The organism is Aliiglaciecola sp. 3_MG-2023, from assembly GCF_030548205.1.
In the GTDB taxonomy this organism is placed as follows: Bacteria; Pseudomonadota; Gammaproteobacteria; order Enterobacterales; family Alteromonadaceae; genus Aliiglaciecola.
In genome coordinates, this window is sequence record NZ_JAUORV010000008.1 from 1 (window position 1) to 57,671 (window position 57,671).

Sequence of the window (57,671 nt, forward strand, 5' to 3'; positions counted from 1 at the left end):
TGTAGGTAGGGGATTTATCCCCTACGTTTTTGTCCTCATGTTTCATGGCCTAAAGACCATGCTACCGATTTTATATCCTGTAGGTAGGGGATTTATCCCCTACGTTTTTGTCCTCATGTTTCATGGCCTAAAGACCATGCTACCGATTTTATATCTTGTAGGTGGGGGATTTATCCCCTACATGTGTCCTTATCATCCATGGCTTAAAGACCATGTTACCGATTTTATATCCTGTAGGTGGGGGATTTATCCCCTACGTGTGTGTCCTTATCATTTATGGCCTAAAGACCATACTATCGATTTTATATCCTGTAGTCGGGGGATTTATCCCCTACGTATGTCCTTATCATCCATGGCCTAAAGACCATGCTACCGATTTTATATCTTGTAGGTGGGGGATTTATCCCCTACGTATGTCCTTATCATCCATGGCCTAAAGACCATGCTACCGATTTTATATCTTGTAGTCGGGAGCTTTAGCCCCGAGAAGGTGCTGTCAGCCCTCAGCCTAAAGACCAAACTAATCGCAAAATACGCGTTGTGACTCTTGCACCAAGAATATCTGGAATCAACAAGCTGCTAACAATAAATTCGCCATAAATGGCTAATTGGTCGAATTTGTTTTTAACTAAATTTCTAATAATAACAATCAGATAAAATTATTCCCCATCGTCATGTTAAATATTTGTTTACAAGCTGAGTCCATTTAACTAACATTTACTTAATCGATTAAGTAAATCGTTTCTAAAAAACTAGAATTAATAGATCTACCAATATATACATCAATAAACTTAACATGAGGCACTCAACATGAGCTTTAACTACAAAAGATCAACACTGTCCCTAGCAGTGCTCTTTGCGATAAATAATACCGCAGTAGCACAACAAAACTCTGAAGACACCGAAGTAAAGCAAGAATTTGAAACTATCGTTGTGACGGCAGTGCCTACTGGCGTCGAGGCTCAGGAGGCTTCAGTATCAGTAAGTACTCTGATCCCAGACGACATTGTTAAGTTGGCACCGCGCTCGACAGCTGAAGTATTTCGAGGGCTGCCAGGTATCCGCGCCGAATCCTCAGGAGGTGGCGGTAATGCAAACATTACTATCCGCGGTATTCCTCTGGCCACAGGGGGCTCGAAATTCATGCAATTACAGGAAGATGGATTACCCGTTCTTGAGTATGGTGATATCAACTTTGGTAATGCCGATAATTTCCTGCGTTATGATTGGTCAGTTGGTTCAATACAGTCGGTACGCGGTGGCTCAGCTTCAACATTTGCAAGTAACTCACCGGGTGGCGTAATCAATATGATCAGCAAAACAGGTGAGTCTGGTGGCGGTGCTATTGGCGCGTCTTTTGGCGTGGATTATGAAGAGTTTCGTTTAGACTTCTCCTACGGTGGCGAAATTAGCGATGATCTGTATTTCCATGTTGGTGGCTTTGCTCGTGGTGGTGAGGGCACCCGTGAAACTGGTTACAATGGTGATCAGGGCGGTCAAGTTAAGTTTAATATTACCAAAGTATTGGATAACGGTCATATCCGTTTTTACTTCAAAAACTTAGATGACAGAGTAACGACTTACTTGCCTGCACCGGTAAAAGTTAACGCTAATGGCGATTATGGGCCGGTTGAGAATTTTGATGCAAGTAGTCAAACTTTGCACTCTGCTTATACAACGAATGTATCTACATTTGATTCGTTTGGAAATCCAGTAAACCGTGATCTTACCGATGGTATAGAGTCTCAGGTAACTTCCTACGGATTTGAAGTTGATTTAGAAGTTGCGCCTGAATTGTTTTTAATCAACCGATTCAGAATGTCAGATGTTTCTGGTAGCTTTATTTCTCCATTTACCGACACTTTCGGTGCATATGGACCGCAATCGGCCAATGATATGGCCTCTGCTATTTGTGATTCGGCTTTAGATGGCGATGGTAATTCATTTAATTGTGCCTCCACGTCAGTAACGCTGGCTAATGGTCCTGGTGCCGGAAACGAATACAATGGATTGGCTTTTCTAAACCTGTTGTTCGATACCTCATTGAACGATTTGGGGAACGTCATAAATGATTTGAATCTGACTAAGCAATTTGATAATGGAGTGTCGGTAACGGCGGGTTATTACTACTCAAAACAAGACATTGCAGCAAGCTGGAATAGTTGGAACACCTTCATCCAAACGGTGGATGGTAGCAATTCTCAATACTTACATATTGAAGATGCCGATGGACAGCCGCTTGTCAATAATGGTCTTTGGGCACCGAGCTTTTTATCCTGGGAATGGGATCTTAATTACACCACAACTGCGCCTTATATCAACATTGGTTTTGAGCTTGGCGATGATTGGTTGTTCGATGTCAGTGCGCGTCGTGATTCAGTTCGAGCAAATGGTGAGTTAATTAACTCATGCTGTGGTGGGAACTCTGATTATGATATTAATGGCGACGGGGTGATTGCAGGAAATAGCGAAGATGCGTCTGCGTCGAATGGTTTTGGCTTTGGTGGGGGGGTAATTAACCTGAACCGTGCTGGAGCTGCCAGTCAAATGGTCAATTATGATGCTAATAATACCTCGTTTTCAGTAGGGGGTTCATACCTTTATAGCGACAACATGACAATGTTTACACGTTACAGTGAAGGCGGCAGAGCGCTTGCTGACCGGTTATTGCAAATTGCAGGAACCTTAAATAGCGATGGTAGTTTAACAAGCACTACATCGGGCTTTGATGAAACTGAACAACTTGAGTTTGGTATTAAGTACGGGACTCGCGATTTCATGCTAAATGGTACTTTCTTTAGTACTGTCACCCAAGATACCCAAGCAGAAGTAACCAGTGGCTTAACGTTTATTCGTGAATATGAAGCTACCGGTATTGAGCTTGAAGGACGCTATAATTTTGGCAATGGTTTTACGATTTCGGGTAATGGTACTTGGACAGACGCAGAAATTAGTAAAGATCAGTTCAATCAAGCTTTAGTAGGCAAAACGCCTCGCCGTCAAGCCGACTTCATCTATACATTAACACCGCAATACGATTCGGAATATTTCTCTGTTGGCGCTACTTTTCAAGGTTCAACTGACTATTTTGTACAAGATTCAAATGAGTTAAAACAGAATGCTTATACCATCGTTAATCTGTTCGCTACTTATTATATTTCTGACGCTTTTTCAGTGTCATTAAACATTAATAACGCGACGGATCAATTCGTAATAACTGAATCTGAAGAAAGTAATGCACAAGTTGGCGATATTATTAGAGCCCGTCCTCTTAATGGTCGCACAAGCTCTATTCAGTTGAAGTATACGTTTAACTAATTGATGAAAACACAGGGGCGCAAGCCCTTGTTGTTTTCCTTGAATACGCAGAGGTGACCATGTCAAATGCTGTTGCATCACAGAAAAACCTATTGTTAATCAGATGGTTGACTTACTTGATGTTTATGATGTTTGCAATGACATCTGACTCGGTAGGAGAAATTATTAAGGAAGTTAAACTAGAGTTTGATGTTTCCAATACCCAAGCGAGTTTATTGCATTCTCTATTTATGGTGGGAATCGCATTTTCAGGCTTGTTTTTAGGATTCCTCGCCGATCGTTTTGGTCGAAAACCAACGCTTATTTTAGGCTTAGCATTATTTGCAGCTTCTTGTTATTTGTTTTTAATTGGCGGAAGTTTCAATTTTATTCTTGGTCTAATTACCCTATCGGGATTAGCGGTGGGGATTTTTAAGACGGCTGCATTAGCGCTAATTGGCGACATTTCCAGCTCGACTAAAGAACATACTGGGACAATGAACGGTGCTGAAGCTTTCTTTGGCGTGGGGGCTATTATTGGACCTCTATTGGTTGCTTATTTACTGCGCAACGGTGTCGATTGGATTTGGCTATATGTTATTGCTGGCGGTTTATGCACTTTATTGATCATAATCGCCTTGCTGGTTAAATACCCTAAAACTGTCCGCCCTGTTAATACTAAACCCAGCAGTCTTGGCAGTAGTTTGAAATTATTAAAGGATCCTTATGCGATGGCTTTTTCAGTTGGAGCCTTTCTTTATGTGGCGGCGGAAAGTGCTATATATGTCTGGATGCCAAGTTATCTAGTTTGTGATGCTGGAAGTGTAAACGATATGTTTTCTTGCTATTCCAGTGATACTAATAAGTTGCTTGCTTTATATGCTGTATCAGTGTTCTTTTCACTTAGAGCTGTCGGTCGCTTCGTCGGTATTTGGATGATGCAACGCTACGAGTGGAGTCGTGTGCTGGTATGGTTTAGTTTCGCTATCCTTCTTTGTTTCATGGGTGGCCTAATCGGTGGTAAAGCTATTGCGGTGTATCTATTTCCACTGTCAGGTATCTTTATGTCAGTGATATATCCGACCTTTAATTCTAAGGGAATCAGTTGTTTCGCAAAGGCATTGCATGGCTCTGTCGCTGGCGTTATTTTATTTTTTACCGCAGCTGGTGCCGCTGCAGGCCCGTTGATTATGGGCATAGTAACTGATGCAAATGGCGGGGATGCAAAATATGGATTTATTGTTGCCACTGTATTTTCGGGATTGCTGTTTTTGGGCTTGCTGTACAACACGATCAAAAAACCTACAGCACAACGCTTGGCAGAGGTTGAGCGTTCAGAATATGAATCAGAACCTATTCCAAATATTGATGAGAATGCATTGCGGCTTGCACCAGAACCTGGATCTAAATAGGAGTTATCTCTGTCAATGCTGCTAGTGCAAGGCAATAGAATCCTTGACGCTATTGCTGTTGTGCAATTCTAGGTTAAAACGATCTAACACTTATAAAAAATATATGGAGTAAATTTATGCTTGCTAAAAATAACGTTCAACTTATTACTTATGTTGATCGTTTCGGGGCCACAACACTTAATGAGTTAGACACCCTTTTAACACAAGATTTGAATGGGATTTTTGGAGGAGTACATTTGCTACCTTTTTATTATCCTATTGACGGCGCAGACGCCGGATTTGATCCCATTGATCACACGATTGTTGATAATCGCCTTGGTCGCTGGGCAGATGTGGCAAAAATGGGTAAAAACCTAGATATAATGGCAGATATGGTTGTCAATCACATGTCTGCAAAGAGTAATGCCTTTAAAGATGTTCTTGAACATGGAAAGGCATCTCAATATTGGCCGTTATTTCTGACTCGTGATTCGGTATTTAATGATAATAATGCGTCTGATATCAGCAAAGTTTTTCGTCCGCGACCGACCGAATGTTTTTCTAATTACACCCTAAAAGATGGCACTAGCGTACCATTTTGGACCACATTTACCGAAAATCAAATCGACATTGATGTAGAGTCGCAACAAGGAAAAGCTTATCTTGATTCAATATTAACTGTATTTGCTGAAAATAATATTAAACTTATTCGTTTAGATGCGGCAGGTTATGCGATTAAAAAAGCTGGAACAAGTTGTTTTATGCTAGAGCAGACTTTTGAGTTTATTCAATCTCTCAGTGAGCGTGCATCTGAATTAGGTTTACAATGTTTAGTGGAAATTCATAGTCATTATCAAACCCAAATAGAAATCGCAAAACGCTGTAACGCTGTGTATGACTTTGCCTTGCCCCCGTTGATTTTGCACACCTTATTTACTCGAGATGTAACTGCGTTAAGCCATTGGCTGGGCATATCGCCGCGCAATTGTTATACGGTGCTAGATACACATGATGGCATAGGGATAATGGATGTCGGTGCTTCAGACGGTAAGCCTGGATTACTAAATAATGATGAGATAGATAGGTTAGTCGAAACTATCCACCAAAACTCCTTGGGGGGATCACGTAAAGCCACAGGTGAAGCAGCAAGCAACGTCGATTTGTATCAAGTAAACTGTACGTTTTATGACGCCCTTGGTCGAGATGATATGGCCTACCTAATCGCGCGGGCAATCCAATTTTTCTGTCCTGGGATCCCTCAGGTCTATTACGCTGGATTTTTAGCCTGTGAAAATGATTTAACTTTGCTGGAAAAAACGAAGGTCGGAAGGGATATAAATCGGCCCTACGTCGGCAAGGATGAATTGAAACGAAGACTAGCAACTCCTGTCGTCCAAGGGTTGACAGAGTTGATTAAACTTAGAAATAAAGATGTGTTTAATGGTGAGTTTAGCTGTGCTACCAATGAAAAACAGCTAATCTTACGTTGGGATAAGCATGCAAATTATGCACAGTTGATAGTTAATTTGGAGAAACTAGACGCTAGCATTGAATTAGTTGAAAACGAGCAACTTCAGATAATCAAATTATCCAGCCTTATTACTTCATTGGAAAATAGCGTATGATGTGCAGTATAAATCGTATATCAATAAAGACATTTTCAGTAAATGAGTGGTAACAAGTTAGCAATAAAAGAGGTTGCACGCCGTCTAGGCGTGTCCACCGCAACGATCTCTTATGCGTTTAATCGTCCCGACCAATTATCAGAGAAAAGACGCAAAGAAATATTAAGTGCATGCGAGAAAATGGGGTATTTTGGTCCGAATAAGGCCGCTCGATCACTCCGCCAAGGCACGTCGAACATTATTGCATTGATACTGCCAGACGAATTAGCATATATGGTGAGTGATCCGGTCGCCAGTGAGTTTATTCAAGGAGTGGCTAAGGCCCTTAAATCGACAGAAAAACATCTCTTATTGTTCTCTGGAAACAACGACAATGTTAACGAAATTATTGACTTTGTTGATGGTTTTATTTGTTATGGTTCGCCAAGAAATCCAGCTTTGCTCGAACAATTACCCAATATTAAGAAAAATATAGTGACTGTCGATTTTGATATTGCAGGTGCGCCTTCCATCAATATCGATAATGAAGAGGCTGCTTATCAATCGGCATGTCTAGCAATTGGTGAACGTAAAGAAATCCCAGCTATTATAGGGTTACGTTTAGTTGCAAGTGATTTAACCTGTACGGTAGAAAATAGGCCATTGATTGGAAGCGGATATTCAATTTCGCACCGACGACTTGACGGATATTTACGTGCATTAGGGCAACGTCAAATTTCTATCGACGAAAGTCACATTTGGCATATTCCTGAAAATATACATAAATACGCAATTAAGGCAGCGAAACAAGCGCTTTCATTAACACCTGTGCCAACCATTGTGTTTTGTATGAGTGATATTATTGCACTGGCAGTAGTGAAAGTCGCGGTTCAAATGGGGATTCGTATTCCTGAAGATCTTCGGGTGGTAGGTTTTGATGGAATTGAACAAGGCCAACAATATCATCCAAAGTTAACCACAGTTCAACAATTCAGTGTTGAAAAAGGTATAAAAGCAGCAGAGCTATTCATAAGCAAAGATAAAAAGAGTCAAGAGTTTGGATTTAAAATTCTGAGTGGCGAAACGGCCCCCATCCAAGATCCAAGTTAATATCCTACGTAAAAACCAATTTTTTCTCGGTTTAAATGACCGAGGATTTATCCTTCACATTTTTGTCCTCATGTTTCATGGCCTAAAGACCATGCTACCGATTTTATATCTTGTAGGTAGGGGATTTATCCCCTACATGTGTCCTTATCATTTATGGCCTAAAGACCATGTTACCGATTTTATATCCTGTAGGTGGGGGATTTATCCCCTACATGTGTCCTTATCATTTATGGCCTAAAGACCATGCTATCGATTTTATTTCCTGTAGGTAGGGGATTTATCCCCTGCGTGTGTGTCCTTATCTTCCATGGCCTAAAGACCATGTTACCGATTTTATATCCTGTAGGTGGGGGATTTATCCCCTAGGTGTGTGTCCTTATCATCCATGGCCTAAAGATCATGCTACAGGGTGGTTTTTATACCAACCTTATACTTTAGGCTAATTTTATTGTTTATTTTTTTATTAAAGATATACTTTTTTAACAGCCTAAAAGGAATGGTTTGTTTTTCAGCGGTAATGTAACTGTATGAAATTAAACAGATATTTATTTTGTTATGTGTGGTTTGCATAACACAAACAAAAGTTTGATGGTTATAATGTTATATGTTAATGTCATTATGTGGTTGGGTCATTATTGAGCATTTTGGCTAAGCTGTGTAATAAGTTAGTGCCTTTTATATGAGGCACACTCTAATTTAATAACGAATTATAATAAAAATATCTGCACCGGGAATCTATTATGAGAATAACGTTTAAAGTTACAGCCCTATCGTTAGCCATTGCATCCGTAATGAGCTCCTCCGTTGTTTCGCAAGTCTATGCACAAGAGCAACAACTTAATGAAGATGAAAGCAGTCTAGAAGTTATCATGGTAACCTCGCGAAAAGCGGTCGAGTCGATTCAAGATGTGCCATTAGCCATTAGCGCATTCAGTGCTGAAGATATTGCTAAAAGAAGTATAGAGGAACTTGAAGACGTCGCTATGTCTACTCCTGGTTTATCTTTTGAAGATTATTCCAATGGAGGTTACGGTACACCGATTATCCGTGGTGCAAGCCAATTTTCTGTTGATCAGTTAGAGCAAAATGTTTCTACCTTTGTAGATGGGGTTTATATTCCAAGAAATTACGCACTAGATTTAGGTGCCATGGACATGGAGCGTATTGAGGTTGTTAAAGGTCCTCAAGGCGCTTTATACGGTGCTAACTCGTTTATGGGGGCTATCAATTATATTACCAGCAAAGCAGATTTAGGTGGGCTGACGGGCGAAGTCGGCTTAGTTATAGGTGATGGCGGCCGTCGTGATATTACCGGTAACATCAGCGTGCCAATTATTGAAGACAAGTTAGCCGTTAAATTTAATTTTACCAACAGTGACTATGATGGTGATTGGACAAACTCTCATCCAGCGGCACAAGCCGGTGTCAGCCCAGGTACTGATGATACCTTGGGTGGTTGGGATAAAAAAACCTACAGTATTTCATTAGTGGCAAAACCCGTCGAAACCATTGATATTGAAATGGCATATCATTCCTTTGACTCTTTCACCGAAGGCAAAGCGCAATCTCGTTTAGAAATTGGTGATTTTAATTGTGGCGGTAGTTTATTTGGTGGGCCTGTTCGTGGATATTGTGGCGAACTGCCTGAAACACCGGTTGAATTTGGTTCTGATACTGAAACGGGTTTCCTTATAGATCCTAGAACCTATGGTTTAGATTCTGAAACTGAAATTTTTAGAGCATCGATTTCAGCCGAATTAACCAATAACTTTAGCGTTTCCTATCAATATGCTAATATTCAAGGTGAAACCATGAGTGCTGGTATCTCTGACAGAACGCCGCTTACCGGTACTGATTTGACACCTTTTGGTATCCCTGCTTTTATGAATGCCTTTACTGTATTACCTGTGGGTAGTTTTGATTATGATTCTCACGAGTTGAGAGCCGAATACACTGCAGATAACGGCGTTTATGCCATGTTTGGTATTTACTCATCTGATGGTGAAGATAAAGATACTGGTCAAAGTGGTTATTTTGCTCCGCTTTACACCGATAATTTAGACCCGATTACTGAAGATTCTTTAGATAGTGCAAGTCGCAATAATAATATTACTATAACTGAGTCTACCTCATTATTTGGACGTGTCGCGGTTCCTTTAATGGATGATAAATTAGTGTTAGCTGTGGAAGGTCGTTATACCGACGAAACCAAAAAGCAAAACATCGATTATATTGATGGTACTTCTGCAGATGACTATGAAGACAGTTATTTCACTCCACGCTTTACCGCAGATTACAGTATTAATAAAAATCAATTAGTTTACTTTTCAGCAGCACAAGGTGTGAAATCTGGTGGCTTAAATCCTGAAATTTCAGGTGGCCTAGAAGATACAGAAAAAGCTTACCAAGCGGATGAAAATACTACTTATGAAATAGGTTCCAAAAACACTATTTTAGATGGTGATCTTCGAATCAATGCTGCACTTTATTATATCGATTGGACTGAATTACAAGTCAGCCAAGCGGCAATTAATGGCGGATTCTTCACTACATCTATTGTGGGTAATTTAGGTTCTGCAACCTCTAAAGGTCTTGAGTTGGACGTAACTTACGCATTAACTGATGCAATTACTGTTAATGCAGGGCTAGCGCTTAATAATGCTAAATACGATGATGGAACTATCTCTCAGCGTTTAGCTAGAGCTGCGATTTGTGATGACATCGTTTGTGCCGCCAATGGCGATGTAAGTGGAAATTCATTGCCTAGAAGTTCTGATACCCAATGGAATATCGGTGCTCAGTATGACGGTGAGTTTAACGACAATTTAGAATATTTTGTACGAGCAGATTTAACCGGTCAATCTGAACAGTATATGGCAGAAGCTAACATTACCACTATTCCTTCTAGAACCTTACTCAACCTGCGTGGTGGTGTAACGGGTGAAAATTGGTCAGCAGAACTGTGGGTTAAAAACGCAACAGATGAAGAGTATGTATCAAACGCATTCTATATTCCAAGTGCGTTCTTTGTTGCTATCGTCCCAACTTGGGGTAATCAACGTCGTATCGGGGTTTCTGCCGAATACCGTTTTTAATTATACCGAGTATGTTAGCGCAAACCGATCCCTGAGGTCGGTTTGCTTTTAACCCTGTAGTCCTTCCGAATATGCTGTGGAGATAAAGGAAGATATGTCTAGACTAATCAAGATAGTCGCGTCTTTGTGTGGCATTATATTATTGGTCGCGTTAGGTTTTTTGGCGATTAATTATACTTACATTAGCCGTTTAAACAGCCTCGAAGGGGTTGACTTTGTTCATGATACACAATGGTATGAACCATTAGTCACAATGCAGCCTGCGAGCAATAAAACTCGTTTGAGTATTTCTGACGAGGCACTTTCACAGCAAGATGAACGCTTCGCTGATGCATTGGGTTATGCCGAGCAAGTTGGAAGCAGTGCATTTTTGGTTTGGCAAAATGGAGAGCTATTGGCACAAAAATATTGGAAAGGTGAAAACGCTGATAGTTATATGCAGACCTTTTCAGTGCAAAAATCCATGGTTGCGCTGCTAATCGGTATCGCAATTGAACGCGGTGAAATCCAATCGGTGAAGGATCCGGTTTCGAAATATATTGGCCAATGGATAGATATGCCATTCGGCGAAATTACCATAGAACACCTATTAACTATGTCATCTGGTTTGTTTTTACCGCCTGTTGATTTAAATAATAGTTTTTCAGCACATAGTACCAAACTCAATTATAGTAATGATATTTCTAAGGTTGCTCGCTCTTTAGAGCAGGTTAAAGCGCCAGGTACTGTGTTTGAATATAATAATTCAAATCCACAGTTACTAGTGGACGTGCTTGAGGCTGCAACAGGTGAAAAGTTTGCTGCTTACATGGAAAAATACCTTTGGTCAAAAGTAGCTGCAAACCCTGGATATGTCTGGTTGGATGACGAGAATGGGACTGCCCATGGTTTTAGTTTCTTAATTGCTAAACCTGAAGATTTGCTGGCCGTTGGTGTCATGCTACTGAATAAGGGTGCGGTAGGTGATGAGCAAGTTGTTTCACAAGCGTGGATTAAACAAACAACTCAACCTTCGTTAAGTAATCCTAATTATGGTTATTTGACATGGCTTGGCAGTCCCTACAAACCTATGCGAACTTATCGTCCTGGCGCTAAATTCGGCGTCATTCATTCAGCTCCTTACTTCGCTGACGATGTCATCTTTTTTGATGGGTTTGGTGGACAGCGCGTCTACATCATTCCATCTAAACAGCTAGTAATTGTCAGAGTGGGGGATGTTCGTTTTGATTTTGACGACGCTGCAATACCTAACGCCGTTATTAACGCTGTTAAGTAAACTTAAATAGCATTGCAAACCGACTGCCCGCAGTGGTTTATGCACAAAATTACTAATATTTAACAGATATAATTTTATATCAGGTTAAATCAACATTTGAACTTAGAATGGCTCAAAACAATATGAATCTAAATACTAATTTTAATAAACAGAGGTCATTATGAAAAACAATCCTAAATCTGGTGGTTTTTTAGAACAATTAGGATTGTTCTTTTCAGTCTTATTTTATACGTTGTTCGCATGGCACTCGTGGTGGTCAGGTGTATCACCCAGACTTATTCGTGGTAGTGCAGAACGTGATGCTATTCATCATGCTCACTTGAACATTGGGGCAACATTGTTTGTATTACTGTTGTTGATATTTGCGGTTTGGTTATTTCGCCCTGGAACATCGGTGATAACAGGTCTTAAAAAGGCGTTTTCAGATGTTTCAAATACTGCGGTTTCCTTGTTTTTTATCTTCATGTTTTTTGCCATGCTGGCTGGCTTAGGTCAGGCTTGGGCGAAAGGTGAAGTGACTAAGGTATTAGGAGTCTTTCCGCTGCATGAATTCTTAGATTGGTCTTGGAGTACATCGGGCTATATGCACTCGGCGTTATCGACCATTTCTACAGCATTCTTTTCTGCTATTGTGTTTGTCTATTTGTTTACTCATTTACGCAAATATGTAAAACCAGGTGTGGCCGTTGCCTTACTTATTATTCTGCATTTGCTGATCAATTTACCTAAACCGCCATCGTTACATCCTATCGCCGATTTTGGTGCTTATGTTTTAGTCCCATCATATTATTTAATTGGTTTGGCACTTTTTTGCTGGGCTAAAAATCGTCGCTGGGTTTATATACCAATTCTAACGGTTATCGTTGTGTTCTTCTTATATTTACCTTATTTCGCGTTTAAAGTTTTACCACCTTGGCATCAAAGCGCTGCAGAAGAAACGGTTTTCGTTGAGTCTAAGGAAGTTCTTACGCCTCCACGTCCAAAAACTGAGATTTTCCCTACCTCTGAAAATTTAGCCGCGGCTAAGGAAACGGCATCTTGGTGTACTCAGTGTCACAATGCCGTAGAAAGCAAAGAGCATTTATTGGGGCCAAATTTAGTTGGTGTGTTTAATCGACAAGCAGGCACCGCAGCGGGATATGGTCGTTATTCTAAAGGTATGGTTAAAGCTGGCGTAGAAGGCATGTTTTGGACTAGAGCGAACTTATCAGAATTTCTCTCACACGGTAAAGAATTTGTACCTGGTACCTTAATGAACCAGCAGACTGATTTATCCGATCCAGTGAAACGCAATCAAGTGATTGATTATTTAGAATATATTTCATCTAAATAGATGTAAGGATTGAAATCAATGGGCAAGACTGTCGGTAAAATTTTTATTGGTTTGTTAGCACTAGTGATGTTGGTAGGGGCGGTTTTGTATTTGCAAGATCCTCTTTTTTGGAAGCGATATTATTTAATTGCTACCGGTAAAGGTACGTTACCGCAGTCTGGGTGGGAAGGTTCAGAATATCCAGTAGAAGGTGCTGCTAAGCAACTATTTGACGTAGTCAATGAAGGGCCAGGGAGTATCCCTTCGGATGCCCTTGCTGATGTAAGTGAATATGCCGCTGAACGCCGCAGTACTTCTTTGTTAATTTGGCATCAAGGCAAATTGCGTTTTCGTGAACACTATCAAGGTATGGATGAAAATTCGTTAATTGTGGGTAAAAGTATGGCGAAAATGGTAGCGTCTTTGGTGATTTCACGAGCGATTAAAGAAGGTTACATTGCTGGCTTAGATGAGCCCGCATCGACCTATATCACTGAATGGAAAAATACCGAAAAAGCAGCCATTAGCATTCGCCATCTGCTTCAAATGTCTGCTGGTTTTGAGCGCTATTATACACTCGATATGAGTCCATTCAGCACTTTTACCCGTTCATACCTTTCAGGTTATACAGAAGATGTGATTATTAACGACTACGAATTGGTAGACGAACCGGGCACAAAATATGACTACAGCCAGGTTGTCTCTGATTTGCTAGCGCTAATTCTAGAGCGAGCAACGCAAAGACCCTATGGCCAATATTTATCAGAATCGTTAATCAAGCCGCTACATGCCCAAGGTGGTGAGGTGATGCTTAATCGCCCTAATGGACTGGCACACAGTGGGTGCTGTTTACTGTTACCTTCTGAGTCCTGGTTACGAATGGGAATTTTGTTATCCAACGGTGGCGAAATAGATGGCAACTCTCTATTTGCAGATAATTGGATGCAAGAGTATTTAACGCCATCACCGGCTAACCCAGCCATGGGCTTGCATATTTGGTTGGGAAAACCTTATTTACCTAAGCGTGCCTGGACTGAAGTGGGTAAACCTAAAGGCTTTGGTGTGATTCACAGTGAGCCGTACCTAGCAGATGATTTATTTTTGTTTGATGGTAGCGGTAATCAAGTGATGTATATCGTTCCATCTATGGACTTGGTGATTTTGCGTACTGGTGGATTTAGCTGGGCACCTGGAAAAGAATGGGACAATAGTTACATTCCAAATACTATTATTCGTAGCATTGTGGAGCCGTAAACCATGTCAGACGCCAGTTACATTTTAGTGGTCTTAGTGGTGTATAAACTAGTTTTGTTGGGAATTGGTTTTTGGGCACAACGGCGGGTAAAAAACACCGAAGATTTTTTCCTGGGTGGGCGTGGTTTAGGCCCATTTGTTGCTGCTGTAAGCTACTCAGCTAGCTCATCTTCAGCATGGAAACTGCTTGGTTTTAGTGGCGTTGTGATGGTGCTGGGGATCTCTGGTATCTGGTTAGCCTTAGGCAGTATCTTGGGGATGTTTATATCTTGGTATTGGTTTGCCCCCAGGCTTTATCGCACAAGTCTTGAACAAAAAGACCTTACTGTGACTGACTTTTTGAGTTTTGGCAGCAACGGCCAGATTAAAAAATTCATTGTGGTCTGTGCATCCTTAATTATTTTAATCTCTTTTACCCTCTACGTGGCGGCCCAATTCCAAGGCGCAGGAAATATGTTCTCTGCTACCTTTGATATGCCAATGACTGAAAGTGTATTAATCGGCGCAGCGATCATTTTTATTTACACTGTGTTAGGCGGTTTTTGGGCTGTCAGTATGACAGATGCGCTGCAGGGCTCTATTATGGCCATCGCGACTTTGGCATTGCCCATTGCCGCAGTTGTAGCATTAGGTGGACCTGTAGACTTTATTACTACTCTTTTAAACGTTGCTACAGCGGAACAACTCAGTCTAACTGGTGGCAACATTGGATTATTAGCCGCCGGTGTTATTATTGGTAATTTAAGTGTCTCGGTGTCCTCAATGGGACAACCCCACATGTTGCTACGTTTTATGGCGCTGCAAGATGAAAAGGCAATCAAAACCGGCCGTCGCATCGCCGCTGCTTGGTTTCTAATCGTTGATTTAGGGGTTGTTGTCGTTGGTTTAGCAGGGCTTGCTTTGCAAATGCAGTTGGATAATCCAGAGAACCTGTTTTTTGTACTCACTAGTGAATTGTTCCATCCTATCGTGGCTGGGGTGATCACCGCAGCCGTGTTGTCTGCCATCATGTCCACTGCTGACAGTCAGTTATTAGTGAGTGCCTCAGTGGTTGCCCATGATTTAGGCTTAGAAAAACGTTCTCGTTTTTCAGCCTTGACCATTTCACGACTGAGTATTTTGTTGGTTGTGGTTTTTTCGGTGTTAGTCACTTTATATATGCCTGAAGCCATATTTAGCAGAGCCATCTTTGCGTGGGTCGCACTAGGTGCGTCTTTTGGGCCAATTATTATTGTGCGTTTATGCAATCGAGATATACAGCCCAAAGCGACACTATTGGCAATGATAACGGGTTTTGTGTTAGCGGTTACCTTTTACCTACTACCCAGTACCCCAGGAGACTTTTTGGAACGGGTAGTGCCGTTTTCCATCGCACTTTGTATCGCATTTGTAGGCTCAAAACCCCGCGCTAACATCACGTAGTGGTTTTCCATCACTGACTAATTAGCCATCATTGCATCCCAATGGTGGCGCTATTTTCCCCTTAATCCAAACTTTCAATATTCATAATGTTGGCAACAAAAATTTCCTCATTTTAATCACATACCTTGATGTGGATCATTCAACTAGAACAATTTTAAACTATGCTTAGGTTTACGTTAACGCATATTGTTGAAATGACTTTAAAAAGATTACTCATTGAATAGCATTGTTAGGAAGGTTTATGAGAGATATTTTAGTTGTTATCGAAAGGAAAGAAAGCGTAAAGCCGATGTTGAAAAAAGCACTCAAGTTCGCGCCTGAGAGTATTACTGTGCTTTATATTGCAAACGACTTGCTCGATTCTAATGTTGAGGCCCTTCATCGGTTAATCGACACTGAAGTGAACCAAGCATGTAAAACAACTATTCTATTAGAAGCCGCTGAAACGGCACCTGAGCGAGAAGAGTTACTGTTAAAAACCCTCAGCAACCACCAATTTGATACAACTTTTCTGCATAGACCGCAATTGGGGCGTGAAACCCTAGACTTTTCATTGATCAAAGCGGCGCTGAAAGGCCCTGTTAAATCCAGTGTTTTACTCTGTGGAGATAATCGCTGGCGGGGACAACCTAAATTGTTAGGCACTGTTGATATTTTCACCAGAACCCCTGCTCAAAAAGAGTTGAATGATAAAGTGTTAATGACTTCTGCACATCTTGCCAATAAGTTGTCAGCGGAAGTCTCTGTGTTAGGCGTGATCCCTATACCTAGGATCAAACAAGAGTTTGATATTACTGAGCCAGGAGAGGTCATGGTTAAACGGGGTAAAGAATCGAAACAGAAACTACAACAAATTGTCGAAGAAACTGGCGTGTTTACAGACTACAACGCGAAAATTGAGGCAGGCTCTGCGTATGTGTTGATACCTTCAGTGGCCAGCAAAATGAAGGCAAATTTAGTGGTAATTGGCAATGTTGGACGCAAAGGAATTAAAGGGTTTTTAATTGGCAATACAGCAGAAAAAATTCTGAACCGATTAACCGTTGATGTGCTAATCGTTAGGCAGTAAAGGTGTCAAAGGCAATAAAGGTATCAAAGACAATAGAGGTATCAACGGAAATGCAGGGCTTAGCCCAACATTAAGGTGTTTTTTGAGCCATTGTAATGGTGGCCGTTCGCCGTCCTGCTATACCTAAAATGTTTGAGGTAGATGACTTGGCTTAACAATCATAACGGAGATAATCATGGCTAAACTGACATTTTTTGGGGCTATTGAAGGCGTAACAGGCTCCATGTATTTGCTGCAATCTGGAAATAGTAAGGTATTACTCGATTGTGGATTGTTTCAAGGCCGACGAGAAGAAGAAGAGGCTAATTTAAAACCCTTACCATTCGATGTCAGTCAGTTGGATGCCGTGGTGCTTTCCCATGCTCACTTAGACCATTCTGGTCGTTTGCCACTGCTCGTTTCTGAAGGTTTAAGTTGTCCTATTTATATGACTTCGGCCACTAAAGAGTTAATAGAGGTGTTGCTCAAAGACGCAGCATCATTACAGCAACGAGATGTTGAATGGGAAAATAAGCGCCGTCGCCGCGCAGGTAAAGAGGAGCTTGAACCTCTGTATAACCTACAGGATGTAGAAACCACACTAGATGTCTGTATTGGCATAAACTACCATCAAAAACGAGATGTCGCTGAGGGGGTGACGATTCACTTTCTCGATGCGGGTCATATCCTTGGTTCTGCCATTGTGGAAGTCTTGATAGATGAGCAAGCAGGGCCGAAAAAATTAGTATTCTCAGGTGATCTTGGAAACTCACAAGCTGCGTTATTAAAGGATCCAGAATTAGTCGATTCTGCTGATGTTTTGCTGCTTGAATCGACGTACGGTGACCGCGACCATCGTTCTATGGGTGAAACACTGCAAGAGTTTGAGGATGTCATCGAAGAGGCTTCTGAAAATGGCGGAAATATTTTAATCCCTTCGTTTGCTGTTGGCAGAACTCAAGAAATCATATTTCGACTCGGCGAGCTGTATCAAAAAGGAAAACTAAAGCAACAAGCGGTATTTTTAGATAGTCCAATGGCGATCGCGGTAACTGAAATTTATCACCGCTATCAGAATGTCTTCAATGAAGAAGACCGTTCAGCAATGGGAGGAGAGAACAAACAACAAAGTTTGCATAAATTCTTGCCTGTATTGAAATATTCCAGCAGCACAGAAGAGTCTATGGCGTTGAATCAGATTGACCGGGGCGCGATTTTTATTGCTGGAAGTGGGATGTGCAATGGCGGCAGAATACGTCACCATTTAAAACACAACTTATGGCGCAATCAATCTCATGTTATTTTTGTTGGGTTTCAAGCCATTGGTACTCCAGGTCGAGCGCTTGTTGATGGTGCTAAAACCTATAAAATAGCGGGTGAAAATATTGCCGTTAAAGCACAAATTCACACCATGGGGGGCTTTTCCGCTCATGCTAGTCAAACGCAGTTGATTCAATGGGCGCAAGGATTCACCGCTAAAAAACCTCAGCTATTCCTTGTGCATGGCGAGGAAAAAGCAAAGCTGACTCTGCAACAGGCGTTCAAAAAAGTGGGGTGGCATGCAACGATTCCTACACTAAATCAAACAATTCAATTTTGAGTAAATCATTTTTAGCAGTAAACTGGCGTATCAGCATTCATTCAGCCCCACGAAAATTAAGGGTAGTTAAAAGTACGTATTATGAAAAAACAATTACCTTGGTGGGGAGAATTTAGCTTTGCACTTTCACAAACAAAGTGTTGGCGAATTAGAGAACGATTAATTGCTATAAAGCGTGGTCAAGGTGAATGGACAATATGGAACAATGAATCTGCTGTTGAAATTGATTTACCTATTTCAACGGATAATCCGGATTCAACCGAGTCCTTCGAGCAAATTGAATTTTCACGTTATTTGCTAGGGAATACGAGCGATACGTTGCTAATTGAACCCTCTCTTGCAGATAGGGCGATGGTAGTCAGACCGAGTCGGCCACTAGTGGTTTTGCCAGGAGAGAAGATTAACGTTTATGTCAGTACACCGTTGTGGATGACTATCTTAATACCAAACCATCCACTGCCAATGGCCGATATTCCTTTTTGGCGACCTTCAGACTCTTGGTTTGGGCCTTCTACCATGGAAGGAGACCTCTGTTATTCAAAATATACAGATGCAAAAATGGATATTAATCGCTTAGAAAAACGATCTCATCGTGCGACAACCATGGTGACAATAAAAAACGCTCAGGAAAAGCCGCTGTCAATTGATAAGTTAAATTTGCCTGTACCCGCCCTGAAGTTATACGTTAACCAAGATGGCGAATTTTGGACGGATCAAGTGTCTATTATGCAGCGTTTAGAACATACCAAATCGGTTTCTCATGTGCGCCATTCTCCTCCTGACGAAATACAATCAATGGAATTGGTATCTGAATCCCGTGAATTAAGTAAAAAGTCGTCTTTTTTATCTTCTATTGCAAGCTTAATCGATTAGCTTAAACCTGAGAATTGAAATCAATGAAAGAACTAAGTGAAAGTGCGATTTTTCTAGAAATGTTGCCAGCATTTGATGTGATTAAAGCCATCATTATTTTAGTTTTAGGGTATTTATTAGCCAAGTTTTTGAGTAATTTAGTATCTCGTTTTAATGTTGCAAATATGACACAACACGGGCAAGTGCTTTTGCGCCGTGCTGTTTTTTACGGTGTCATGATATTAATGTTTATTTCTGCTTTGCGAGAACTCGGCTTTGATCTTAGCGTGGTGCTCGGTGCGGCGGGAATATTGAGTGTGGCCATTGGTTTTGCTTCACAAACTTCTGCTTCTAATTTGATTAGTGGACTGTTTTTGATGATGGAGCGGCCGTTTTCCATTGGTGATGTGATTCGAGTAGATGAGACGACCGGAGAAGTGATATCAATTGATTTGCTTTCGGTTAAAATCCGCACCTACGACAATCTGTTTGTTCGCGTGCCAAATGAGTCAATGATCAAAGCACAAGTGACAACATTAACTCGATTTCCAATTCGCCGAGCTGATCTCAAAGTGGGTATTGCCTATAAAGAAGACATTGAAAAAGTGAAAGTCATCCTGGCTGAATTAGCAGATAAAAATCCATTATGCTTGAGTGAGCCAGCGCCACTGTTTATTCTGCTAGGTTTCGGTTCTTCCTCAATTGATATTCAATTTTCTGTTTGGAGTAAAAGAGAAAATTTCTTACTATTGAAAAACCAAATGTATCAACAAATCAAACAAGTTTTCGATGCGAACGGCATAGAAATTCCATTCCCACATTTGAGTTTGTATTCCGGTGAAGCCACTAAGCCCATCCCAGTTTCATTGTCTCAAAGTGAATTTCATGATGAAAATATAGGATCTCAAACAGCCAGCAAAACAGACACGCAAGGGTAGAGAACGCCTCTGCTCATGAATGCCGTTTGTGGGCTGAGTGTTATTGTGTAGGTTGGATTAGTCTAGGTTTTTCTTGAAGCGTAAAGACGCAATCAGCAACCCTAACAGGGTAAACATTATTAGCCAGGAAACATCAAAGGTCATATCAGTAAATTCCACATCTTTGAGGATGACCCCTCGGATCAAGCGCATAAAATGAGTTGCCGGTAAGGTTTCAGCAATATATTGGGCAATGACCGGCATGCCTTCGTAGGGAAACATGAATCCAGAGAGCAGGATTGAGGGCAGTAAAATGAATATGGTCATTTGCATTGATTGCAATTGATTGGTGGCAATAGTCGAGATAACCAGCCCTAACACTAAGCTTGCGGCAATGAACAAAATGGTGACAGCAAATAAAGGGACTAAACCACCATTAACAGGCACATTGAAGACAAAATGCCCTAGACCTAAAATGATCACCACTTGCACTAAACCAATAAAAATGTAGGGAATGATCTTTCCCAACATTAACTCGATAGGCTTAATTGGTGTGGCGATTAACAATTCCATATTGCCATGCTCAGTCTCTCTTACTATGGCCGCGGATGTGAACATGATCATGGTCATTGTGAGGATAATTCCTAATAATCCCGGCACTATATTTACCGCTGTTCGTTGTTCAGGGTTGTACAACAAAGTTACTTCAAAGGTGGCTGTTGAACGGTTAGCTGCTTGCCTTTGCAGTTCTACCAACGGCATTGACCGCAAACTTTTAATTGAACTTGCGATCATAGTATCTGAGCCATCTACTATCCATTGGGCAATGGGGCGACTTGTTTCCTCATCAGTCGAAGCAGGTAACCCCAAACCAACACTGGCACTGCGCGCCAAACGCTGACTAACGTCATGGGGAATAAATAAAATAGCGCGTACTTCTGTACGCTCCATCGCTTTTTGTGCACTGCTAACATCTTGATAATGTTTTGTGAATTCGACCACTTGTGTGGCAGAAACCGTTTGCACTAGGGCTCTACTCAGGGTGGTCTGGCTATGATCAACCAGTGCCACAGGAATATGCCTAACATTGGTATTAATGGCATAACCAAACAATATTAATTGCACTAATGGGATCATTATGACCATCCCAAAGGTCATTTTGTCGCGCTTTAATTGCGTCAATTCTTTAAATAAAATAGCTTGAATACGATATAGGCTAGTGATCATTGTCTACCACCACCTGTACAGGTAATAAATACGTCTTCTAAACTGGGACGCGTCAGATTGAGTTCATGTTTAGGCAGTTGAGTTTGATGTTGCAAATAGCCGCAAGGATCTGATATTGATTTACTTACCAAAACACGCAACCTCGCACCCAATTGAGCCGCGGTGATTACCTTAGGCAGAGACACAACTTGCTGTTTTAATTGACGTATACTTTCGGCCTGAATTTCTACTACGTTTGCCGCCATGTTATTCATCAAGTCTTCCGGGCTTCCGTCGGCGCGCTTTTTGCCATTTTCTAAAATGGCCAGTTTATGGCAGCGCTCTGCTTCGTCCATATAGTGGGTGGAAACTAAAATACTGGTCCCTTGTTCGCATAAATCAAACAGTTGTTCCCAAAATTCGCGACGGTTTTCAGGATCTACCGCAGAGGTAGGCTCATCTAAAAACAGCAGTTGCGGTTTATGCAGTGTTGCTCCTGCAAGGGCTAGTCGTTGACGCTGTCCACCACTTAAACTGCCTGCCAATTGATGTTGTTTTTGATCCAAGCCATAAATAGATAATAATTCACTCAAACGTTTTTTCTGTGCCGAACCTGAAATACCATAAATTTTAGCAATAAATTGTAGGTTCTCTTTAACCGTTAAGTTGTTATATAACGAAAATTTTTGAGTCATGTAACCCATTTTTAAACGCAACTTTTCAGCGTCTTTCGGCAGTGTTAAACCTAGTACCTGCACGTTTCCAGAGCTGGGCTTTAATAAGCCTGTTAGCATTCTTATTGCCGTCGTTTTACCACTGCCATTTGGCCCTAAAAAACCGTAAATCGTGCTTTTTTCTACGTTAAGATCAAGCCCATCTATGGCTTTTAAATCACCAAAGTGACGACTTAATTGTGTTGCCTGTATGACTAACTCTGAGGAGGGGGTAGTCGTCATGGAAGTTCCACTTGCACTGCGACACCGTTGGGAAGATCTGCATAACTATCAGGTAATTGCACTTCTGCTAAATACATTAACCTTGCTCGTTCGTCTTGATTTAAGGCGTAATAAGGAGTGAAAGCAGGTTCAATTGAAATCCAGCGAACATCGCCCTTAATGGGCTCAGAAATGCCATCCACGTGGATTTGCAAAGTATCCCCAGCTTTTATTTTCACGCGATAAGGTTCAGGAACATAAATTCGTGCATAGGGCGCTTTACCAGCAAGTACAATGGCAACAGGACTCCCAGCGGTGACTCTTTCGCCTAAATTCCACGGAAGGTTATCGAGTCGACCATCGCGGGTGGCGATGATGGTTAGGTCTTCAAGTTTTTTCATTTCACTTGCCAACGCAGCCTGCATCATCGCTAAGTTGGTTTTGCCCATTTCTAAATCCTCTGGTCGGGTGCCATTGGTCAATAATAGCAAAGCTTCTTTTGCTTCATGAACCGCTGCGGCTTTTGCATCCCGTGTGGCGAGGGCTTGATCGAGATTCGCTTGACTCACTAGCTTTTGGGCGATGAGGTTTTTAGCTCTGAGGTAAGCCGTTTCGCTTTCGGTTAACGCTGCCTGGGCACCTTCTAATTTGGCGCTAGCAGAGGCCACTTCTTCAGGGCGAGCACCATTTCTTAGTTTGTCTAAATTGGCTTGTGCTTCGGCAACAGAAGCTTTTGCTTTGGCGACCTGTGCTTTTTGTTGGCGAGCATCTAATTGCACCAATACATCGCCTTTTTTGACCAACGAGCCTTGGGGGATAGGTAACTCAGTGACCACTTCGCTGACTGTGGCGGTGTGGGCAATTCTACTTCGTTCTAATGTTCCTAGGGCAAGCCCGGTTTTATCGTCTTGGCATCCACTGATAAAAATTAACAACAGTAGCGAGGTGATCATTAAAACTGCTTGCATTAGCGTCTGTTTGGTCACTAATTTTATCGACAGGAATTGCATTTGGAGCATTAGTTATCCTTACAAATGGTATTTATCATCGGTAACCTGATCATTTAGTTGAAGGCGAGTCACAGCAAATCTCCTTTGGAAATTTGGTTTTAACGACCATCTTTACCTGACTCACTTAGACTACACCTTAACCATTCGTCGATCTAGCTATCACCGAATTGTGTATTTCATTATTTTGCAAATCCTTGATATGGTAATGAAAAAGTCCCGAACAACAATCATTCTAAAAAACTAGGGAGAAATATTTTGTCATTGCTCGATTACTCAATTGTTGGATTATATTTATTGGGGTTGTTGTTGATGGGATTGCTTTTCCGGCAACAGCGTAATCGAGATGATTATTTTCTAGGTGGACGAAGTATCCCTTGGCCGGAACTTTCTTTGTCGGTTATGGCCACCCAACTATCTGCTGTCAGTTTTATTTCAGCACCGGCTTTTGTTGGCTTGCGCGAAGGCGGTGGACTGATTTGGCTATCTTATGAATTGGCACTGCCTGCAGCGGTGGCATTAATGCTGTGGCGATTGTTGCCTTCATTGCATAAGTCTGGCGTGGTGAGCGTCTACGATTATCTAGAGAAACGTTTTTCCCGTTCCACGCGATTACTGATTAGTTTTGTCTTTCAATTAAGTCGTTCCGTGGCAACGGCCATTATGATTTATGCCATTTCCCTTATTTTACAAGGCACTATGGGGATGGAGCAGTGGCACAGTATCTTGTTAATTGGAGTGATTACCTTAGTGTATTCGGCCATGGGCGGAATGAAGGCTGTGGTGTATGGCGATGCATTTCAAATGATACTGATTTTTGGGGGCGCTTTAACGTGTCTTTGGGTTGCCTTAGATCATGTGGGCGGGGTTGATCAGGCATTGGCGATTATTGAGCCTGCACGCTTAGTGGCGGTGAAACCTGAACAGTTTGGCTTGTCGGGTAATGATTTTGGGTTATTGCCTATGCTATTTGGTGGAGTGGTGCTTTATGCATCCTACTATGGCTGCGATCAATCTGAAGCTCAACGCTCTTTGTCTGCACATAATCTTGGGGATCTGAGAAAAATGATGTTAACGGTGGCAATTTGCCGTTTTCCCATCACGCTAGTGTATTGTGCTGCGGGTTTGGTGATAGGTGCTATGGTGATGACTACACCTTCCTTGCAAGCGCAAATTCCAGCTGATAATCCTGATTGGATGATGCCGATTTTTATTATTAATTATTTACCAAGTGGCATTATTGGCTTATTAGTGGTGGCGATTATGGCCGCTGCCATGTCTTCCCTTAGCTCTGCAGTAAACAGTTTAGCCGCCGTTTCAGTTGAAGATATCTGTCGTTTGTTTAAACATCAGCCAAACAATGAAACCTACATTAAATATGCACGTTTAGCAGGCATTGGCTGGGGGCTAGTAACACTGTTTTTGTCATTCATTGCCGGTGACATCGCACCCACCATTATTGAAGCGATCAATAAAATTGGTTCAGTTTTCTATGGTCCTGTTTTAGCGATTTTTCTTTTAGGTATCTACAGTAAAAAAATTGCTTCTTACGCAGCGAATACAGGGTTAGCGGCGGGGGTATTAGTGAATATGGGATTATGGTTATTTGAAAGTCCCATATTTTGGTTTTGGTGGAATTTAATCGGCTTTGTTGTCACCATTGCCGTGGGTTATTTAATGACGTTCATTACCAAACCTACAGACTCTCACCTGCCCAGCATTCGATTGTTGTCACTTCATAACGCTATATTACTCATTGGATTGAGCGGTATTCTAACCTTGTTTTGTCTAATGTTACCTAGTTTGATATCCACATAGCCTTTTGACGTTTTTACGTTTAGATTGTGCATAATTTACCGATGCACGTGTAAATATCACCCAAGTTTAGATTCTCTATCATTCTTAATCGTTGAAATACAAGGGATTTAGAGTGTTATCGGCGAGTTTAGGCATGGCATGAAAATTGGAACCTACATAATTAACCCAAACACATTTTGTTATCTTGGTTGCAACTCAATCCAAGGTAGTAGTTTAAAATTATTGTTAAGGATTATTTATGAACACCAATACAGGCCCATTAAAACTCATAATAAAAACGCCGATTTTGTTGATGCTGACGAGTCTCATTTGGGTTGGTTGTGCAAGCGTACAACCAACCGCATTTGAAGCCGCTGAAGAATATGGCGAGTTTGGCTATAGCGACAAAAAACTCAGTGAAGATCAGTATCAAATTATTTTCAGTGGCAATGCCAAGACGGATACTGTTATCGCCAAAGATTACGCCTTATTGCACGCGGCCAATCTTACACTGTCAAACGGGTTTAGCTGGTTCGAAATTATCCAAAGTGATACTGACGTTGAAACGAAAGAGGTGAATAGGGTGGTCCCCGAGGTTTCCACTAACCCAACCACTACTTCTAGTTGTGGCGTACTGGGTTGCACAATTTCAACAGCATCTACTTACCAAGGAGGTAGCGTTATATCTAAGCAGGTGGCAGATAAAATTAATGCAACATTGGTGATTAAAATGGGCAGTGGAACACCCCCCAACCCAAATAAAGTGTTTGATGCCAAACAACTTGCTGCCAATCTTGAAAGTTAGATAAGGGGACGTCGTCTCCTTTGCTGGCTAATAGGATTTATAGGGTAAGAACTTTCCTGATAGGACGATATTCACTCTATCACCTGCTGGATTGTTCTCCCGCTGAATATCCATTGAGAAATCAATGGCGCTCATAATGCCGTCACCAAATTCCTCATGTATTAATGATTTTATGGTGGTGCCGTAAACATTCACCAATTCATACAAGCGATAGATCAACGGATCTGTTGGTACAGTCTCCTCTAACGAGCCCTTATACGGTACCACTTGCAACCAAGCAACCCCATTCTCATCTAGGTCAAACAAACTACCAATCTTTTGGGCTTGTTCTGCGCTGAATGTCATTTGTCCTAAACAACCCGCGGTTGTCCACTCTTTAGATTTGCCAATGGCATCGGCCGCTTGCTGCCAAGTAATACCATTCTTAACTTTGTTTACCAAGATTGCGGTTGTGACTTCTTCGCGACTTTTCATAATAGGATCCTCAATTATTTAATAGATAGAGTAAATAGATGTTAAGGAGCGCTAGTAGGGCACTGAACCCTTGCCAAAAAAGCAGGGGACTGCGCTCCAATAGTGGCGCTTTATTTTGTTGTAGAAACAGTGAATTAGGATGGCGTAAATCGTGGATAAATTCAGATAACGCATCGTAGCGTTTGTAAGGATCCACTTGCAAAGCTTTACGTAAACACGCATCCACCCAACTTGGAATATGTCTTTGGGCATCTAAAACCGATTGATAATTTAGCTTTCTTTGCTGTGCAAAGGTACGGGTTTTGGCTATGTGGGTTTCGTATGGATAGCGACCACTTAACATGTAATAGGTTAAAACCCCTAACGAAAATAAATCTGAACGTTGGGTACCGACTTCACCTAAAAAATATTCAGGTGCCATATACAGGGCTGTTCCAGGAAATGCCAGTTTAAGCTGCTCACGTCCCAATTCTTCAATCCCTGCTACCATTGTAGAACCAAAATCGATGATTTTAACTGTGCCATTGAGGTCAATCATAATATTCTCAGGGCGTATATCCTGGTGTAGCATCTCTAAACGGTGAAACGCCTGCAAGCCACGTGCTACTTGTTCTATGATATCTCTAACGGTTTCTAAATCTGGGGTAGGGTTGTCGAGCAACCATTGTTGAAGGGATTGACCTTCAACGTATTCTGATAAAATGTAAAGATAGTTTTTTTGACGTTCAGTTTTAGGTGCTTTTAAAACGTGCACATTGTTAATACGACGAGATATCCATTCCTCTAAACAGAAACGTTCTAAATAACCATTGTCATCTTGTAAATCCACGGACGGCGTTTTTAAAACAACGGGCTTTCCCGTTTCCATATCATGCACCAAGTAAACATGACTGCGAGCGGAGTAATGGAGTTGCCGAATGACGTTAAACCCATCTATTTGTACACCAGGTTGTAAAGGTGGCGGTAGGGGCATCTGTTCAACTAAATCACTAACTGGGCTGGTGCTTTGATGGTTTAGCCCTTGTATTTGCAGGAGTTGCATTGTGATATTGTCGTCGCTACCTTTTTCTAGAACCTGCTTCCCTAAACATTCTGCCAGCGCATCATTAACGACAGATTGTTTATTTAGCTGGGCCAATAAAGTACTGGCGTCAATAAAATCATGAAAACCATCAGTGGATAGTAGTAGTGTATCCCCCTCTAACAGGGCAATTTGCTGGTAATCAATTTCAACAATATCGCCCATACCCAAGGCACGGCTGAGATAACTTTTGCCGGCAGCTGCGATTTGGCGATGGTCATTGGTTAACTGTTGTATGCTCCCTTGACGGCACAAATAAATTCGTGAATCTCCCACATGGAACAGGTGCGCGTAAGTGCCTTTAATTACCACTGCAGCAAAAGTACACACATAACCTTTGTCGGGATCGTATCGGTATTCACTTTGTTTACTATGGGCAAACAACCACGCATTTATGGAAGTGATAACACGCTTAGCAGAGGTTTCTACTGACCACGCATCCGAGGTCGAATAGTAATCGTGAAGAAAACTATTCACCGCTGCCTGGCTGGCGATATGGCTTACTTGACTGCTACTTATACCATCAGCCAAAGCCGCAGCAAATCCATTTAATTGGGCTTGCATTGGCGTGGGTGAAGCAAAGCCACAAAAATCCTGATTGTTAAGTTTTCGGCCAGCACTTGAGTACTGGCCGGTAACAATTTTAGTTGCTTGCATTTGGCGCAACAGTGCCAGACGCAATAGTTTCTGGAGAAACTTGAGCTACTTTTCGTTTCGAGCCAGTGCGAACATGAGTGGTATATAGTGTTAATCCAGTGAAGGCTAAACCACCGACAAGATTTCCTAATGCGGTTGGAATTTCATTCCAAATAAAGTAATCAACAACTGAAAATTCACCACCTAAAATCAGGCTGAATGGGAACAAAAACATGTTCACTACTGAATGCTCGAATCCCATAAAGAAGAACAAAAAGATCGGCATCCACATGGCGATTACCTTACCGCTTACATGGGTCGAAATCATTGCGCCCACTACGCCTAGAGATACCATCCAGTTACACAACATACCGCGAATAAATATAGTGAACCAACCCGCAGTACCATATTCAGCATAGCCTAGCGTTCTAGCTTCACCAATTGACGCTACTTTTTTACCGATGGCCCCTGGGTCAACATTAAAACCGTAGGTAAAAATAAATGCCATCATAAATGCAACGGTTAAAGCACCACCAAAGTTACCTAAAAATACCAATCCCCAATTACGTAATATGCCTTTTATGGTGACGCCAGGACGTTTATCGAGCCATGCTAATGGACATAAAACAAACACGCCGGTTAACAAATCAAACCCCATTAGATACAGCATGCAGAAGCCTACTGGGAATAAAATCGCGCCTAAAAGAAACATACCTGTTTGCACTGCAATAGTTATTGCAAATACCGCTGCTAAAGCGAGTATTGCGCCAGCCATATAACCGCGAATAAGTGTATCGCGAGTGGACATAAATATTTTTGATTCGCCTGCATCGACCATTTTAGTGACGAATTCTGCTGGAAGTAAATAAGCCATAAGTACCCTCGTAAAATTAGTGTTCAAATTTAATTGTTGTTTCTCATGCCAATACATCTGGCTTGTCGTTTTCTACAGGCAAAAAAAAACGTTCAAATTCCTATACAGTGCATAGGAAGTTGAACGCCTTTGTTCGAATATTGTGACCGTAGACTCTTCGTTGAGTTACATTTTACTAAAAGCAAAAAATACGCCAAGAAATAAATCTATGTAAATCAATACTTTAGTTTTCTGAGACCCTGAGGGTTGAGTGTTATTGGTGCAATCACTCCCTGTTTTAAATCAAAGATTCACAAAAGACTATTAATCAAGGTGAGTAAAAAGCAAACACAATCTAGGTCGTATATTGCGCCATTTAATTACTTTTAGGTAACAGCAAACTGCTGAAAATGAAGCTTCCTAACTAATCCAATAACCATTTCATGGTGGGTAAATCTTCTCCATTTCGACACTTTTCGATGGCAGAGGGTAAGCGAGTTGCTGCATTGTACATGTAACCACTGAGTTGTTTGTTTGCGACAAATGGGCGCAAAAGTTGCTCGGCAGTTTCGAGGCTGATGCAAGCATCGGTTAATCTATCTACATCTCGATACATGTAGGCTAGAATCAAATGGGAAAATGCCCAGGTAGAATATTGGGAAGGTTCGGGTTTAGCTTCTGCCAAGCGCTTTTGCTCTGCAACTATATCAATTTGTTGGGAAATCGCTTGTTCAAAGTCACCCATTTCCGCCAACAATTGTGATTTTGCTTCGCGCATTTGCATGGCAAGACGGGTAATAGAAGCATCACCTTCTTGCAAGGTTTTCAGCTTTTCTGTGGTTGCTGTGGCTTTATCCAAAAATTCTACCGACTGCTTTTGGTCATGTAAATTTGCTGCTGCTCCATAGGCGATGTAATTTGTCCAAGACAATAAATAGAGCAACATAGGGTCGTTGGGCTGATTAGCTTCCAGTGCGCTTAGCCGACGGTCCGCTTCACGAAAATATTGAATTGCTTCAACATTATTCCTGTCAATAAAATCGGCCATGGCCAACCAATAGAAGCTGTAGGCTTGGTCTTGCTTTGCAATTGCACGTTTTTGCATCGCCTTAGGCCATTGTTGGGTATCTTCCCTTAATCGATTGGCATTTTCCCGTAAGTATTGAGAATCACCAGCCTGATCTGCCCTTTCTAAATCGGTATATAACAAATTTCGTTGGGCCAGATACCAAAGTTCACTTCTTTTGGGATGGGGGACTGATTCCAGTAATTTTCGGCCTTGTGCAATAGTCTGCTGTGCAGCTACTAAATCACTATCATCGTGAACTAAAATCATCCCTTGTGCTGCCATCAACTCTACTTTCGTGGCTTTTACATCGGGTAAGTTGGGCGCCGACGACAGCAGTTCATCCAACATCACTTGGGCTGTAGATAAGTTAGCGCGAGAAATAGTCACATCACCCAAGTTAGGTTCGGCTGGCACGCCAAAAATACGCGCTAAACGAATATATCCTTGCGCCGTTTCAAGTTTGAGCTCAGCTGATGCATTTGCCTGTTTACTCAGGTTAGCCAGATATTGTTGTCCTCTATGGGCCAAGTCAGCACGAATGCTGGTGTTTCCAGCCACGCGTTTTAAATTATCGTACAAATCAAAAATTTGGTACTTTGCCAATGCTCTAACGTCATCGAATCGAGCTTGCGCCTGCACTAAATTTTGTTCGGCACGTTGATATTGATATATTGAGGTTCCCAACGCTGATAAAATTGCCACCAGTGCCAGTCCTGCAATCATTGACGCTTTAGTATGACGCTTAATAAACTTGCTAAATTTATAGCTGTTCGAAGTGGAGTAGGCGGTTACTGGGAATTGCTGTAAGTAGTTTTCTAGTTCGACTATTAACGCATTTACTGTTTGAAAACGGTGCTGTGGTAGCGCGGCTGTTGCTTGATTAATGATTGCTTGCAGTTCTTTTGGGATGCTGCGTTGTTTAAAAATAGCTTCCAGCAATTTACCTAAAGAATAGATATCAACTAAGGTGTTATTACCGTCACCTGTTGCACGTTCAGGAGCGGCAAAGCCTGGGGTAAAACTCATACTTGCTAACGAACTTGAAGCGTCAACATTGTCACTTCGATTCGATGTAGGTTTGGCGATACCAAAATCAATTAATTTTACTTCACCAGCTTTATCAACCAGTACGTTAGACGGAGTAATATCTCGATGAATGATCAGGTTTTGGTGCGCATAACGAACTGCTTCACAAGCTTTTATCAATAGTTGAATGCGTGTCGAATCGCTTAAGTTTTGTTGTTCGCACCACTTGGTTAGCGGCAACCCGTCAATATATTCCATCATAAAATACGGCATTTTTTGCGGTGTTTGTCCACCGTCGTAAAGTCTGGCTATATTGGGATGGTTGAGTTGCGCTAGGGTTTGTCTTTCCCGTTCAAATCGTTCGATCAGTTTCTCAGGTAACGCCTTAGTGCGTATCACTTTAATGGCGACATCATGTTCAAAGTCACCGCTGTCACGTTTTCCTTTGTAAACTGCTCCCATACCACCTTGGCCAATTAATTTGATTATTTTGTAAGCACCAATTTTTTCGGGCATATCAATCGTATCGGAATCCACATCGACCTTTCCGGTATGCATTACATTTTCGGAAATCTCATCTTTTTCTAACAGCTGCAAGACCCGATTTCGCAAGTTAGTATTTTTCCCTGTTTGCTCTGTTAGCCAATCACTGCGTTGTTCTTTAGGGATATCTAAAGAAGCTTCAAATAGTTGCATGGCTTGTAATTCAAATTGTGTTGATTCAGTGGTCATGGTTTTATCCCAGATAACGATCATTCGGGTTGCAATGGTTTTCAGTTTAAATCGTATATACAATTTAAATATTCGACATATATTACTGATTTTATTATTCTAAACTGAGCATCTATGAAATATATGCTATTTGGGTTTAGTTGCAATTGCTATTTAAGCAACAGTCTTTCGGAATAAACATGTCATCTTCTAGCTCTCATTCTAGCTCTAATACTGGCTCTGTTGAGCAAATGCTAGCTGCCTGGCGAGAGGGAGATATCAGCGCGCGCAACAGGCTTTTTGATGTGTTATACAACGAATTAACCCGCCTTTCTGCCTTTTGCCTACAACGTGAAGGTGGTGTTTCTTTATCTGCCGGCGATCTGGTGCATGAAGCTGCTATTCGTCTAGTTAATCTCGAACAAATAAAATGGCAAGATAAAGCCCACTTTTTAGCATTTTCTGCGCAAATTATGCGTCGCGTTTTAGTCGACCATGCCCGTAAAAAATACGCAGATAAACGCTCTCACCAAAAAGTAACTTTACTCACTAACCATTCTGCAGACCATGATCGTGATGATACTTTTAGTTTGTGCTTGCTCGATGATGCCCTCAACAAATTGGCCAATATCGACAAGTCACGGGCGCAAATAGTTGAAATGCGTTATTTTGGCGGCGTGTCCATTGATGAAATCGCCGCCGTAATAGGCACATCCCCTTCAACAATCAAGCGTAACTGGCGTGCATCTCGTGCTTGGTTGTTGAACGAGCTTGATATGCAAGATCAGATACCCGATGCCGAAACGTAATTTCATCGGCTTAGCTGACTATAAGCTTACGCCTGGTGAAGAACAGCGCAATTCCTGATGCAAATAACAACAAGGACTCAGGTTCTGGGATCTGACTAGGATCGCCGTCATCTACAGGCAGTTTAGCTAATCCCATAAAATCACCTGAACTAGAATAAGCATCCACTCCATCGGCAAAATTCATGTTGAATGACGCTGTGTGTAAGAAATCTGCATCGTAGGCCTCTAATCCGTCTCCGTAATCTGAATTAACAATTACATTGGTAAAAGCAAAAATATCGTAAACCTCGTAATCTGATGCAATCTCCACTGACCCCAACGCACTGGTAAATAGATCGTAGAAACTACTTTCTGCCTCAGCGTCAATAGAATCATAGGCTGAACTATACTCGTACAAAACGGGCGAAGAATCGTTAAAACCAGGCACAAAGTTATTCCACGATACTTCACCTGCATTATAGACCGCAATGCCTACATCATAAAAAATACCAGGTGATGTATCTACGCCTGGAATCAATGGTGCGCCCGCATACACCTCTAAGAAGCCTTCGATATCAAAGCCCACATCCCAGCTACTTCCTGCTCCATTTTTAATGGTCACTCTTTCACCAAAACTACCAAAAGTTTGCAGTCCATCTAAAGTTGACCCATATTCAGAGGAGTACATCTTTACGGTACCTTCACTTAGGTTAACAGTGGATTCTGAATATCCCGAAACACCTTGGCTAAGGGTGGCTTCAGTTTCACTATTTACCCTAATCCCATCTATTATTTCCCCTGCGCTTACTCTAAGGGCAGGTCTAACAAAGTAAGACGGATCATCGATTATGACAGCAGATATTGCCGGTTGAATAGCACAGACACTAAACAGTACTGCACTGCTTGTTCTTATAATGTGTTTTCTAAGTTCCATTTTCTTTCCTAATGTAAATAAATTTGCCTACTTAGTTTCCTTGCAGTACTCCAGTGTTAAACAACACAAACCTGCAAACTTCGTTTTAGTAACAGATATATTAGCGATCGAAAAAACCGCTATTTTAAGTAGGCGTAATTTTGAGAACTTAAGGTCAAAATATGTGCATTTTTTTAATAAAGAGATGTTAAAGAAAAATTTAAAACGGAATAAATGGATTTTATTGATATCAAATAGCCCCATAATAAAATTGTTTTGTAGCCTATAAGCAACACTCGTGGTCGTTTTAAAATAACCATTTTTTACTGGTTAAATGAGAACGCTACAACACTTCATATTTATCCTAAAAATTTTTCGATTTGTTCGGTTAACGAGAACGTAGTTTAGAACCAGTAGTAGTAAGGCTTGCCAACTTATGGGGATTGTTTCTGGTGTATACATTTGATCAAATTATGATCTTTTGGGTCGATATTAGGTTGCAATAAGTGATAAATCGCCTAATATTTAATCGATGGCAGTTTTAGGTTTTACCGCTTTAGATATAGGATTTTGCATTTCCTTCCTGAATTTATCTCGTAGTTAATAGCGAGCATTAAGAAAAAATACCCAAGGGTATTGTGATCAATATTTTTTAAATAGCAGTCTAGCAAATCTGTTCAAGTCGAGAGCATATGGAGCCTCGTGTGAATTGGGTGAGTTCATTGATCGTGGCATTTAATTAAAGTACGTGTCGATGCTCCTCAGATAAAGCTCTTATTTTTAAACAGGTTAATTGTTCAATGGATGAGACAATGTTTATGAGTGTACAGAAATGGCTGACTTTGCATCTGTAGCCGCGGTCGGAAGTAGTTTGGTACGGTTTTTAAGCCACTGCTTTGATCAACAGCAACCCATACCCGGTGGATCGAGTTCTACTGACACCACTGTTGTGCTTGCTCGAACCGAAGATTTAAATCTCGAAGATAATCCGCTTATCACACCACCATGCCTTGCTGTGTTTTTGTATCGAGTTGATTTTAACAGTACCAGCCGAGCAGCTTATTCGGGAAAAGCACTGGCTAAAGGTAGGGCGCATCTACCCTTAGAATTCCATTTCTTGATGATCCCATGGGGAATAACGGCAGACCAGGAGTATCGAATTCTTGGTAGAACCATGCAATGTTTAGAAGACAACCCGCTGTTAACCGGGCCCATGCTTGACCCTGTTACAAATTGGGCCAGTAATGACAGCATTCAATTGAGTTTAGAAGACTTATCCACCGAAGATTTGATGCGAATTTTTGATTCGCTCCCCGTTGATTATAAACTCTGTGTGCCTTACATGGCTAAAATGTTAGTGATGCATGGTCGTCGACAAGATCCACTGCGCGAAGTTGGGCTTGCAGATCAAATTCTCACCAGTGAAGTGGTGCAGCCATGACAGTTGCGTTATTCAATTCAGGTATTGTAGTGAATAAACGGCTACTACTTGGCATTTTACCCGTCGACGGGCTGACCCAAGGTGATTTGCCCTTTGCTGTCAACATTGAAGTGGAACAGCCCTCAGGTATTAAATTACTTAGGCATCCTTCAGGACGTTTTTCATTATCTTACCAAGCAGATTTAAGTCGCCCCATTCAAATACGAATATTTGATGCTTACCGTCGATACGTACCCCGTAGGCTATCTATTACGGTATTAACGTTGCAACAAATTTTGGACATAGAAGCGAACCAGCCAGAAGATTATTTGCAGTCACGACAGCGACGTCCGGTGATTTTTCCAGGAGCGGCTTACCCCATTAATGCTCGCTCGACCGGTTTGCGCGGCAAAGTTATCTTTGACAATGAACCTGTGCGTTGGTGTTTCATTGAATTACGTTCGCCAACTGATGCAAACACGATTTTAGCGAGAGCAAGAGGTGATGATCGCGGTGAATTTTTAATGCTTATTCCACCTAATGCAGTGCCCGATGAAAGTTTAAATCAAACTGTTTCGTTTGAACTGATGATTTATGGCCGGACTGCTTCGATGTTACCAACAAATAATAACCTGCAGGACCCATATTGGGACTTGCCCCTTGAAATGATTACTGCACCTCAAGCAAATGATCCCGTTAGCTCTGGAGCAGAGATCCCTCCCGAATACGTGGCATCACAAAGTGTCATTCCAATAGCATTTCAATTGAGTCAGATGATGTCGAGTCACGATGTAAACGACATTGTTTTTAACCCTCCTTAAAGAACCCAGAATGGTCAATTTAGGGAGTCAATACGCTGTAAAAACGATTTAAACATCGGAATAACCGATAGGAAAGGAGCACAAGAGCCATGCCAGAATATCTAGCCCCAGGCGTCTTTGTAGAGGAAGTTAGCTTTCGATCAAAATCAATCGAAGGTGTACCAACCAGCACCACTGGATTTGCCGGAATGGCGAAATGGGGGCCGGTTTGTTATCGCGAGCAGGGAATACAAGGGCCAACCAGTTGCGAACCAAGATTGATTACCAGTTTTACTGAATTTGAACGCGTTTATGGCGCGTTAGAAACCATTCTAATTGATGATGCAGGTTCGCCTGTACCACGCCTGCCTTATCTTGCCCATAGCGCCAGAGCATTTTTTGAAAATGGTGGCAAGCGGTTGTACGTATCCCGTGTATTCGCTCCTGGCACGGGTGCTGATTCGGCTGATTTTGATACCGCGGCGGATGCTTGGGGGATTGGTCGTGTATCCATCCCAATTGCGGGAAATCCAGACGCAATTTTGCAAGCCCGTTGGCCAGGTGAAATGGGAAATATGTTTGCCAAAGTGTTGGTTTCTCGGAGTAAAAATATTGCTTACGAAAATACCGATTTAAGTTTAGTGCAAGTACGAGGTGTACAAATTGGAGCTGTGGTTGAGGTGACCGCAGAGGCTGACTTGCCTGCACCAGTGGGCAATCAACCTTTGGATATCAATACCCTCAGAGTTGTCAGTATTGATGCTGATGGGACACAAACATTTCTCTCAGGAGTGGATGGCTCGCCCATAGCACTCAATGACACCGATGTAGTCCAACTGATCCAACTGCGCATCCAAGTCACAATTGGCAGTCAAATTAATGAATATGCTGAACTTGCTACAGATCCTGGACAAAAACGTTATTTAGGTCGAATTTTTGATATCGACAACCCGGAAGATCCCGATTGTCCATTTTGGTTTAACTGGCAGCCAACGGCAGGTAATGAGATTGCCGCTGCGCAGCTTGCAGTTGATCTTCGTGGAACGGAAGGGGCAGAGGAAATTTACGGATATCGATTTCAAGGTGGCAATGACGGCGTGATGGTGAGTCCTGATGATTTAGCTGGCAGCACAGCAGATCCAGATGATGCAAGTCTCAAGGCCACAGGTCTAGAAGCCTTAGCGGAAGTGGAAGATATCGCCATTGTTGCATTGCCCGACTCGGGTGATATGGGGTCAGCGTTAATCAGTCGCGTCGCCGCTCAAAACTTGGTATCTCATGCTGAACGAGAACGTTATCGAATTGCCGTCGTTGATGGACCAATTAATAGTTCATTAAATGATATTCGTGATTTTCGAGCGCAATTTGACAGTAAGTATGCGGCTTTATATTACCCTTGGATCAATATCTTTGATCCCAATGAACGCTTTTCACAAGGTACTCCTCCGCGTCAAATTGCATTACCTCCAAGCGGATTTATTACCGGCATTTACGCGCGAAACGATATTGAACGGGGTGTGCACAAAGCGCCTGCTAATGAAGTGATCCGCGGTTTAACGCGATTTGAATTGAATATTAATAAACCGCGGAACGAAGTGATTAATCCTGAAGGGATCAACGCACTACGTTATTTCGAAGGACGAGGTTTTAGGGTCTGGGGAGCGCGCACCATGAGCTCTGATCCTGAATGGAAATATGTCAATGTGCGTCGCTTATTTATCTTCATTGAAAACTCAATTGATCAAAGCAGCCAATGGGCGGTGTTTGAGCCAAATAACCGAATTCTCTGGGACAATATCCGGCGCATGGTAGAAGATTTTTTATTGGTTTTATGGCGCGATGGCGCACTTTTAGGGGCAAAACCAGAAGATGCATTTTTTGTACGTTGCGATCGAACCACTATGACTCAGAACGATTTGGATAATGGTCGCTTAGTTTGCTTAATAGGCATAGCGCCAGTCAAACCTGCCGAGTTTGTAATTTTCCGTATTGGTCAATATACAGCTGATGCAAGCTAACGAATTTATAAGAGGACAATTGTTATGGCGACATTTAGAGAAGATCCCTACAGCGCCTTTAATTTTTTAGTATCGCTGAATGATGGACAAGAATCCGAGTTAGTCGGTGGCTTTTCAGACGTGAGTGGCTTGGGGGTTGAAGTCAGTTATGCCGAGTACCGCAACGGTAACGAAAAAATCAATACGGTACGCAAAATTGCCAACACTTTTAAAGTGGATGATATCACCTTAAAACGCGGATTAATTGGCTCTACAGCGTTATGGGAATGGCTGACAAACGTGAGCGCAGGAGCCCATGAACCGCGTTTAGTGGTCATTACCTTACTGGATGAAGCAAGAGAAGCGGTAGCCAGTTGGGAATTGCGCAATGCCCAACCGAAAAAATGGACAGGGCCAACGTTGGCCGCCAAAGGCGGTGGCGAAGTGGCGATGGAAGAACTTAGCTTAGTCTGCGAAGGCTGTAAATACAGCTAAGTAGCTGGGTTTTTAGGAGATTCTCAATGGGCTTAGGCGTGTTACTTGGAGCACCCAATATTATATCCATAATGGATCGAACCCAAACTCAATTGGGTCAGGTCAAGATGGATGTGTGTGCCTTTGTGGGGGTTGCTCCTAAAGGGCCGTCAAGACGTCATCAAGTGTTCGCACATGAGCCATTGGACTTGCAAAGTATCGCCGATAACTGGCTACAAAGAGACAGAACGGTTGCGCTAAAGGTAACGAGTTGGGAACAGTTCAGACGCTTGTATGGTGGTTTCGAATCGCCAGGAAGATTGGTGTATGCGGTGGCAAACTTTTTTGAGCAAGGTGGTCAAGAAGCCTACATCTGCCGAATTGTTCATGAATATGAAGATGATGCAGTGAATCTTGATGCCGTAGCAAGTTGCATGCTCACAAACCTTAAAGCTGATGGCTCAAGCATAGGTTTAACTGCTAAAAACGAGGGCGTATGGGGAAATCAACTTAGCGCTGCTGCAGGTATTTCGTTAACGCCCATTGAGTTTTTAGTGGATAAAAGCAGTATTAATTCGATTTGTTTTGCCAGTACTCAAGGCCTTGAAAGAGGTGGTTTATTGCGCTTAGTTAATGACGATACCAGCAATCCAGGTACGCAATATTCTGAATATCGTTTTATTCATCAGTTTATCCGCCAAGGCGATGACCTTACGGCTTCCGAATATTGGAAATTGGATTTCAGTTCCGCACCTCTACTCAGTGTTCCAACAAAAATTGAATGGGTAGAAGGTCAGTTAAGTATTGTGGATAAAGCAACGGGTATAAGTGAAGAGTTTGCCAACTTAGGGCTTAGTCCAAGTCACCCACGCTTTATGGGGCGGGTGTTATTAACTGATTCGAACCTAGTTGATCCACAAATTGACTGGTTACTCAGTGAGATCTATCCACAGAGTTTAGATCCCTTCAACCAAAACCTTTTTTCCCTAAATAGTGTTAGCCAATTAGCAATTAATCCCAGTGCCTTTGCGGGAGGTGAAGATCGATATCAAGATATCACCCACTCAGATTTTTTTGATAAGCGATGGGTGTTAGGAGATGAACATTTTGGCAGTGGTGTGCATTGCCTGTCGAATTTGAAAGATTGTTCTGTTTTGGTGGTACCGGATTTGTATGCCCCAGAGCCGTTTGAAAAAGTCGACCACAATTTAGCTCCTGAATTGTTTTCAGGTGCTGATTTTGCACCTTGCATTGAAGAACAAACGGTAACCTTAGAGGTTGAAAAAGCCTTACCTTCCTTGCCTAAATTACGTTTAGATCCTCAGGATCCCCTAGATCGAGACGTTATTATCAGATTACAACAAGGGTTAGAGTCTTTCGCCAGTCAAATGAGAGAGTTTGTGGTTTTGCTCGATGTACCGCCGGCACAAACCCCAGAGCAAATTACCCAGTGGCGTTCTAAATTTAGTAGTGAATATTGTGCTGCGTATCATCCTTGGTTGAAAGTAAATGAATATAACGCGGATGGTCAAGTTGGTGACTCACCTAAAATAATTAATCCCTCAGCCGTGGCAGCCGGTGTTATCGCGGCCAGTGAACTGCAATATGGATTAACCCATGGCCCCGCCAATCGCCTGGCTAAATCGGTGTTTTCATTGCAAATAAAGGTCTCTGATAGCTTTCACGATCAATTACATCCATTAGGCATTAATGTCTTTGTGCAACAGCGAGATGGGATATGGCTTAGCGGTGCAAGAAGTATTAGTCATCAAAGGAAGTGGCGGCAATTGAGTGTGGTTAGATTGATGGTGATGTTGCGACGAGTGTTGTTGGAACAAATGCAGTGGGTGGTGTTTGAACCCAATACACCAGCATTATGGGTAGACGTAAAGTTCAAGCTGCAAAGTTTTTTAAAACAGCTATTTGTTGCCGGTGCGTTTAAAGGCAGCACCCCTGAACAGGCCTATTTTGTGCGTTGTGATGAATCCCTAAATAGCCCCCAAGTTATCGATTCGGGCAGATTAGTGGCACATATTGGCGTGGCACCAGCAGAGCCATTGGAATACCTCATTCTACAGTTTAGTCGTGAGGCTGATGGCTCGTTAAAAATGGTGAGTAAATAATGGAACGCCGATTTTTACTATCCAATTTCAACTTTGAAATTAGCTTAATTAAAGCAGCCAATATTGAGTCTGGTAGTAACCTTGCCCCCAATCCAAATACCCAAGGTAAAGATGTGCTTGGAGATGGTGGTTTTGCAGAATGTAGCGGTTTAGAAATTCAAATGGATGTTCAGCAAATTCAGGAAGGTGGACGAAATGATGGCGTTATTCAACAAGTTGGCTACGCAAAATATCAAAATTTAGTGCTTAAAAGAGGCATGTTTTATAACAGTGATAACAAGCTTGCAATGGATGTTTGGGAGTGGATCCAAGCGGTGGTAAGTGGCAGCCTTCCGGTAACTCGATATGACGGCATTATTAAAGTCTATGGGCATCGTCCAAGTCCATCTAAAGATGCTCCAATCATCGCAACATGGGCGTTTGATCGGGCCTTGCCTACAAAAGTCAGTGGCCCATCTTTGAATGCAAAAAGTGGCGATGTGGCATTAGAAGAATTGCACCTAGCCCATGAAGGGTTGCGGATGTTATTCGATTGATCATGTAAATAATATTAGAGGGCAGGTTAAGTGAGTAATTTAGTTAAGGCGACACTGCAAAAGGTATTGGCAGACGAGGCGGAAACCGAAGATGGTGACGCTTTTCCTGTGCAATTTAATCCATCCTCATTAAAAATTCGCATCACCAATCAAGTGGAAGGCGGTCGTTCTGCTGCCAGACAAGTCCGTCAACAAACCGGAAACAGTTCTCGTGTGCTGACCATGGAATTGGTTTTTGATACTGCTGATGAAGGCAGCCAAGATTCGCCAGTTTCGGTTCGACAGAAAACCAAACAACTGGAACAGTTTATATCCACACCTGAAAATAACCCTGATCCACCGCCTAAATTGAAGTTTAATTGGGGGGACCTTACGGTTGTCGGCATTGCAGATAGTATTGATGTCAGTCTGGAACACTTTGCCGCTAACGGTTATCCATTACGAGCCAAAGTTAATTTAAGTATAAAGGAACAAGATCCGACTATCGTTTTTAAACCCGCAGACAGAGGAACCGGCAACGCACAAAGTCCCGGTGAGAATTCCAGTTTGCCAGGGGCGGGAACGAATTCGGGATTTTCGGCAGGTATCAGTGTTGGCGCGGGAATCGGTCTGTCAGCAGGCATTGGTGTGAGTGCAGGTTTTGGCGTCAGTGCGGGCATCAGCGCCGGCGTTGGTGTATCTGCTGGGGCAAAAGTCGGTTTTGCTTTAGAAGGGGAGATGGTCGCTGAGTTTGCCGCGAGAATGGGCGTGGATCCTGCTGCGTGGCGAAGTTTGGAGGTAGATTCAAATAGCGGCGGAAGTCTTGCTGCTGGTAGTCAAATTGCCTTCAATTCGAACACTAATACAAGTCCTGGAATAGGCGTGAGTAGTGGTGTAAACGCCGAGGCGGATGTAAACCAAAAAGCGTCTTCAGGGCTAAACTTGGCAAGTGTTGAAGCAACGAACTCTTTTAAAAACAACGGTGATGCTGACTCAGCAGGTAAAGCAATCTCAACTCTTGGTGGAATTGAGGCAACGATAAATGGCGTGAAACTACAAAATAGTCAAGGGCAAATAGAAAAGAGTGTATCGGCATTTGGCATCAGCAACGATTTGTTAAGTAAGGTTAATGCAGTAGCAGGAAAAGCCGTTGACGAAGCTGGAATAAATCAATCAATCTCCCGCTCTCCACTGGTGCGAAAGCAGGATTCAGATGTTGCTCAATCTTCCAATGGCGTTGCCCAGCAGTCTAGTTTGCTAGATCAAAGGGCAATGACCTATGGTCAGGGGATCCCGTTAGAGCCTATGTTCGGCGTGTCGCAAACCCAAAGTGTTCAGAAAGTGTATGCAAACCGCGATCTTGCCATTGATCGCCATGCCCAAGGTGTCCCTTTCACTTCCAATGCTTCAACCCCGTCTTGGATAGCCTTACCTCAAAGAGATGCGTTACGACAAGCTATTGATTCTCAATCCCAGAGCAATTCGAGTTCGGGCTTTTCGCGAGCATGCCAATGTACAGGAGCCTCTAAATGACAGCGTATATTGATCGAATTGTAACCGAAGTCGTGGTTCAGCCAGAGTCTGAGCAAGGTAAACAGGAGACCGACAACCGTTGGTTGGAGCAGCAAAAAATTGAAGCCACTGTTAAACGCCAATTTACCCTATCACAACGAACTAGAGCGGAAGGTCTGGATGATTGATGAGTTTCTATTTAATGCCAGACCAGCATTTAATGTCGACGGTGAAGACATAAGTGAATTGATCCGAGATGTGGTGTATTTGAGTGTGAAAGAGGGCTTGGACGGCATGAAAACCCTGGTCGCAAGGTTTACTGCCATTGGGCCTGTAGAAGGACAAGAAACCGAAAATTTATTGTATTTAGATGGACGCTATTTGGATTTTGGCAAACGGGTCAAAGTGGCTATTGGTGCAGGTAGTTGGCAGCGAATTATTTTTGATGGCTATATCAGTGCGTTGGAAATTCAGTTTGAAGAAGGACTATATCCTGAGTTCAGTTTTTGTGCAGAAGATCGATTAATGGATTTACGGATGATCCGTCGTTCAAAAACGTATATTGAAATGAGCGACCAGCAAATTGTCCAGGAAATCGCCAATGAACATGGTTTACAAAGTGAGGTAGATGCGAGTGGGCCAACTTATGACCAGATTCAGCAATGCAATATGAGCGACCTTGCGTTTTTGCGGGAAAGAGCTCGTTTGCTGCAGGCTGAAGTGTGGTTAGAGGGGGAAACCTTACATTATAAAACCCGAGATAAACGCAGTGGCACTAGTTTGACCTTGATTCGTGGCACTGACTTGAGTCAGGTGCGGATAAGTGCCGATCTAGCCCATCAAAAAACCAAAGTGCAGATAGCTGGATATGACGCTACTCAGGCCCAAGCCATTGATGAATCGGCAGATGATGCAGCCATTAGCAGTGAAATTGCTGGGGGGCGCTCGGGAGTCAGTATTTTACAAAACGCCTTTGGTGAGCGCACTACTAAACGGGTTATGGAAGTGCCTTTGGAGGCTGAAGAGGCATCAACTTGGGCCTTGGCTGAAATGCAGCGCCGAGCCCGACAATTTGTCACCGTTAATGGGATTTCCGTAGGGGCTCCAGATATCGTCGTAGGCAGTACCATTCGCCTGGAAAAAGTGGGGGCACCGTTTTCCGGAGATGGTTATTACGTGACCAAGCTTGAGCATTTATACACGTTGGCAGATGGTCACCAAACTCATTTTGAAGCCCAGCGAGCATTTATTAATTAATAATTTGGTAGTACTTACACTGAATTTTATTGAGAAAAGAGCATGCATTTTAGGAGTGATAGATGACTAATCAATACGCGCCAGATGGCGGCAGGCAGCGCTATTTTGGCGTTTATCCAGCGATAGTTGTAAATATTGTGGATCCGCAAAATTTGGGCAGAGTGTTAGTAACATTTCCTTGGTTAAGTGATTCATCTGTTGAGGCGTGGAGCACACTAACTACCCCTTATGCTGATGATGAGCAAGGGTTACAGATTATGCCTGAAGTGGATTCTCAAGTTGTTGTGGCGTTTGAAGCTGGAAATTTGCGTCGTCCTTATATTATCGGTTCTTGTTGGAATGGTGCGGCTGTACCACCGCAACAACCAGAGGATGCTAATAATATTCGTACTTTAAAAACTCGTTCAGGAAGTGAACTGACATTTGATGATAGTGAAGGTGCGAGCAAAATAACCTTAAAAACTTCTGGTGGCCATGAATTGGTATTGGATGAGGCATCAAGTGCCATCACCTTGACCCATTCAAGTGGTCACAAAATCGAATTTTCTGCATCGGGAGCCATCGAAATTACCGCGAATTCTACGGTGGAACTCAATGCCGCGGCATTTAATGTGCACGCACCAGTGGCAAATTTTGACGGCATTATCAACTGTACCACTATGATCGCCAGTGCCGCCGTGGTGTCTCCTTCCTATACGCCCGGAGTGGGTAACTTATGGTAACGCAGCTATGTTAGATACAGCAGAACATCCTTGGAAACTCGTTGCTCCCTGGTACCGACCTTCTTCATTAGGGGGCTATACCGACAGTAATACGGCCATAAACCGTTTTTCTGCGCCGATCATCCAAAAGTATGCAGATACTAATTTTGCCAATAATCTTGTGGATGAACCTCAACATTCATTGCGTTTCAATAGTGAAGATTTTGTGCAACCTGTGAGTACCAACCCTAATCAGGTGATCACCCCCATAGAGCATGCGCAGTCTCTTTCACCGTTAAAGTTGTATTTAGACACCCACAGTCGATTTTACGTGGTGATGTGTGAATTACATTGTGATGTAGCTGGCTTTCCTCAGGTTACCCGCGACAAAGTGTGTGAAGCTGGATTTGTAGTCCGTCGTCGTGTTCCCATTATCAGCCCCGAATTGAAAGATAAAGTGAACACCTTATTGGCTCAACGAAGTCAACTGCAAAATGACCTTAATAAAATTAATATCCAAACAAAAACGGCGCAATTAAATGAAGATCAGGACAGCATCAATATTAGTCGTCTATTCAAAACTAACAGTGCACGTTTGTTCTCTGGCTTGCAGTCAGGTACAACGGAAAATCTGACGCAAAAATTGCAAGATATATCAACGCAGCTAACTCAAATGACCGCAACAGGAGACATTAAGGTCGAGCTGCAAGGCTGGTTGCCCAGCGATCTAAAGGGGGTAGGAAACTGGCAAGCAACTGAAGAAACACCTGAACAACTGATTGAACAAGTGATCCCTCTGTACCCATTAATTGCCGATCCCACCAAATCCGAGCATTCAGCCCATGGCAGAACCCTGTGGTTTGGAGTGATACCCACTAGTTTAGGTGACGTGGATGGCAATAATAATCCTAGGTTTGATGATTCAGATCTTTACGAGATTCGTTGCTTTGTGCGTCGGCATCATAGCCAATTTCCTAGGCAAACCAATCACAGTGATTGTTGTGGTGATTTGATTTGGAGTCAACCGACAGAAAGTTATCAAATCGCGGCGCATTTTGATTTAGATGGCACTAGTCATCGACCAGTGAACATCAAACTCCCAGATTTACCGGCAATTCGCGAGCAAGTGAACAATGCCCCCCCAGGTCGTGGAGCAAATGCGCGTATTATTGCGCCGCCAGAATCATCCCTTAATTTTGCTACTGATAACATGGATATGCCCCAAGGCGGCGAGCCATTGACTCGGGCTGGTCAGCAAATCTGTTTCTTCTCAATTTTTTTATTTTTTATTGTGGCTATGTTTTTGTTTCGGCTGTTTTTACCGATTTTACTGTTCATTTTCAATTTATGGTTTTTGCTAAAACTAAAATTTTGTATTCCTCCCTCGTTTCAGTTTGATGCAGGTTTAGTGGCTAGCTTGGACTTCGATGGTTCTTTTGGCGCTGATTTTGATGCTTCAATCGAAGCCCATGTCGAACTGATGACTGACTTTACAGCCGATCTCGCTGTTCAAGTGGCGGTTGAAGGCCCCGATTTAGAGGCTAAATTTGATCAGCCTAATTTCAGTATCACCGTAAATAAGGGCAAAGATAACGAAAAAACCTACACGGATGAAGCTACTTTAGCTAACGATTTAGGGTTGATGATCGCCAATGGAATAAATGCCAGTGATGACATGCGAACTAATATGAAAAATGGGGGGGATAGCCCTGGTTTAAGCAGTCTTAACATAAATGAATTGGCGGGTATTTTTGTGGCAATGCAAACAGAATATGAAGAGGTTAAACATCCTGAATTAGCAGGGACACTGGTCACTCCAGAAAGTGGTTTAGTGTATTTCTCAAAAGTTGCATTCAGTAAGGAGGCTTCATGAGTCAGTCTTCACCGCTCAAGGCATTTCTAGGTAAAGGATGGGCATTTCCTATTCAACCCAATCAAACTGACAAAACTATCGCGTATGCAGAGGGGGCTGAGAAAGTGCGGCAGTCAATTTGGATGATTTTACAGACTGAGCCAAAAGAACGAATTATGCGACCTAATTTTGGATGCGGTTTACGACGTTATTTAATGCAACCAAACAATTCAGCTACTTGGGCAGGAATTCAGCGCGATATTGAACGTGCCCTGAGTCGTTGGGAGCCTAGAATAAAGCTCGAGGAAGTCAATGTGAATGGTGGCGATGATCCATCTGTGGCAATGATCAGCATTCAATATTCTCATGTTCAGGACGGAAGTCGAGAGAACCTTGTATTTCCCTTTTATCTGGAGTAGCTAAGGATGAGCCTCAATAAACCCATTTTAGATGACCGTTCCTACCAGCAGATACGCGATGAATTGATTGCGCGTATTCCGGTTTATGCCCCTGAGTGGACGGATCATAACCCGAGTGACCCGGGTATTGCACTGATCGAATTGTTTTCCTATTTAACGGAGAATTTACTCTATCGTTTTAATCAAATACCTGATTCCACCAAGATGGAATTTTTACGACTGTTACAAATTCCTCTTAACAGTGCCCATCCGTCAACAGCGCTTTTGTCTTTTACCACCAAAGAGCTGCTCGGTGTTGCCGCTAAGTTAACCAGTGAAGTTAGTGCGGGAGACGTAAAATTTACCACTTTGCAAGAAGTGCATGTATTGCCGGTTAGTGTCTTAGGTGCACTTAAAGTGATTGATCAATTACCTGATGAAGATAGTGAAGAAGGTATATTTTACCAGCAGGCAGCAGCGAGCGTTGAAGCGAACAAAACCCAACCTTACCATGTTGAAACAATTTGGCAGGATGAGCCAGGCGTTGCAAGAGATATGGAAAGTTCTGTTGATGGAATTTTGTGGGTTGCCGTTTTGGCGGAAAAAGCCAGCGAAACTGAATTGGTAAGACAGAGTTTATTAAGTCACCCCAAAGGGCCGCTTTTACTCAATATTGGCTTTATGCCAGAGATCCGCTTAGAAGACGATTTAGATCATCATAGTGCTGACTTTGCTCAACTTTTTCGCTGTCCAGGAGATGCTGAACAAGCAAGTGGTAATCCGGTCAGTTGGCAAATATCTACGGGGCGAATTAATAGCGACAACCAACCTATTTATTACCCTTTGCAGGTACAAGGTGACACCACTAATGGCCTGGAAAAAGAAGGTGTTGTTCGCTTACAACTGCCTAGGGAAGAGCACAATATGTCGGCCTATGAATTCGCTGATATCAATATGCAAGGGGTGGGAGATTTTCCACCAATTTTAGATGATGACACCCAGTCTAGAGTCATTTGCTGGTTGCGCGCATTTCGCAATGATGACACAGCTATTGGCAAAATTATCTATGTTGGTGCCAATGCCTCGTTGGCAGAACAAGCCGTTCAGGCAAAATCTGAATTCATCGGTACCGGCAATGGTCAACCAAACCAGGTGTATAACTTGAACCATCAACAGGTATTGGCAAATTCGGTTAAATTGCAGGTAGAAGAACCCCAGGGATGGACGGACTGGCGGGAAGTGGATGGGTTTTATTCAAGTACGGAAAGTGATCGGCACTTTATGCTTGATAAGCAAGCTGGACAAATTCGTTTTGGCACCGGCATTAATGGCGCGGTTGTACAAATAGGCCAACGAGTAAGAGTGATTCACTATCGCTATGGAGGGGGAAGGGGAGGCAATGTTGCTGCCGAGGCAATTAACAAAGTGGTTGGCAATCCTGTTGTTAAAGTGACTAACCCCCTTAATGCTTATGGGGGCACCGATGCTGAAACCTTAGAAGCCGCATTGCAGCGCATCCCCAGTGAATTGCGGCGGCGTAATCGGGCTGTCACACGTTCTGATTTTAAAGAATTAGCGTTGCAATCTCCCGGTGCCGATTTAGCCCGTTCTGAAGTGTTGCCCCGTTATCATCCGCAATTACCGCAACAAGAATCGGCGGGCGTGGTGAGCGTGGTGGTATGGCCAAAAGAAGATAAACATCATCCCAATGCCCCTGTTCCAAATAAAAATCAGCTGCGCAGTGTTTGTCAATATTTAGATGCAAGGCGTCTGATCACCACTGAGATCTATGTTTTGCCCCCCAAATACGTGCCTGTGGCCATTGCGGTTGGCGTGAAGGTGAAAAACGGCTTTGGTATAGATGCCGTTCGCCATTGGGTGGAGTTAGCGTTGCGACAATTTCTCGCACCGCTTCCTCCTTATGGTCCTGGAGGACAAGGTTGGCCCTTGGGACGTCGCGTGCACAGCGCGGAGTTAGAAGCTGCAGCTCATCAAGTGGAAGGGGTTGAATATTTGGAGGGGCTGCAATTGGTCGGCTGGGATGTCGCAGGCAATGAAATCTCCAACACGGTGAATTTGCAAAAGAATGAAGTTCCCGAATTAATTGGTATTACAGTTGAAAACGGAGCCGTTACTCTTAATCCTGGAGAGATGATAATGCCTTCGAAAACTGACGCTATCGCCGTGCCTGTGCCAGTCATTAAGGATGTGTGCTAATGACTCAGTTTGCGATGATAGCAGGTGTTGATCAATGGATGCGTGTTGCCCACGATAATACCAGTGTAGATGTGCAGCAACAGACAGTGCAACTGGCTTGGCAACATAAAGCCATGCAAGACTCCCATGCTTCATCGGTGCAGCCCGCAGGCCTAGCCTTTGACCCTTGGTGTCGTCTTTATCACGCTATTCCAGAAGACAATCGCATAGATAAATTACTGTGGTCAGAAAAACGTCAAGGAAGTCGCGCTAGGTCTTTATTTAGCACTTCCCAGCAAATCTATGGCGAATTTGCAGGACAACAGCAGCACTCTGATTTAACTGCGCCTATGGGACTTGTGGTAGACAACAAAGGTCGCTTATTTATTGCCGATAGCGGTAATCAGCGCATCGTGATTTTTGATCTTATTGACAACCAATTGGTGCGCTGTGTTTATCTAGACGGTACTCCCATTATTTTAAGCTGCGATGGACATCAAGTTTATGCGCTTGTATCGACACCGCAACACTTAACTTCAACAACCTCGCCTAGCAATATACTGCTAAAATTCACTGCAACCCTTTCTCCGGTCGAGGTGAATCTCCAGCTCCCCGAGTCTATCCAAAATGACCTATTGAGCAGCGTCACAATTGCGGCCGATGGTAGGGTTTTTGTGCTCGCAGGCGGCGGAACGGAATCAGCCGTTATATGGGCAATTGATGGTGAAAATGAGTTGATTGAGGTCCCATTTGCCTGTGATATTTTGGCCACACCAGATGATATTATTGTTGTTGCTGGCGCGCCTAATGCAGATTTTCAGCGTTTTCGAGTAACGCCTAATAGTATTTCCCGTATGCCTCATCTGCAAGCGTCATATTACGACGGCAGAGGCATAGCATTGGACCCTTTTGGTAAAGTCGTCTATTGGTCGGCCAAAGGCTTGATGTATGCAACAGTCGCCAAAATTCACTATGCTAATCAAGGTCGGTTAGTGTGTTTCAGACTTGATAATAATGAAATGCAGCGTCATTGGGGGAGGGTATTTATTGATGCCTGTTTACCGGTTGGTACCTCTGTTAAGTTAGGTTTTATCGTCAGTGATGAGCAACTTAAAGGGCCACAGATAGCAGCATCTGCGCCACAGAATATTGGTGAATACGAATTAAACCGTCCCGATCTTACTCCGCCATTGCCTTCACTTATCGCCGTTGATCAGGTATCAGTCAATCAAAAATTACATCGACGTAGCCAAAATCGTGAGCTACCTTGGTCTTTTACTGATGAACCCTGGCGCACCTATGAAGCCCCTGTTAGTGCCCCTGCTGGTCGTTATCTCTGGTTGGTCATCGATCTTTACGGAAAGTCACATGCATCACCTAAACTCAAAAATATTCGAGTGGAATATCCAGCCAAAGATTTATTACGGCGTTTGCCTCGGGTTTTTGCGGAGCAAGGTTCTGCCAGTGATTTTCTAGATCGATATTTAAGCCTGTTAAATAGTAACTTTGACGAATTAGAACAACGTTCAGATGAACGTCATCGTTTACTTGATCCTCTTTCTACACCTTTCACCGTGCTTCCTTGGCTTAGCGCCTTATTGGGACTTGAGCTAGATAATCGTTGGCCGGAAATTGCCCAACGACAACTTATTAAAGAGGCCATGTGGTTATTTAAGTTTCGCGGCACTGTCGCTGGGTTGAAACGCTTTATCGAAATCTATTTGCAGCGCAACATCACCATTATTGAACATTATCAAGTGCGAGGGTTAGGTGGTGCGTTTGTAGGCGAAGATGATGCCTTCGGGGCTAATTCGATACTCGGTGCGGGCTTTCGTATTGGCGGAAAAATAGGTGCAACCGATGATGCTCAAGTGGCCATTTCGGATAATAACCTAGCGGGCGAAGAGCAAAATGTCACTGATACCCAAACCGCAATTTCTTATTTAGACGCTATTACACTCCACGCCCATAAATTCAGTGTCATAGTACCTTTAGTGTTAGATGAAGAGAAACGCGCGGTCATCGAGCATATATTAGAGACCCATCGGCCAGCTCATACTGTTTTTGACCTCTGCTCTGTGGACTCGGGCATGCGCATTGGCACAGGCCTGTATTTAGGTATGTCTTCAGTGGTTGGTCAAAGCTCAGGATTTGGCCAGTTGCAAATCGGTAAATCTGTTTTGGCTACCAGTGATGTTTTAGGACAAGCTAAATCTGGCACTATCGTCGGCAATAGCCAAGTGGGTCGGGATTCGAGGGTGGGATGATGGATATTCAAATTAATCAAGTATTACGTCGTTACCAGCTCAGTGCATCACAACGTCATTATAAAATGAGGTTAGATGCGCTAACTGAGCAGCTATTTCGTGAATACATCGATTTGGCCTTAGCCCGGCATGGATATACACAAAAAGATACTCTTTGTATCCGAAATTGGTATCTGCCAATCGAGTTTGATCACCGTAAAACAGATATTGATATATTCCAAGATTGGCTTAACGAATTAGAAGCCTCGTTGCAGACGTTATTAACAACAGCTAACCCTAATCGATGGTTACATTACCACTCAGAAGTTGAAGCGCTCAAATCCGTCGCCCGTGAGTTGGCTGTGGGTCAATTAGGCAATGCATGGGCGTGGCAGCAGATGGGGGTCATTTCTCAATCTAAGGTTAGCTTGGTAGACGCGAAAGCAGCTTGGCAGGCCTATTTGATCAGGCAGCCATGGTTACTCAAAGGCGTGGTCATTGGGCTAGCGGTAGAAGCGAGACTTGACCTGTTATTCGAACACAAGTTTATTGCATTTGAAGATAGCATAGCGCTGATGGATGTTTTGTTAGAATTTGCCCCTAACTGGACAGCCATAGTGGATGATATTAACCACCAATATGCTGGTAATTTAACCGAGTTAATGGCGATTGTTCAACCTTTTTTGACTTCACAGAATACACCCCAAGGTTCTGAAATTACCGGGCTTCCCCAATGGTTTAAATATTTCTTAAAGATTAAAGGCAATTGGAGCCGTACCTATGCTGATTTTAATCAACGGGGCAATCAGCAAGCTAGTCAAATCGCCAAATGGCAACCAAATGATGTTAAGTCTATGGTTTTCATCCGGTTTTTATTTGCCTGCTCAGTCAATGGCCATGCTCACAATATCGTTAATAATCAAGGATTGAAAACCTATGTTTGCGAACTTGTTGAGGAACTTACCCAGCTAGCTCAAATGTTCTCTGATTCTGCCATTGGCTTAGGCAGCGAACCAAAAAACCTGCAGACCAGCACATTGCAAGATGTGCATCATCTCAATCAACCAAAGCAATTAACGTCGCTATCTATTTTACCCGAAGAAAATGAAGACTTATTAAGTGAATACGCAGGGTTACTCTTTGTGTTGAATATTTTAAAGCAGCCTGAGTGGCAGCATGATTTAGCCATTTTACTTGATAACCCTTACCCAGTTATTGAACAACTAAATTTGCTAGGTCAATACTTGTTGCCTCAAGGGATGCTCGACCCTGTTATCAAAGTTTTCAGTGGTGAATTATTTGCAGCTCAGTCAACTAAAGCTGTTAGTAAACAAATCAAAAATGCGGATTATTCTGCTTACCAAAGCTTTGCTAAGCAAATTAAATTGGCGTTAATGAACCACCTAGGTGAACCACCGAATAGCAAAGGGAATATGACATTTGAATTCTTATGTCGGCGTAAAGGGCGCATTGAGTATCAAGCCGGGTGGGTCAATATTGTATTTGAAATGGATGCCATTGACACTCAGATACGTGGGGCAGGGTTAGATTTGAACCCTGATTATGTGCCATGGTTAGGTTACGTAGTGAAGTTCTACTATGAATGATTCATTGCAAAATTTAACGGGCGCAGCCGAAGATTCTTTTCCTGAACAAGCGATGCCGAAGCAGGCCTCCAGCGCGAGTGCTAAACCGCTAAATAGGTGTCGAGGCCCAGTACTGGAACATGTTGCCCTGCTTACCAACAAATTAATTCAGGTGTTAGAGCTTACGTTTAGTAAAGATGATCCTTATATTCAGTCTGGCCTAGATTTTTTAAATAGCTATTTTCAATCCATAATTGATTATGTGCCCGGGCAACAACCTGCCAAGCCAGGTGCAGTCGCAACAGGGTCCGTTAGCTTGTCATTTGATTTGCCTTGTTCGTCTTACAAAACCGAGGAATTAACCGATGTTAGCCCTTTGCAGCATCTTGTTAGCGGCTTGAAGCTTTCATCCTTGGAAATACACTTATTGGTGTTAGGCGGAATGGCCCAAGAACATGAAGGTTTTGCAAACTTGTTTTGTCATTTGCATCCTCAGCATCAGCCTTATCCAACACCAGCCTTGTTGGCCAAGTTGGTCTGTATGGAGCCTTCACAACGGCAATCTTTGTGCACTAGTTTAAATGAGTCGGCGTTGTTGGAGCTCGGAATAGTGGAATTGTCAGAACAAGTGCCAATTCTTACCCGTTCAATTGTGGTGAATGCGGGCATCTGGCACGCTTTAAATACAGGGGAAGCCCGCACGCTATTATCACACCCTGTGCATCTGCAAAGTTGTTTTCAGGGGCTTGATAAGTGGTTAAAAAGCCCCCTTGTAGAAGACGCAAAACAGTGTATTGCTAAATTACTTGAGTCCCATATTGTAATTCAAAATAGTGATAATTGGCTGAGTTTAAATCGAGCCCTGGCGCTACTCAATGAAACTAAGCGGTCATCAGCCGTGGTGCAACTTAATGAGCCGTTTAGCGTGCAAGAAATTAAACAGTTGGCATGTCATTGTGTGCTGAGTGCTGCTATCCCTGTTTTAGTGTGCGATTTTCAGCACAACGCTTCACCACTGGATTTTAATTTACTCAATCGCTACTGCCCATGCGTGATTATTTGTACTAGCAACAATATCAATATTGTGGGTTCAGGAAGGATCAAAATTGATCTTTGCGCCCAGCGCCTTGAGCATAACGAACTTCTACTCATGTGGCGGGCGTTATTACCTGAGTTTAGCGCTGATGCTGGACAACTTGCTGCATGGTTCCCTCTAGATCCCTATCAAGCTAGGCAGCGGGTCAACCAGTGGAATGCTTTGCACAAAACTAGTCAAAAGTCCTATTCACTGAGCGACCTTAGCCATGCATTCAAGCAGTATTCTGGCGCGGTATTGCCCCAAGGTATTAAGCGTGTCACACCTCATTTGGGCTGGTCAGATTTAGTCCTACCACAGAGTAAATTACAGCAACTTAAAGATGCTATTGGTCGATTAAAGTTGCAATACAAGGTGTTAGATGAGTGGCAGTTTCTGCGTAACCGTCGAGGTGCGAAAGGGGTTAGATTACTTTTTTCAGGTGTGCCTGGGACGGGTAAGACCTTATCGGCAGAAGTGCTAGCGAAGGCGTTACAAGTTGATTTGTTAATTGTGGATCTGGCTGCGGTGGTTTCCAAATGGGTAGGCGAAACGGAAAAAAATCTTGCAAAAGTATTTAGTTATGCCGAGCAGACTCAGTCGGTTTTATTGTTTGATGAAGCCGATGCCATTTTCGGTCGGCGAACAGAGGTTTCTGACTCCCATGACCGCTATGCAAATCTTGAAACGGCTTATTTATTAACCCGTTTAGAAGCCTATGACGGCATGACAATTTTAGCCACGAACTTTAGAAATAATATCGACGTGGCGTTTATTCGTCGACTTGATTTCATCGTTGACTTTCGTGAGCCCAGTGTAACGGATAGGGAACACCTCTGGCGTTGCCATGTGCCGCAAACAGCGCCTTTACACAAAGATGTGAATTTTACTCAACTGGCCGCGTTATTTCCGTTGGTTGGTGGAGAAATTAGAAATGCTGCTGTTGCTGCCGCTTTTTATGCAGCGCAACAGCAACAAGATATACACCAAGACCACTTCATTATGGCTATTCGAAAAGAGTTTGAAAAAACCGGTAAAGCCTTCAGAGAAGTGAACCCATCATAAGGATTATTGGAGAATTATTGTGAGCGCAGAAGCATTAGTGAATCAAACGTCAGGAACTGCTGGCTTATCCAACCAAATGCTGCCAGTGGATCCATTTCGATCTCTGTATGTGCATTTTGGGATGCTTTTAGGGGTCGACGATTTTCAAACGTTGGATGCCTATCATCGAGGGAAAATGTGGTATCACAACGCATGGCTTCACGGCCAGGGAGTGGTTTGGGGCCTTGACGTGAGCTTGCCCCAACGGGAAAGTGAAGATACCGACGAGGTCGCATTTCTCGGCGAAGTGAAAGTCACACCTGGATTGGCTATGGATGCCGTGGGTAGAGAATTATTACTCGAACAAGCAGCATGTTTAAATTTAGCTGCCTGGTACGAAGCCAATCAAGATGACGTGGCAGTGCAACAAGCTGTCACCCATGATGAAGAAACCGGTGATGTGATCTTTGATGCCCATGTAACCTTGGAGTTTCATAGTTGTTTAACTCGGCAAGTGCCTGCACTGAGTGAAAGTTGTGATGCTAGTAGCACTTCAACGGCTTATTCTCGTGTGGTTGAAACCGTAAAAGTGTATCTGAGAGCTGGCGAATATCAGGCTTCATCTGTGACAGAATATCACCGCTTAAATGTGTTATTTGGTTTGCAAGAAGCCAGAGAAGATGACGACGGAAACGTACTAGATAGTGACGCTGAAGTGTTGCAGGCTAAAGCACAGATTATGGCTGCAGAAGAACAACAAAAAGCGGCACTATGTCAAAAGTGGTTCACCCATTTCGCGGTGTTGGATGGCATGGATATCAGGCCACAAACTAATCTCGATACCAGTCAATTTGGCAGTTTTCCGCAACAACCTCCTTGCAAGGTGTTGTTAGCCAATTTACAAGGATTAAGATTACATAAACAGCAACAAAGCTGGCAGCTAATTGATGGTGTTGTGGATCCCTTCGTTCGACCGTATTTGTTGCCGACATCTACTTTGCAACGGCTATTATGTGGTAGTTGTCATTCCCCACAAACTGCAGAACCTAGTCTTCCTGAAGTTCCCGATGATGATGCCGGAGGACCGCGCATTGATGCACAAAGTGTTGCGATGCAAGGAAGCGAACATATCAATATGCAGGTTGTTGGTTCCCCGTTAATGAAAGCCAGTGTGGACGCCAAAGGGATCAGTGTAACTGCCTTTGATACCCGAGATGGCTGGGTAAATTGCGATATTAAAACAGTGTCTTACAACAGTTCTGAGAATCGTTTGCAGATTGAACTGCGAGATGCTCCCGCTGGCGTTCTAGTTAGGTTAATTGTGAAAGGGACTGGTGGAACTCCCATTTTAGGTCGTAATCGAATTCCCTTAGCGGGTGGTATAGACAGTCCTGCTGGTTCGGTTTTTCAGGGCAATGATTTTATCTACATGTTTAAAACAAGGAGTGGATCATGAGCAGTCTTAAAACGACCAGTGTTACTGGTAATATATCAAGCAATTCAACTCAGTTGGGGAACGCTAGCGGATATACTGTGATTGACAGCGCCAGTCCACTTACTCGTTTAAATTATTTTGATGGTAAGTTTTTACGCGCGCCTGATTTACAATTAGAGCAAGCCGCATTATTGAATCAGATCCGCTTATCAAATCAAGCGGCAGGTGGGGGGATTGTAAATGGCTTTGATTGCAGTTTAACCTCTGGTCAACGAATAACAATTAGTGCTGGACTGGGCTATGACTGGCAAGGAAGAGCGCTGGTATTAAGCCAGGATATCGAAGTAACGGTTAACCAATTATTGGCTGACAATAGTAGTTCTGCGGCAGCACTAGCATCTAAAGAAGTGGAGACTTCTGCTACGCTGACGAGCAGCGATTTTAAAACCTGTGAATTGCGCAGTGCTGAATTGGCAGCAAATAATATTGTTGCCAATCAAGAATTGTACTTGCTCGTTGTATATCATCTGGAAGCCTACTGTGGTGAAGAAGATGTGTATGGTAAATTATGTTCCGAAGCTTGCATTAGCAGTACTCAACGTACCCACATTGTTGAGGGATTGAGTATCCGTGCTGTGCCTCTTAGATTAACCGAGGCACTTAAAGATTCTAATCAAGTGGCCTTAACCCAAAAGCATCTTCGTTCTCGCACGGTAAGTGCCTTTTTTGAGCAAGAAAAGAATACCATTTCGTCTTTGATTAGCCAGCAGGGCCTAAACGCTGCAACTTGGTGTTTGGGCGCTGAAGCGCTAACGGGGGAAGGGATTGCCATTGGTATGTTATCAAAAGTGGGTGATACCCTGGTATTTTTAGATGCTTGGGGCGCTCGTCGTGAGCGCATTGTACCACCACCGCAGCAATATTGGGCGGCACGCATGGGGATGCGAAACTGGCAAATTTATTTAGCTCAAATATTACAATTTCAATGTCAATTACGGGATTGTTTGGGGAGTTTTGATCCGCAAAACCCACCTGTTACCAGTGATCCTTGTGCTGAAGAGAAAACCCTGATCAAAAGTGCAGCAGCCGACATGCAACAGTTATTGAGTTATTACACCAATGTGTCAGCAAAGCTCACCCAGATTGAGAGACTGCCGGGAGCCACAGAAGTACCGGGAGCCACAGAAGTGTCGGGAGCCACAGAAGTGTCGGGAGCCAGAGAAGTACCGGCAGCAAGTGAAGTGTCGGTAGCCAATGAAGTGCAATTTGCCAGCAAAGAGACACAAGCCAGTATTATTTCAAAAGGCAGTATTACCCCTCAGAGTGATAACCTATCTCAATTCAATATGACTGGCATAGATGTGCAAGAATTACAGGCCAGTATCGACCGACTGCAAGCCGTTGGAAACAGTCAGTTGAGTCAGCAATTACTCATCGATTGCGGGATTGTCGAGTTGCCCAGCGCTGGCTATCTACCTGTGGTGGCTGATTCATCTCTATCAATTAATCATCAAGTTCGTCAATTAATGGGCCCAGGAGTCGATTTACGGTTCTGTGCTGT

General features: G+C 42.8%; 42 protein-coding genes (1 of these 42 running past the window's edge). 34 read left to right on the forward strand and 8 right to left on the reverse strand.

The annotated features are described in order from the left end of the window. Positions 1 to 810 precede the first annotated feature (810 nt). The 13 genes from Q4574_RS10580 to Q4574_RS10640 all read left to right on the forward strand — a co-directional run bounded on the left by Q4574_RS10580 (position 811) and on the right by Q4574_RS10640 (position 20,199). Positions 811 to 3,318 (forward strand): TonB-dependent receptor, encoded by a 2,508-nt coding sequence (locus tag Q4574_RS10580; protein WP_303474078.1) that lies wholly within the window; start codon positions 811 to 813, stop codon positions 3,316 to 3,318. 59 nt (positions 3,319 to 3,377) lie between these two features. Beyond that, positions 3,378 to 4,709, forward strand: coding sequence for a sugar MFS transporter (locus Q4574_RS10585; protein WP_303474079.1), 1,332 nt, complete (start codon positions 3,378 to 3,380; stop codon positions 4,707 to 4,709). A gap of 116 nt (positions 4,710 to 4,825) precedes the next feature. Further along, the gene (gene gtfA / locus Q4574_RS10590; RefSeq protein WP_303474080.1) at positions 4,826 to 6,313 is read left to right on the forward strand and encodes a sucrose phosphorylase; all 1,488 of its coding nucleotides are present in this window, start codon (positions 4,826 to 4,828) and stop codon (positions 6,311 to 6,313) included. Between the two features lie 42 nt (positions 6,314 to 6,355). Continuing rightward, positions 6,356 to 7,402, forward strand: coding sequence for a LacI family DNA-binding transcriptional regulator (locus Q4574_RS10595; RefSeq protein ID WP_303474081.1), 1,047 nt, complete (start codon positions 6,356 to 6,358; stop codon positions 7,400 to 7,402). Positions 7,403 to 8,142: 740 nt separating this feature from the next. Next, on the forward strand, positions 8,143 to 10,497 hold the full coding sequence (locus Q4574_RS10600) for a TonB-dependent receptor (RefSeq protein WP_303474082.1): 2,355 nt from the start codon (positions 8,143 to 8,145) through the stop codon (positions 10,495 to 10,497). A gap of 94 nt (positions 10,498 to 10,591) precedes the next feature. Further along, entirely contained in the window at positions 10,592 to 11,773 is a 1,182-nt protein-coding gene (locus tag Q4574_RS10605) for a serine hydrolase (RefSeq protein WP_303474083.1), read from the forward strand. A gap of 160 nt (positions 11,774 to 11,933) precedes the next feature. After that, positions 11,934 to 13,106: a cytochrome c family protein gene (locus Q4574_RS10610; protein WP_303474084.1), complete on the forward strand. Its 1,173-nt coding sequence runs from the start codon at positions 11,934 to 11,936 to the stop codon at positions 13,104 to 13,106. Between the two features lie 18 nt (positions 13,107 to 13,124). Next, positions 13,125 to 14,339: a serine hydrolase gene (locus tag Q4574_RS10615; protein ID WP_303474085.1), complete on the forward strand. Its 1,215-nt coding sequence runs from the start codon at positions 13,125 to 13,127 to the stop codon at positions 14,337 to 14,339. A gap of 3 nt (positions 14,340 to 14,342) precedes the next feature. After that, a complete protein-coding gene (locus Q4574_RS10620) occupies positions 14,343 to 15,761 on the forward strand; it encodes a sodium/proline symporter (protein WP_303474086.1) in 1,419 nt (472 codons plus the stop codon). A gap of 241 nt (positions 15,762 to 16,002) precedes the next feature. After that, positions 16,003 to 16,830: a universal stress protein gene (locus tag Q4574_RS10625; RefSeq protein ID WP_303474087.1), complete on the forward strand. Its 828-nt coding sequence runs from the start codon at positions 16,003 to 16,005 to the stop codon at positions 16,828 to 16,830. A 175-nt stretch (positions 16,831 to 17,005) separates the two neighbouring features. After that, positions 17,006 to 18,409, forward strand: a complete 1,404-nt coding sequence (locus Q4574_RS10630; protein WP_303474088.1) for an MBL fold metallo-hydrolase RNA specificity domain-containing protein — start codon at positions 17,006 to 17,008, stop codon at positions 18,407 to 18,409. Between the two features lie 81 nt (positions 18,410 to 18,490). Then, positions 18,491 to 19,282 (forward strand): DUF432 domain-containing protein, encoded by a 792-nt coding sequence (locus tag Q4574_RS10635; protein WP_303474089.1) that lies wholly within the window; start codon positions 18,491 to 18,493, stop codon positions 19,280 to 19,282. A gap of 23 nt (positions 19,283 to 19,305) precedes the next feature. Beyond that, a complete protein-coding gene (locus tag Q4574_RS10640) occupies positions 19,306 to 20,199 on the forward strand; it encodes a mechanosensitive ion channel family protein (protein ID WP_303474090.1) in 894 nt (297 codons plus the stop codon). A gap of 57 nt (positions 20,200 to 20,256) precedes the next feature. Here Q4574_RS10640 and Q4574_RS10645 read toward each other — a convergent pair whose 3' ends face one another. From Q4574_RS10645 to Q4574_RS10655, 3 genes are read right to left on the reverse strand one after another with little or no spacing between them, the layout of a single operon-like run. Further along, complete coding sequence (locus tag Q4574_RS10645) at positions 20,257 to 21,405, reverse strand: ABC transporter permease (protein WP_303474091.1); 1,149 nt, start codon at positions 21,403 to 21,405, stop codon at positions 20,257 to 20,259. Beyond that, positions 21,402 to 22,340, reverse strand: coding sequence for an ABC transporter ATP-binding protein (locus Q4574_RS10650; protein ID WP_303474092.1), 939 nt, complete (start codon positions 22,338 to 22,340; stop codon positions 21,402 to 21,404). Before Q4574_RS10650 ends, Q4574_RS10645 begins: the two co-directional genes overlap by 4 nt. Then, on the reverse strand, positions 22,337 to 23,287 hold the full coding sequence (locus Q4574_RS10655) for an HlyD family secretion protein (protein ID WP_303474260.1): 951 nt from the start codon (positions 23,285 to 23,287) through the stop codon (positions 22,337 to 22,339). The genes Q4574_RS10650 and Q4574_RS10655 overlap by 4 nt, the downstream gene beginning before the upstream one ends. A gap of 297 nt (positions 23,288 to 23,584) precedes the next feature. On the opposite strand from Q4574_RS10655, the gene Q4574_RS10660 reads away from it, so the two are divergent. Beyond that, the gene (locus tag Q4574_RS10660) at positions 23,585 to 25,144 is read left to right on the forward strand and encodes a sodium/solute symporter (RefSeq protein WP_303474093.1); all 1,560 of its coding nucleotides are present in this window, start codon (positions 23,585 to 23,587) and stop codon (positions 25,142 to 25,144) included. 238 nt (positions 25,145 to 25,382) lie between these two features. After that, complete coding sequence (locus Q4574_RS10665) at positions 25,383 to 25,928, forward strand: hypothetical protein (protein WP_303474094.1); 546 nt, start codon at positions 25,383 to 25,385, stop codon at positions 25,926 to 25,928. Between the two features lie 27 nt (positions 25,929 to 25,955). On the opposite strand, the gene cynS is transcribed toward Q4574_RS10665, so the two are convergent. From cynS to Q4574_RS10685, 4 genes are all read right to left on the reverse strand, one after another. Next, a complete protein-coding gene (gene cynS / locus Q4574_RS10670) occupies positions 25,956 to 26,402 on the reverse strand; it encodes a cyanase (RefSeq protein WP_303474095.1) in 447 nt (148 codons plus the stop codon). Positions 26,403 to 26,412: 10 nt separating this feature from the next. Further along, on the reverse strand, positions 26,413 to 28,140 hold the full coding sequence (locus Q4574_RS10675) for a bifunctional protein-serine/threonine kinase/phosphatase (RefSeq protein WP_303474096.1): 1,728 nt from the start codon (positions 28,138 to 28,140) through the stop codon (positions 26,413 to 26,415). Continuing rightward, complete coding sequence (locus Q4574_RS10680; protein WP_216047004.1) at positions 28,127 to 28,993, reverse strand: formate/nitrite transporter family protein; 867 nt, start codon at positions 28,991 to 28,993, stop codon at positions 28,127 to 28,129. Before Q4574_RS10680 ends, Q4574_RS10675 begins: the two co-directional genes overlap by 14 nt. A gap of 403 nt (positions 28,994 to 29,396) precedes the next feature. Beyond that, positions 29,397 to 31,799, reverse strand: a complete 2,403-nt coding sequence (locus Q4574_RS10685) for a serine/threonine-protein kinase (protein ID WP_303474097.1) — start codon at positions 31,797 to 31,799, stop codon at positions 29,397 to 29,399. Between the two features lie 179 nt (positions 31,800 to 31,978). Between Q4574_RS10685 and Q4574_RS10690 the strand changes: the two genes are divergently transcribed. After that, the gene (locus Q4574_RS10690) at positions 31,979 to 32,587 is read left to right on the forward strand and encodes an ECF-type sigma factor (protein WP_303474099.1); all 609 of its coding nucleotides are present in this window, start codon (positions 31,979 to 31,981) and stop codon (positions 32,585 to 32,587) included. A 10-nt stretch (positions 32,588 to 32,597) separates the two neighbouring features. On the opposite strand, the gene Q4574_RS10695 is transcribed toward Q4574_RS10690, so the two are convergent. Next, positions 32,598 to 33,500 (reverse strand): PEP-CTERM sorting domain-containing protein, encoded by a 903-nt coding sequence (locus tag Q4574_RS10695; protein ID WP_216047001.1) that lies wholly within the window; start codon positions 33,498 to 33,500, stop codon positions 32,598 to 32,600. Positions 33,501 to 34,311: 811 nt separating this feature from the next. On the opposite strand from Q4574_RS10695, the gene Q4574_RS10700 reads away from it, so the two are divergent. The 18 genes from Q4574_RS10700 to Q4574_RS10785 form a co-directional block, all read left to right on the forward strand. Continuing rightward, positions 34,312 to 34,920 (forward strand): DUF4255 domain-containing protein, encoded by a 609-nt coding sequence (locus Q4574_RS10700; protein ID WP_303474101.1) that lies wholly within the window; start codon positions 34,312 to 34,314, stop codon positions 34,918 to 34,920. Further along, positions 34,917 to 35,720, forward strand: coding sequence for a hypothetical protein (locus tag Q4574_RS10705; protein ID WP_303474102.1), 804 nt, complete (start codon positions 34,917 to 34,919; stop codon positions 35,718 to 35,720). The genes Q4574_RS10700 and Q4574_RS10705 overlap by 4 nt, the downstream gene beginning before the upstream one ends. A gap of 89 nt (positions 35,721 to 35,809) precedes the next feature. Then, on the forward strand, positions 35,810 to 37,717 hold the full coding sequence (locus tag Q4574_RS10710; protein WP_303474103.1) for a phage tail sheath subtilisin-like domain-containing protein: 1,908 nt from the start codon (positions 35,810 to 35,812) through the stop codon (positions 37,715 to 37,717). A 24-nt stretch (positions 37,718 to 37,741) separates the two neighbouring features. Further along, positions 37,742 to 38,191 carry a phage tail protein gene (locus Q4574_RS10715; protein ID WP_303474104.1) on the forward strand — a complete coding sequence of 150 codons (450 nt, stop codon included), beginning with the start codon at positions 37,742 to 37,744 and terminating at the stop codon, positions 38,189 to 38,191. A 26-nt stretch (positions 38,192 to 38,217) separates the two neighbouring features. After that, on the forward strand, positions 38,218 to 40,293 hold the full coding sequence (locus Q4574_RS10720; protein ID WP_303474105.1) for a phage tail sheath C-terminal domain-containing protein: 2,076 nt from the start codon (positions 38,218 to 38,220) through the stop codon (positions 40,291 to 40,293). Next, positions 40,293 to 40,829: a phage tail protein gene (locus Q4574_RS10725; protein WP_303474106.1), complete on the forward strand. Its 537-nt coding sequence runs from the start codon at positions 40,293 to 40,295 to the stop codon at positions 40,827 to 40,829. Before Q4574_RS10720 ends, Q4574_RS10725 begins: the two co-directional genes overlap by 1 nt. 30 nt (positions 40,830 to 40,859) lie before the next feature. After that, entirely contained in the window at positions 40,860 to 42,341 is a 1,482-nt protein-coding gene (locus Q4574_RS10730) for a hypothetical protein (protein WP_303474107.1), read from the forward strand. Continuing rightward, positions 42,338 to 42,508 (forward strand): hypothetical protein, encoded by a 171-nt coding sequence (locus tag Q4574_RS10735; RefSeq protein ID WP_303474108.1) that lies wholly within the window; start codon positions 42,338 to 42,340, stop codon positions 42,506 to 42,508. The genes Q4574_RS10730 and Q4574_RS10735 overlap by 4 nt, the downstream gene beginning before the upstream one ends. Beyond that, entirely contained in the window at positions 42,501 to 43,577 is a 1,077-nt protein-coding gene (locus tag Q4574_RS10740) for a phage late control D family protein (protein ID WP_303474109.1), read from the forward strand. Before Q4574_RS10735 ends, Q4574_RS10740 begins: the two co-directional genes overlap by 8 nt. A 62-nt stretch (positions 43,578 to 43,639) precedes the next feature. Continuing rightward, positions 43,640 to 44,299, forward strand: a complete 660-nt coding sequence (locus Q4574_RS10745; RefSeq protein WP_303474110.1) for a phage baseplate assembly protein V — start codon at positions 43,640 to 43,642, stop codon at positions 44,297 to 44,299. 7 nt (positions 44,300 to 44,306) lie between these two features. Next, positions 44,307 to 46,151: a hypothetical protein gene (locus Q4574_RS10750; protein WP_303474111.1), complete on the forward strand. Its 1,845-nt coding sequence runs from the start codon at positions 44,307 to 44,309 to the stop codon at positions 46,149 to 46,151. Beyond that, positions 46,148 to 46,549 carry a GPW/gp25 family protein gene (locus Q4574_RS10755; protein WP_303474112.1) on the forward strand — a complete coding sequence of 134 codons (402 nt, stop codon included), beginning with the start codon at positions 46,148 to 46,150 and terminating at the stop codon, positions 46,547 to 46,549. The genes Q4574_RS10750 and Q4574_RS10755 overlap by 4 nt, the downstream gene beginning before the upstream one ends. Before the next feature lie 6 nt (positions 46,550 to 46,555). Then, complete coding sequence (locus Q4574_RS10760) at positions 46,556 to 48,745, forward strand: putative baseplate assembly protein (protein ID WP_303474113.1); 2,190 nt, start codon at positions 46,556 to 46,558, stop codon at positions 48,743 to 48,745. Next, a complete protein-coding gene (locus Q4574_RS10765) occupies positions 48,745 to 50,991 on the forward strand; it encodes a phage tail protein (protein WP_303474114.1) in 2,247 nt (748 codons plus the stop codon). The genes Q4574_RS10760 and Q4574_RS10765 overlap by 1 nt, the downstream gene beginning before the upstream one ends. Next, positions 50,991 to 52,577: a hypothetical protein gene (locus Q4574_RS10770; protein ID WP_303474115.1), complete on the forward strand. Its 1,587-nt coding sequence runs from the start codon at positions 50,991 to 50,993 to the stop codon at positions 52,575 to 52,577. Before Q4574_RS10765 ends, Q4574_RS10770 begins: the two co-directional genes overlap by 1 nt. Beyond that, positions 52,570 to 54,696 (forward strand): ATP-binding protein, encoded by a 2,127-nt coding sequence (locus tag Q4574_RS10775; RefSeq protein ID WP_303474116.1) that lies wholly within the window; start codon positions 52,570 to 52,572, stop codon positions 54,694 to 54,696. Before Q4574_RS10770 ends, Q4574_RS10775 begins: the two co-directional genes overlap by 8 nt. A 19-nt stretch (positions 54,697 to 54,715) precedes the next feature. Then, positions 54,716 to 56,131: a hypothetical protein gene (locus tag Q4574_RS10780; protein ID WP_303474117.1), complete on the forward strand. Its 1,416-nt coding sequence runs from the start codon at positions 54,716 to 54,718 to the stop codon at positions 56,129 to 56,131. After that, positions 56,128 to 57,671 carry the start of a hypothetical protein gene (locus tag Q4574_RS10785; RefSeq protein WP_303474118.1) on the forward strand. It continues 2,896 nt past the right edge of the window, so only the first 1,544 of its 4,440 coding nucleotides appear in the window; it begins with the start codon at positions 56,128 to 56,130; the stop codon falls past the right edge of the window. The genes Q4574_RS10780 and Q4574_RS10785 overlap by 4 nt, the downstream gene beginning before the upstream one ends.

Bases quoted from the DNA above. Each gene is read 5' to 3' on its own strand.
- Q4574_RS10580 (WP_303474078.1), top strand. From the start codon at position 811: ATGAGCTTTAACTACAAAAGATCAACACTGTCCCTAGCAGTGCTCTTT.
- Q4574_RS10585 (WP_303474079.1), top strand. From the start codon at position 3,378: ATGTCAAATGCTGTTGCATCACAGAAAAACCTATTGTTAATCAGATGG.
- gtfA (WP_303474080.1), top strand. From the start codon at position 4,826: ATGCTTGCTAAAAATAACGTTCAACTTATTACTTATGTTGATCGTTTC.
- Q4574_RS10595 (WP_303474081.1), top strand. From the start codon at position 6,356: ATGAGTGGTAACAAGTTAGCAATAAAAGAGGTTGCACGCCGTCTAGGC.
- Q4574_RS10600 (WP_303474082.1), top strand. From the start codon at position 8,143: ATGAGAATAACGTTTAAAGTTACAGCCCTATCGTTAGCCATTGCATCC.
- Q4574_RS10605 (WP_303474083.1), top strand. From the start codon at position 10,592: ATGTCTAGACTAATCAAGATAGTCGCGTCTTTGTGTGGCATTATATTA.
- Q4574_RS10610 (WP_303474084.1), top strand. From the start codon at position 11,934: ATGAAAAACAATCCTAAATCTGGTGGTTTTTTAGAACAATTAGGATTG.
- Q4574_RS10615 (WP_303474085.1), top strand. From the start codon at position 13,125: ATGGGCAAGACTGTCGGTAAAATTTTTATTGGTTTGTTAGCACTAGTG.
- Q4574_RS10620 (WP_303474086.1), top strand. From the start codon at position 14,343: ATGTCAGACGCCAGTTACATTTTAGTGGTCTTAGTGGTGTATAAACTA.
- Q4574_RS10625 (WP_303474087.1), top strand. From the start codon at position 16,003: ATGAGAGATATTTTAGTTGTTATCGAAAGGAAAGAAAGCGTAAAGCCG.
- Q4574_RS10630 (WP_303474088.1), top strand. From the start codon at position 17,006: ATGGCTAAACTGACATTTTTTGGGGCTATTGAAGGCGTAACAGGCTCC.
- Q4574_RS10635 (WP_303474089.1), top strand. From the start codon at position 18,491: ATGAAAAAACAATTACCTTGGTGGGGAGAATTTAGCTTTGCACTTTCA.
- Q4574_RS10640 (WP_303474090.1), top strand. From the start codon at position 19,306: ATGAAAGAACTAAGTGAAAGTGCGATTTTTCTAGAAATGTTGCCAGCA.
- Q4574_RS10645 (WP_303474091.1), bottom strand. From the start codon at position 21,405: ATGATCACTAGCCTATATCGTATTCAAGCTATTTTATTTAAAGAATTG.
- Q4574_RS10650 (WP_303474092.1), bottom strand. From the start codon at position 22,340: ATGACGACTACCCCCTCCTCAGAGTTAGTCATACAGGCAACACAATTA.
- Q4574_RS10655 (WP_303474260.1), bottom strand. From the start codon at position 23,287: ATGCAAGCAGTTTTAATGATCACCTCGCTACTGTTGTTAATTTTTATC.
- Q4574_RS10665 (WP_303474094.1), top strand. From the start codon at position 25,383: ATGAACACCAATACAGGCCCATTAAAACTCATAATAAAAACGCCGATT.
- cynS (WP_303474095.1), bottom strand. From the start codon at position 26,402: ATGAAAAGTCGCGAAGAAGTCACAACCGCAATCTTGGTAAACAAAGTT.
- Q4574_RS10675 (WP_303474096.1), bottom strand. From the start codon at position 28,140: ATGCAAGCAACTAAAATTGTTACCGGCCAGTACTCAAGTGCTGGCCGA.
- Q4574_RS10680 (WP_216047004.1), bottom strand. From the start codon at position 28,993: ATGGCTTATTTACTTCCAGCAGAATTCGTCACTAAAATGGTCGATGCA.
- Q4574_RS10685 (WP_303474097.1), bottom strand. From the start codon at position 31,799: ATGACCACTGAATCAACACAATTTGAATTACAAGCCATGCAACTATTT.
- Q4574_RS10690 (WP_303474099.1), top strand. From the start codon at position 31,979: ATGTCATCTTCTAGCTCTCATTCTAGCTCTAATACTGGCTCTGTTGAG.
- Q4574_RS10695 (WP_216047001.1), bottom strand. From the start codon at position 33,500: ATGGAACTTAGAAAACACATTATAAGAACAAGCAGTGCAGTACTGTTT.
- Q4574_RS10700 (WP_303474101.1), top strand. From the start codon at position 34,312: ATGGCTGACTTTGCATCTGTAGCCGCGGTCGGAAGTAGTTTGGTACGG.
- Q4574_RS10705 (WP_303474102.1), top strand. From the start codon at position 34,917: ATGACAGTTGCGTTATTCAATTCAGGTATTGTAGTGAATAAACGGCTA.
- Q4574_RS10710 (WP_303474103.1), top strand. From the start codon at position 35,810: ATGCCAGAATATCTAGCCCCAGGCGTCTTTGTAGAGGAAGTTAGCTTT.
- Q4574_RS10715 (WP_303474104.1), top strand. From the start codon at position 37,742: ATGGCGACATTTAGAGAAGATCCCTACAGCGCCTTTAATTTTTTAGTA.
- Q4574_RS10720 (WP_303474105.1), top strand. From the start codon at position 38,218: ATGGGCTTAGGCGTGTTACTTGGAGCACCCAATATTATATCCATAATG.
- Q4574_RS10725 (WP_303474106.1), top strand. From the start codon at position 40,293: ATGGAACGCCGATTTTTACTATCCAATTTCAACTTTGAAATTAGCTTA.
- Q4574_RS10735 (WP_303474108.1), top strand. From the start codon at position 42,338: ATGACAGCGTATATTGATCGAATTGTAACCGAAGTCGTGGTTCAGCCA.
- Q4574_RS10740 (WP_303474109.1), top strand. From the start codon at position 42,501: ATGATTGATGAGTTTCTATTTAATGCCAGACCAGCATTTAATGTCGAC.
- Q4574_RS10745 (WP_303474110.1), top strand. From the start codon at position 43,640: ATGACTAATCAATACGCGCCAGATGGCGGCAGGCAGCGCTATTTTGGC.
- Q4574_RS10750 (WP_303474111.1), top strand. From the start codon at position 44,307: ATGTTAGATACAGCAGAACATCCTTGGAAACTCGTTGCTCCCTGGTAC.
- Q4574_RS10755 (WP_303474112.1), top strand. From the start codon at position 46,148: ATGAGTCAGTCTTCACCGCTCAAGGCATTTCTAGGTAAAGGATGGGCA.
- Q4574_RS10760 (WP_303474113.1), top strand. From the start codon at position 46,556: ATGAGCCTCAATAAACCCATTTTAGATGACCGTTCCTACCAGCAGATA.
- Q4574_RS10765 (WP_303474114.1), top strand. From the start codon at position 48,745: ATGACTCAGTTTGCGATGATAGCAGGTGTTGATCAATGGATGCGTGTT.
- Q4574_RS10770 (WP_303474115.1), top strand. From the start codon at position 50,991: ATGGATATTCAAATTAATCAAGTATTACGTCGTTACCAGCTCAGTGCA.
- Q4574_RS10775 (WP_303474116.1), top strand. From the start codon at position 52,570: ATGAATGATTCATTGCAAAATTTAACGGGCGCAGCCGAAGATTCTTTT.